Raw genomic sequence first — 52,567 nt, 5'->3', positions numbered from 1 at the left:
CGCGCTCGCCGCCCTCAATATCGCGCGTGTGCTGTAATGGAACGTGGTCTAATCCTGATCCTCAATGCAGGCTCTTCCTCGATCAAGTTCTCGGTCTTTGATCGCGGCCTGACAGAGCGCCTGCACGGTCTGGCAGAGGGCATTGGCGGCGCCTCACGACTCATCATCGGCGAGAAGACGGCCGAAATCCCCTTCATCGATCACAGGTCCGCACTCGCTGCCATCCTAGGCGCGCTCCAAAAAGCTCAGATCAGCGCGGACGCACTACTGGCCATCGGGCATCGTGTCGTCCATGGCGGACGCAAGCTGACCGCACCGATGCGCATCACCCCAGAAGTGCGCGCCGAGATCGCGGACTGCACGCCCCTAGCCCCGCTACACAACCCGCACAGCCTTGCCGCCATCGACACCATGGCAGAGCTGGCCCCCGGCGTGCCGCAATTCGCCAGTTTCGACACGTCCTTCCACGCCACCAATCCCGATGTGGCGACCCGCTATGCCATCCCCCGCATGATCGAGACCAAGGGCATCCGCCGCTACGGTTTTCACGGGCTATCCTATGCGGCACTGGTGCGGCGCCTGCCCGAGAGGTCAGGCGAGAAACTCCCCGCGCGCCTACTGGCGTTTCATCTTGGCAATGGCGCCTCGCTCTGCGCCATCCGGGGCGGGCAGTCCATCGCCACCACTATGGGCTACTCGCCGCTGGACGGGCTGACCATGGGCACGCGCTCGGGCGGGATCGACGCCAATGCAGTCTTGCGCCTGGTCGAGGACAATGGGCTGGAGCGCACCAAAGCGATCCTTAACCACGAAAGCGGGCTTCTGGGCCTGTCGGGCGGCAAATCCGACATGCGCAAGCTGATGCTGGACCCTAGCGCCGACAGCGCCTTTGCCATTGATCACTTCTGTTACTGGTCCCTGCGCCACGCGGGCAGCCTGATTGCCGCGCTTGAGGGACTGGACGCCGTGGCATTTACTGGCGGGATTGGCGAGAACGCTACCGCGATCCGTGCCCGGATCCTGCGCGGCCTGGAATGGATCGGTGTGCGGATGAACCCGGACGCGAACGAGGCGCACCAGATGGCGCTTCATTGCAAATCCTCGGCCGTGAAGATCTGGGTGATCCCCGCCGATGAAGAACGTCAGATCGCCATGGACACCCTGGCGCAACTGCCGGAGGCCCTATGAGAACCTTCCGAAGCGTTCCTCAGGCCTGCGCAGCGGTCAGCACCGTGGCGGCAACGATGTCACTGACGCTGGCCCCGCGGCTCAGATCGCACACCGGGCGCGCAAAGCCCTGCAGGAACGGCCCGAGCGCCTGGGCACCTGCCAGTTCCTGGCACAGCTTGTATCCGATGTTGCCTGCATCAAGGCTGGGGAAGATCAGCACGTTGGCATCCAGAGGCTCGATCCCTTTCTTGGCCGCAATCGCCCCGTTGAGCGCCGCATCCGCCTGCACCGGCCCGGCAAAGCCCGCAAGGTCTGCCGCCTCACGTACCAGAGCAACGCTTTCCCCGTCGCCCGAGGTTCCGGTGGAAAAGGACAGCATCGCCACCCGCGCCGAACCGAGCAGTGCCTTGGCTGACGCCGCAGAGGCAAGTGCGATATCGGCAAGCTGCACCGCATCGGGCGCCACATTCACGGCGCAATCGGCAAAGACCAGCTCGCGCCCGTCTGGGAAGACCATCAGGAAGAACGACGACGGCACCGAGACACCTTCCGCCAGCCCGATCCCGATGCTTGCCGCCTCGATCACCCTGCGTGTTGGCACGTCAGCGCCTGCGACCATGGCATCCGCCTCTCCCACCGCAACCATCGCGGCGGCGCGGTACAAGGGCTTGGAAATCATACGCTTTGCGATGGCCTCTTTAAGGCCACGCGCCTTTACCAGAGCCTGCACATGGGCCTCTGACGGCTCTGACAGCGGCAGGGGTCGGCACAGGCCTTCGGCATGCAGGCGCTCGGTTGCTTCTGCGACCCGCGCATCCTCCATTTCGGGAAAGACCACCCGCGCCTGCCGTGCCTTTGCGGCCTCAACTGCATTTTCCAGAACCGACATATCATTCTCCCTTGCCATAAGAAGGAGCCAGCTATGAGCGAAAACGTCAAGATCAACCGGGGTCTGAAAGGCGTCTATTTCGAACGGTCCGGCGTTTCGGACATTGATGGCGCCAAGGGAGAGCTTAGCTATCGCGGCTATTCGATCCACGATCTGGCCACCCATTCCACCTTTGAAGAGGTCTGCTACCTGCTGATCCATGGCCAGCTACCGAACACGCAGGAACTGGCCGAGTTCGACGCCCGGCTCAAAGCCGCGCGCGTTCTGCCAGACGAGGTCCACGCCATTATCCGCGCCTGCAAGGACGGGCATCCGATGGATGTGCTGCGCACCGCCGTTTCGGCCCTTGCCGCGCTGGAGCCTGCCAGCCAGGCGGTTGGCGAGGAGGCCTTTGTCGCAAATGGCATTCGCCTCACCAGCCAGGTGCCGATGATCATCGCCGCCCATGAAGCACTCCGAAACGGCCGCGATCCGGTGGCCCCGGATATGTCATTGGGACATGCCGCCAACTGGCTGTGGATGCTGAAGGGCGAAAAACCCAGCGCAGATGCGGCGCGCCTGGCGGATGTGGATTTCATCCTACACGCAGAACATGGCTCCAACGCCTCCAGTTTTGCCGCCCGTGTCACCATCGGTACCGAGGCGAACCTGCATGGCGCCATCGTCACGGCGCTCTCTACCCTGGCCGGTCCCGCCCATGGCGGCGCGGCCGAGGACGTGATGAAAATGGTGCATGAGATCGGAACGCCGGAAAATGCCGCCGCCTATGTGAAAGCCAAGCGCGCCGCCAAGGAAGCCGTCACCGGCTTTGGCCACCGCGTCTATCGCAAGGAAGATCCCCGCGCCCGCCACATGCGCGAAGGCGTTCGCAAGCTGGGCGAGGAAATGGGCGCGCCTGAGTGGTACGAGATCCTGCAGTCCGTAGTCGAAGCCATGTCGCCCTACGCGCGCCACGGTCTCAATGTGAACGTCGATTTCTATTCCGGCGTGATCTACCAGCTGCATGGCATCCCGATGGACCTTTATGTGCCGATCTTTGCCATCGGCCGGATGCCCGGCTGGGTCATCCAGTGCATCGAGCAGCAGCGCGGCAATATCCTGATCCGCCCCCTGACACTTTATAATGGGCCAGAGCCACGCAGCTACATCCCTATGGAAGAACGCTGATCTGAAAAAGCATGCAGTAATGGGAAATTTTCCCACCAAACCGAACAATAGAAGAAAACTCTCGCAAGGCCGGTTCATCCGACCTAGCCTGCCAGAACGCGACGAACGGGGATAGCCATGGGTTTCAACCAACCACAGATCGACACCTCTCCTCCGGTTTCCGAAGAGGTGCGTCAGACCACCTGCTATATGTGCGCCTGCCGTTGCGGGATCAACGTGCACATGAAAACCGGCAGCAATGGCAAGAAACAGGTGGCCTATATCGAGGGCAACCGCGATCACCCGGTCAACAAAGGCGTTCTTTGTGCCAAGGGCAGCGCCGGGATCATGCAGCATAACGCCCCCTCGCGCCTACGCGCGCCGCTGCGGCGGGTTGGGCCGCGCGGATCGGGGGAGTTCGAGGAAATCACCTGGGACGAGGCGCTGGATATGGCGGCTTCCTGGCTGGCGCCCCTGCGCAAAAGCGCGCCTGAAAAGCTCGCGTTTTTCACCGGACGCGATCAGTCGCAAAGCTTTACCAGCTTCTGGGCGCAGAATTTCGGGACCCCCAACTATGCCGCGCATGGGGGTTTTTGTTCGGTCAACATGGCGACCGCCGGCATCTACACCATGGGCGGCGCCTTCTGGGAGTTTGGCCAACCGGACTGGGATCATACCAAGCTGTTCATGTTGTTCGGCGTCGCGGAAGACCATGACAGCAACCCCATAAAAATGGGCATTGGCCGCATCAAGGCGCGCGGTGCGCGGGTGATCGGCGTCAACCCGATCCGCACCGGATATAACGCGGTGGCGGACGATTGGGTCGGCATCACTCCCGGCACCGATGGGCTGTTCATCCTGTCGCTGGTGCATGTGCTGCTGAAAGCCGGGAAGATCGATCTTGATTACCTCAGTCGCTTTACCAATGCGCCGGTATTGGTGAACGCCAGCGAAGGGCCAGAGAAAGGCCTTTTGATGCGCGATGAGAATGGCAAGGAGCTGGTGATCGACCGCAATACCGGCAAGCTCGCGCCCTTTGATCAGCCCGGCGTGCGCCCCGATCTTCATGCCACCTATCGCCATGCGGGCGTCACCCACCGGCCAGTGTTCCACCTGATGGCCGAACGCTACCTGTCAGACGACTACGCGCCCGAGACTGTGGCCGGTCAATGCGGCATCCCCGCCGTCCGGATTCGCTCCATCGCAGCAGAAATCGCCCGTGTAGCCTTTGAGGAGGCTTTCGAGATCCCGCAGGAGTGGACCGATTTTCGCGGCGAGACGCACAAAACCATGGTGGGGCGCCCGGTGTCGTTCCATTCGATGCGGGGGGTCTCGGCCCATGCCAACGGCTTTCAGACCTGCCGCGCGCTGCATGTTCTGCAGATCCTTCTAGGCACGGTCGAGGTCCCCGGCGGTTTCCGCTTCAAACCGCCCTACCCCAAACCCGCCACTGCGCACCCCAAGCCCCACTGCGGCGTCCAACCCGACTGCGCGCTGGACGGCCCGCACCTGGGATTTGTGCACGGGCCAGATGATCTGGCGCTGAAAGACGACGGCAGCCCGGCGCGCATCGACAAGGCCTTCACCTGGGAAAACCCGATGAGCGCCCATGGCCTCATGCATATGGTGATCTCGAACGCCCATGCGGGCGACCCTTACAAGATCGACACGCTGTTCATGTATATGGCGAACATGTCGTGGAATTCATCGATGAACACCCGCGGCGTCATCGACATGCTGACCGACACCGATGAGACCGGCGAATACGTTATCCCGCGTATCATTTACTCCGACGCCTATAGTTCGGAAATGGTCGCCTATGCCGACCTGATCCTGCCCGACACCACCTATCTGGAGCGGCACGACTGTATCTCGCTGCTGGATCGCCCCATCTGCGAGGCGGACGCCGCCGCCGATGCCATCCGCTGGCCGGTGGTGGAGCCGGACCGGGACGTGCGCGGCTTTCAAACTGTCCTGGTGCAACTGGCCAACCGATTGAAACTGCCCGGCTTCACCGCCGAGGACGGCAGCGCGAAATATCAGGACTATGCCGACTATATCGTCAACCACGAGCGCAAACCGGGCATTGGCCCGCTGGCGGGATGGCGCGGCGATGGCAGCCAGTCGGGGCGCGGCGATGGCAGCCAGTCGGGGCGCGGCGATGTGAACCCTGAGCAATTGGACCGCTATATCGAAAACGGCGGCTTTCATGTCAGCCATATCCCAGATGCAGCGCTCTACTACAAACCGTGGAACACCGCCTATCAGGACTGGGCGGTGGGCATGGGTCTTTACGACAAGCCCGAACCCTATCTGTTCCAGCTCTATGTAGAACCGTTGAGAAAATTCCAGCTGGCCGCTGAAGGATACGGGGAACGTCAACCGCCCGAGCATCTGCGCGAACGCATCAAGGCGACCATGGACCCGCTGCCAATCTGGTATGAAACGGACCAGCAGGGCAACGCAGGCTTCACCGTCAACGCGCTGACCCAGCGCCCAATGGCGATGTACCATTCCTGGGGCAGCCAAAACGCATGGCTGCGGCAATTACACGGACGTAATCCCCTGTATGTGCCCACGAAACTGATGCGCGAAAATGGCCTGTCAGACGGTGACTGGGCGCGGGTCTCATCTCCGCATGGCGAGATCACGGTCCCGGTGATGGAGATGGCCGCGCTCAATGAAAACACGGTGTGGACCTGGAACGCCATCGGCAAGCGCAAGGGCGCCTGGGCGCTGGACGAAAACGCGCCCGAGGCGACCAAGGGATTTCTGCTCAATCATCTGATCCACGAGCTGTTGCCGCCCAAAGGGGACGGGCTTCGCTGGGCCAACTCGGACCCGATCACCGGCCAGGCCGCCTGGTTCGACCTCAAGGTGAAGATCGAAAAGGCCGCGCCGCCTGACGGGATCGCCGAAAGCCAGCCCGCGTTCGCGCCGATCACCTCACCGGTGGACACCGGTCCCAAGGATCTGAAATGGAAGGTGGGCAAATGACCGAACTGCCTGCACAGACGAGCCGGAAGATGGGTCTGGTGATCGATCTGGATACCTGCGTCGGCTGCCATGCCTGCGTGATTTCCTGCAAGGGCTGGAACACCGAAAACTACGGCGCGCCGCTGTCGGATCAAGATCCCTATGGCGCGGATCCTTCGGGGACCTTCCTCAATCGCGTGCATTCCTACGAGGTGCAACCGGAGCAGGGACATGCCCAGCTGGTGCATTTCCCCAAATCCTGCCTGCACTGCGAAGACGCGCCCTGCGTCACCGTCTGCCCCACCGGTGCCAGCTACAAGCGGGTCGAGGACGGCATCGTTCTGGTCAATGAAAGCGACTGCATTGGCTGTGGCCTCTGCGCTTGGGCCTGCCCCTATGGCGCACGCGAGTTGGACCTAGCCGAAGGTGTGATGAAGAAATGCACGCTCTGCGTGGACCGCATCTATAACGAAAACCTCCCCGAAGAAGACCGCGTGCCGTCATGTGTGCGCACCTGCCCGGCGGGCGCGCGGCATTTTGGCGATCTGGGCGATCCGGCTAGCGAAGTCTCACAACTAGTCGCCGACCGTGGCGGCATGGACCTGATGCCCGAGATGGGCACAAAACCTGTCAACAAATACCTGCCGCCCCGCCCCAAGGACCGGATAGAGGATCAGATCGACATTCTGGCGCCGCTTCTGGCGCCCGTCGCGGAGGAACCCGCTGGCTTCCTTGGCTGGCTGGACAAGGCACTTGATAAACTGCCCGGAGGAAATTCCTGATGCATCCGGCTCCTTCCGTCATCATCTTTACCACCCTGTCGGGGCTTGGTTTTGGGTTGCTGGCCTTTCTTGGGCTGGGCATGCCTTCGGTTACAGGCTGGGTCGCCTTCGTGTTTTATGCCATCGCCTATGCGCTGGCCGTGGGCGGCCTGCTGGCCTCGACCTTTCACCTTGGCCACCCGGAACGTGCCTGGAAGGCCTTCAGCCAGTGGCGGACCAGCTGGCTCAGCCGCGAAGGCTGCGCTGCCGTTTCCACGCTGCTGGTTATGGCGCTCTATGCCGCCGGAGCTGTTTTCCTTGAGGCTGACTGGCGTCTCCTCGGCCTGCTCGGCGCCGCGCTCAGCATCGGCACCGTGTTCACCACCGCGATGATCTACACCCAGCTAAAGACGATCCCGCGCTGGCACAGCCCGATCACGCCCATGGTGTTTCTGAGCTTCTCCATCGCAGGTGGCGCGCTATTGGCGGGCCGCGAAAGCCTCGCCCCCTGGCTACTGGCGCTGGCTGGGGCGATACAGCTCATCTATTGGGCAAAGACGGACAAGGCGCTGACGCAGTCGGGCACTGACATCGGCACGGCCACGGGGCTGGGGGATCGCGGCACCGTGCGCGCGTTTGAACCGCCGCACACGGGCAGCAACTACCTGCTGCGCGAGTTCGTCTATGTGGTGGGGCGCAAGCACGCGCTGAAGCTGCGCGTCATTGGCTTTGCCCTCGCCTTCGCCCTGCCGATTGCCTTGATGGTCATGCCCTTTTCAGGCCTGATGCTGAAACATCTTATGGCGGGCCTTGCGGTGCTGTTGCATATCGCAGGCGTGGCCTGTCTGCGCTGGCTGTTCTTTGCTGAGGCCGAACATGTGGTCGGTCTCTACTACGGTAAGCGCTGAACACGATCTGGTGGCCTTCGTCGAATGGCCCCCAGGTTTTTTTGCCGCCTCCTGTCACACATCAAACGGCTGTGTCGTCCTGTTCCTGTAACCGCAGAAAAAGGACCCTGACAATGACACAACGACTGGACCAGTTCGCCGTAGCCGCCGACCTTTTCAAGCCGATGATGGCGATGGAAGCTACGCTCAAGGACAGCGGACTTGACCACAGCCTGATCGAGCTGATCAAACTGCGGGTCTCGCAGATCAACGGCTGTGCCTTCTGCATTCACATGCACACTCACGATGCCCGCAAGAACGGTGAAACAGAGGACCGGATGCACCTTTTGCCTGCTTGGCGCGAGTCCACGCTCTACAGCGCGCGCGAGCGCGCCGCATTGGCCTGGGCCGAGGCACTGACACGGATTGAAACGGCCGGTGCTCCGGATGCGGACTATCAGGCACTGGCGCAGCACTTCACACCTCACGCGCAGGTCGCCGTCACCCTGGCGATCACGACAATCAATGCCTGGAACCGGATTGCAATCGCCTTTGGCACACCGCATCCTGCCACGCAGGAGGCCAACGCCGCGTGAGAGCAGCAACTCTGACACCGAATGGAGCAGATATGTTCCTTGCAACGCGGTCGCGCCTGTTCGCGATCGCGTATCGCATGCTGGGCAGCGTCAGCGATGCCGAAGACATCCTGCAGGACTGCTTCCTGCGCTGGCAATCCGTGGAGCAGTCAGAGGTACGCGATCCGGTTGGCTATCTGGTCCGCATAACCTCGCGCCTGTGTCTGGACCACCTGAAATCGGCGCGGGTGCGCCGCGAGGAATACCCGGGAGAATGGCTGCCGGAGCCGATCCTCACCGATGAGCCATTGGACGGGCTTGATCACGATGTCTCCGTTGCGCTTTTGATGGCCTTGGAGCGGCTTTCCCCGGCCGAACGAGCGGCCTTCCTGTTGCATGACGTTTTTGACACGCCTTTCGCCGAGATCTCGGACCTGCTGGATCGCAGCGCCGCATCCTGCCGCCAACTGGCCACGCGGGCGCGCAAGAAGGTGCAGGATGGCAAGCCAAAGACGCCCGTTGCACCGGGCCAGAGCCAAGCCCTGACAGAAGCTTTCTTTCGGGCCGCCAAGGCGGGTGATCTGGACAGCCTCAAGCACATGTTGGCGGATGATGTTCAACTCATCTCTGACGGGGGCGGCAAGGCAATGGCCGCGCTCAATCCCATTTTCGGGGCGGCCAAAGTCCTGCGATTGCTCGATGGTTTGGCGCGAAAATATCCGGACCATTCCCCTACTGCGACGCGCCAGTGCCATCTCAATGGTCTTCCCGCAATGCTCAGCCTGGAGCCAGAGGGGATCCTGCAGGCGACCGCCCTTGAAATCGAAGTGGGGCGGATCTCGCGTATCTATGTGATCCGCAATCCGGACAAGACGCGACATCTGCTATCCGCCCTAACCAGCGACGACTTGCCCAAAAATGAAATCAGCCCCCAAATAGGGGGCTGATGTACATCTTCATAAAGGCTGTTCGAGGGATTTAGAGCAGGCCTGCGTGCTTCATCGCCGCGTCGATCGCTGCCTTGGTGCTGTCTTCCAGCGTGGTCAGCGGACAGCGGACCTCTTCGCTGCACAGGCCCAGTTTCGACAGGCCGTACTTTGCCCCCACAAGGCCCGGCTCGATAAAGATCGCCTCGTGCAGGGGCATCAGCCGGTCCTGATATTCGAGCGCGGTCTTGTAATCACCGGCCAGAGTCGCCGCCTGGAACTCGGCGCAAAGCTTCGGCGCCACGTTCGCGGTGACCGAGATGCAGCCGACACCGCCATGGGCGTTGAAGCCCAGCGCGGTGGCGTCTTCGCCCGACAGCTGGATGAAATCCGCTCCACAGGACGCACGCTGCTGGCTGACGCGCTCCAGCTTGCCGGTGGCATCCTTGACGCCGACGATGCGCGGCAGCTTGGCCAGCTCACCCATGGTGGCGGGCAGCATGTCCACGACCGAGCGCGGCGGGATGTTGTAGATGATGATCGGAATATCGGCGCAGTCGTGCAGGGCGGTGAAATGCGCCACCATGCCGCGCTGTGTCGGCTTGTTGTAATAGGGCGTCACCACAAGGGCCGCATCGGCGCCAATGCGCGCGGCGAATTCAACAAAGCGAATCGCCTCGACCGTATTGTTGGAGCCCGCGCCCGCGATGACCGGCACCCGGCCAGCTGCGGCCTTCACGACCTCCGCGATCACGGTTTCATGCTCTTCATGGCTTAGAGTCGGGCTTTCTCCGGTGGTGCCAACGGGCACCAGACCAGTCGAACCTTGCTCGATATGCCATTCTACCAAGTGTTTGAGCGTATCCAGATCCAGCTCGCCGTTGCGAAACGGGGTGACGAGGGCTGGCATAGAGCCTTTGAACATGGGCACGCTCCCTTAGTTGCGAGTGGTCGGCAGGCAAAGCCCCGCCGGAATGGTGGACGAACCGGGGTTTTCAGTTGATACCGGGTCGTCACGGATTATCGTCACAGCCTCTATCCCCGGTTCACGAGAAAATGCAAGAGATGACACGCATTCTGGCCCTCATTCTGCTGATCCTTCCGATCCTTGGCTCGGGCCCGGCGTGGTCTGACAGCTTGTCCGAAGCGATGGAGTTGGTGCGAGACAGGGACTGGGACGCGGCCGCTGAAAGAGCAGGTCCCGAGGCGACCGTCGCCCGCGATTTGGTTGAATGGCACCGGCTGCGCGCGGGTGAAGGAACGTCGCGTGAGGTTATGACCTTCCTGGCACGGCGTCCGGACTGGCCGGGTCTGCCTTACCTGCGCCGTCAACAAGAGGAAAACCTCGCCAAGGCGCCTCACCCTGTCACGATCTCTTTTTATTCGGACCACAGCCCCGAAACGGCCGAAGGCGCGTTGAGCCTTGCCCGCGCCCTCATCCGCGCGGGGCGCCGCAGCGAGGGAGAGACCGAAATCATTCGCGCCTGGCAAACCATGCCTATGACCGAAGAGCTTCAGAAGGCATTCCTTGCGGATTTTGGCGCCCTGATCACACCGCATCACACTGCGCGGCTGGACCGGCTCTTGTGGGATCATCATCTTGTCAGCTCACGCCGGATGCTCGAACTGGTGCCGGAAGGGCATCGCAAACTGGCCGAGGCGCGCATTGCGCTGCAGGAACGCGCCGCCGGGGTGGATGCAAAGATCGCCGCTGTCCCGGACAGTCTGAAAGACGATGCTGGCCTTGCCTATGACCGCTTTGACTGGCGTGATCAGAAGGGTCGACGCGAAAGCGCCATCCAAATGCTGATGGAGCGCAGCGTGAGCGCCGAAAAGCTTGGCCGCCCCGAAGACTGGCTGCGCCGCCGCCGGGATCTGGCCCGTCAGGACATGCGCGATGGCAACAATGAACGCGCTTACCAGCTTGCGGCCTATCACTTTTCCACGCCAGAGGCGGGCTATGGATATTCTGACTGTGAATGGCTGGCTGGTTACATCGCCCTGCGAAAGCTCAATGATGCCGCGCTGGCCGCGCAGCATTTCGAGCGTTTCCTTGCTTCGGTCGAAACGCCCATCTCGGTCGGTCGTGGCGGCTATTGGCTGGGCCGCGCATATGCCGCGCTTGGCCAGGTGGAAAAGGCCCATGCCGCGTATTCAAAGGGCGCGGCCTTTCAGACCTCTTTCTACGGCATTCTTGCCGCTGAAGCGCTGGGGCGCCCGTTTGATCCTGACCTGGCAAACCCACCCGCACTGCCGGACTGGCGCAGCGCCGCCTTCCTGAACTCTTCGGTCGCCGAGGCTGGGCTTCAATTGCTCCGCGCGGGAGAGCTTTCACTGGGTGAACGTTTTCTTACCCATCTGACCGAAAGCCTGCCAACGGAACAGGCCTTCCAGATGGGACAGATGGCCGTCGAAATGAACCAACCGCACCTTGCGGTGATGATTGGGAAGCGTGCAGCGCAGTATGGTATTGAACTGAAAGGGGCCTACTATCCCCTACATCCGGTAGCCGAGCAGAAGCTGCCGATGGCGCCGGAGATGACCCTCGCCATCGCCCGCCGCGAAAGCGAATTCGACCCCGGCGTAATCAGCCACGCCGGCGCGCGCGGGTTGATGCAGGTGATGCCGACGACGGCCAAACTGGTCGCGGGGGAACTGGGTATTCTGGACAAGCACAAAACCGCCCGCCTGACTGCTGAGTGGGACTATAACGCCACCCTCGGCGCGCAGTATCTTGCACGCCTTGCCGAAGAATTTGGTGGCAACGTGGTGATGATGGCCGCGGGCTACAACGCAGGCCCTAGACGCCCTATCGCCTGGATGGAGCGCTATGGTGATCCCCGCGACGGTACACCCGATGTCATCGACTGGATCGAGCACATCCCCTTCAATGAGACCCGCAACTACGTGATGCGCGTCACCGAAAGCCTGCCGGTCTACCGCGCCCGGCTGGGCAAGGTGCCGCTGCCGATCCCGTTCTCACGGGAACTCAAGGGCTCAACCCTTGCGGCGTTCGCGCCATAGGGTGAACAGCCCGGCTGCCACGACGATGCCCGCCCCAAGCGCCACGTTGAAGCGGATCGTCTCGGAGAACACCACAAGCCCCAGCATCGCCGCCCAGGGCAGTTGCAGATAGGCAAAAGGCTGTACTGCGCTGGCTTCTGCGGCCTCATAACAGCGGATCAGCAGGTAGTGACCCAGCGCGCCGGTGAGGCACAAGAGCCCCATCCAGCCCCAATCCGGCGCGCTCATCGCCTCCCAATTCCAGAGGCCAATCGGGGTCATGAAGACTACGCCGACAACACCCACATAAAAGAAACTGGTCGCCGAATTGTCCTTTCGCGCCGCATAGCGCGTCAGCAGCCCGTAAAGGGCGAACATCAAGGCGGCCAAAAGCGGCACCAGGGCTGCGGGCTGAAACACACCGACGCCAGGTTCGAGGATGATCAGAACGCCAAGGAACCCGACCAGAATCGCACTCCAGCGCCAGATCCCGACCTTCTCTCCCAGAATTGGCCCAGACAGGGCCGCGATCATCAACGGATATGAGACAAAGACCGCGTGGCTTTCCACCAACCCCAAAAGGGTAAAGGCCAGCACCATGACGCAGATTTCGGCCGCACAGATGAAGCCCCGGAAGATCTGCAGCCAGATCTGCCGGGTGCGGGCGACCTTTTTCAGCCCCCCCGGTTGGCGCAAAGCAATGGAGATCACGAAAAGCGACAGGAACCAGTAGCGGATCATCACCACCATATAGACGTTGTATTCCCCGGCCAGATGGCGCGAAATCCCGTCCTGCAGGGCAAAGACGATCGTGGCGCCAATCATCAGCAGCACGCCAAGGCGCGTGTTGTTGCCTGCCTCGTGTGTCTCTGCGGTGCTCATGCCAGTTCTGCCTTCGTCATATGTCTCTTGCGCCCGTAGCCGGGGATGCGCGTTACGGTGAACCCCGCCGCCTCCAGTCCCCTACGCACGAAGCCCGCCGCCGTATAGGTCGCTGCCGTGCCGCCGGGCGCCGTATGCCGGGCAACCTCGGCCATCAATTCTTCACCCCACAACTCGGGGTTTTTGGCCGGGGAAAACCCGTCCAGAAACCAGGCATCGGCCTGCCCTGTCCACTCTGGCAGCGACAGGCGCGCGTCGTCCCTGATCATCTGGAACTGCAGAGTGTCAAAGGCGCAGCTGCCCTCCCCGCTCCATTTTGCCAGAAATCGCTCGGCCCAGGAGGCAACGGCCGGAAAGGCCTCAAGCGCCTTTGCCATATCGACAGGCGCCATCGGGAAGGCCTCGAAACTGGTGAAATGCAGCGCGCCCTCCTGACCGCTTTCCTCCCACAGCTTCCACGCCGCCATCAGGTTCAGCCCGGTGCCAAAGCCCAACTCTGCGATGTGAAACCCCGGTCTAAACCGTACCGGCAGATCGTTGCCGCCCAGAAACACATGCTCAGTCTCCGCGAGACCGTCCTGCAGAGAGAAATAGGGATCGTCGAACTGGTCTGACACCGGAACGCTGCCATCGCGCCAGCTGAGGCTGGCCTGCTGGTCTGCCATGCTGTTTTCCCCTAAGTGATGTGGCGGAATGGCGCGACACTGGCGAAAGGGCGGGCGAATGGCAATGGCAGATATCACGGTGCGCGGAGCGGGCATCTTCGGCCTCTCCATAGCGTGGATCTGTGCCCGGCGCGGCGCACGTGTACAGGTGATCGACCCCTTCGGCCCCAGTGCAGGCTCCAGCGGCGGACTCGTGGGCGCGCTGGCGCCACATGTACCGGAAAACTGGAACCCCAAGAAACAGTTCCAATTCGAAAGCCTGTTGATGGCGCACCGCTTCTGGGACGACGTTGAAAAGGCAGGCGGTGTATCAGCTGGCTACGGGCGCACGGGACGGCTGCAACCGATCAACGACGCCCGCACGCTGGAACTGGCCCGCCAGCGCGAAGGCACCGCCGCTGATCTCTGGCGGACCAGCGAGGGGCAACAGGCCAAATGGACCGTCTGCGCGGCCGAGGCTTTCGGCGACTGGGCACCGCCCAGCGCCACCGGCCTGGTGATCCACGACACGCTCAGCGCCCGCATGCACCCCCGCCGCGCTTGCGACGCCCTCGTTGCGGCCCTGAAGGCGAAAGGCGTTCCCATCCTTACTGACGGCAGCGATCAGGGACAGGTCTTGCACGCTACCGGATACGCGGGTTTACAGAAACTGAACCAGATCACCGGCAAGACCGTCGGCGGCGGCGTCAAGGGCCAGGCCGCACTATTGCGCTACGACGCCGGAGAGGCTCCACAGCTTTACGCAGACAGCCTCCATATCATCCCGCATGCGGATGGCACCGTTGGTATTGGCTCCACGAGTGAGCGGGAATTTGATAACGGTTCCGGCACAGACGAACAGCTGGACGACATCCTCTCCCGCGCCCGCGGCGCCGTTCCCCTGCTGCAGGAAGCCGAGGTGATCGAGCGGTGGGCCGGGGTGCGCCCACGTGCCAAATCCCGCGCCCCCATGCTGGGTCCCTGGCCGGACCGGCCCAGCCATTTCATCGCCAATGGCGGCTTCAAGATCGGCTTTGGCATGGCGCCCAAGGTGGCCGAGGTCATGGCCGATCTACTCCTGGAGCAAACGGACAGAATTCCCGAAGGCTTCCGCGTCGAAGACAACCTCTGACGGGCACGCCTTCCGTTTCGATCCGAGTCAAGGGAGGCGCAGCCTGCGCGCATCGCGCGCCTTGCCCTTGACGCGGAGCGCAACACACAGACTTGGACAGGCGCATTTGAGGGCGGACTTGCCCCTCAAAACGTTTCTCAGCTTCTTTCACGCCGCGCAGCGGCGCCAGGCCCAACTGCCCGCGTCATATTCGCAGAATATGGCCCGGCAGGCGGGAGCCTCCCTTTTCAGGCTGCCTCGGCCTTTGCACTCATGCATTGCCGCCCGTCCGGGCCGCGCACCCAAAGATCATTGCCAGCCCGGCAGAAGGTCGCCGTCTCGAAATGCATCAATGGTGACGACGCCCGAAAGGAAAACCGTTTGAGCGGACCAATCACCTCTTCTGCCAGTAGCATCAAGTGTTGCGCCAGCAGAGGGCCGTGCACCACCAGCCCGTTGTAGCCCTCTACATCCCGCGCATAGTCCAGATCATAGTGGATGCGGTGCCCGTTGAAGGTCAGTGCCGAATAGCGAAACAACAGGGTCGAGGAAAACGCCTCTTCCCGCGCATCTGTCTCGTCAACGCGCGCTTGCGGCGCAACCGGCTGCGGCGCCTTTGGATCCGGGTCTTCCCGGTAGACAAGATCCTGCCATTCCGTCAGGCAAAGCTGACCCTTCTGCCAGATCTCATGCCGCAGGGTGACAAAGGCGAGCGGGCCGGTCCGGCCTTCTTTGTGCTCCGCCTTTTCCAAGGTCGATCGCTTCTCGGCCGAAGTGCCTGCCTGCAACGCTGTATCGAACTGCAACCGCCCGCCAGCCCACATGCGCCGTGGCAACCCAAGATCGGGAATCAGACTGCCCTCAGCCCCAACACGCGGATGACCATCGCGCCCAAGGCCCCTGGGCGCCTGGGGGGACCAGAAATAGAGCTGATGGTAAAAGGGCGGCAAGGGACTTCCTGCCAAAATGGACGGCTCCCGCGCCAGTGCCACCTCAAATGCAGCGGCACGGGCGGGGTCCATCACGTCGGTCTGACATTCGGTCTGCGAGGTCGCGTGTGATGTGCTCATGGGCGCGACTTTATCCCGCCCAATCCAAAGCGCAAGCGCTACAGGACCTCGTGCAAAGTCAGCCGACGATTTCAGAGCGCAGCTTCTGCATCAGTGTCTCAAGTGTCTTGCAATAGAGTTCACTTTTGAGCTGCCCGTTTTCATCAAATTCATTCGATGAATCCGCAAGATGCATTTCGGGGCCCTGCAGAATACGCGGCTGAAACGGCACCATGAAACTGCGGAGGATCATCTGCGCTCGCTCCCCGCCAGCGCGTCCGGCCGCGGCGGACATCACTGCGACCGGCTTGTTTGACCAGGGCTTTCCATCGGCCCTGCTCACCCAATCAAGGGCATTTTTCAAGGCGCCAGAGGGACCTTTGTTGTATTCAGGCGTCGAAATCGCGACAGCATCGGCCGATGCAATCTGATCTGCCAATGCCTGCACTGCGGCTGGCACACCGTCACGATCCTCATCGTCACCATTGTAAAGCGGCAAGTTCAGGTCGCCTTCCACATGAGTGCAGGGTCCAAAGAGGCGCGCGGCCTCTTTCAACAGCATACGATTTGTCGCGCCCCTGCGCAGCGATCCGGAAAGGGTGAGTAAAACAGGCTCGGCCATCAAAAGGTCCTTTGGGTTTACAGTGGCTTTGGCAGCAAACCTAGGTCGCAGTTGCGCAGAGGCAAAGCCCTGCCGCCGCGCAGCTCATGTGCATCCATTCAGCCCCCAAAGTTCAAGACCGTCACCCCTGCGGAATGATCACGATCTCCACACGGCGGTTGCGCGCCTTGCCCTCTTCGGTGAGGTTGCTGGCCACCGGTTCTTCCTCGCCGCGGCCAATGGTGCGGATCCGATTGTAGGGCACACCGCCCGCCTGGATCTGATCTGCCACCACATTGGCGCGCCGTTCGGACAGACCCTGGTTGTAGGCCGCATCGCCATCGCTGTCGGTATGGCCGATCACCTGAACCATGCTGTTGGGATAGCGCACAAGGCTGTCCGCCACTTTCAGCAGGTCCGAACGCACCGAGGGGGTGATCGCGGAGCTGTCGGTGGCAAAGGTCAAATCGTTAGGCAACAGGACGATTAGCCGGTCGCCGGTATTGACGATCGAAATGCCGTCGTTCGAGATCGATTGGCGCAGCTCTGCTTCCTGCTTGTCAAGCTGGCTGCCGATCAAACCGCCCGCGATGGCGCCCACTGCGGCGCCGCCAAGGACCGCGCCGGTCTTGTTGCTCGAATTGGACAGGGCTCCGATACCGGCCCCAAGGATGCCGCCTGCAATCAGACCCTGCTGCTCTTTGCTGGGGCCGCCGCTGTTGCTCAGCATGGCGGGATCAGTGCAAGCGCCCAGCCCGAGCACCGCTGTGACCGCCACCACGGTCGAGAATTTCATGAATGTCATTTTGCCAACCTTCTGACTGCTCTGGACAGCTTGCGCCCCAGCTGAGGCTCGGCTGCACTAGTTTTGCGGTCAGTATCGCGATTGAACGAGGGCCGCTCAAGTGAGAACTGACAAGTTTAGGCGGTTTGCCGCCCACCCTTTTCATCCCCATCAAGGCCATCTCCGCGCGCTGCTTCAAACGCCAGCATTGCCCGTTTCACTTCGGTGCCCCAATGATACCCCCCCAAGGCGCCGGATTTGCGCAGAGCCCGATGACAGGGAATGAGCCAGCTGACCGGGTTCTTGCCCACGGCCGTGCCCACGGCCCGCACAGCCCGGGGGGAACCGATGGCTTTGGCAAGTTCGGAGTAGGTTGTGACATGACCTGACGGGATGCGCATCAGAGCCTCCCAGACCTTTATCTGAAGCGGCGCCCCGATCATGTGCAACACTGCTTCCCCCTTTTGCGCAAAGACCGCTTCAGCCAAGGGACGCAGGGCCATCGGATCCTCGACAAAGTGTGCCTGAGGCCAGCGCGCGCGCATGTCGGCCATGGTCGGCTCGGCACCAATCTCTGCTGCAAAGGCCAGCCCGCAAATGCCTTTTTCGGTGCCCATGACCAACGCCAATCCAAAAGGACTGTCAAACCATCCCCAGCGGATCGTAAGGCCCGCCCCTTTGCGAGCGTATTCTCCAGGGCTCATCGCCTCCCAGCGCAAAAACAGATCGTGCAGGCGCCCTGACCCCGACAGCCCCACCGCATGGGCGGTCTCAAGTGTCGAGAACCGCTCTTGTAGCAGGGTTTTGGCATGACCCAGCCGCAGGTATTGCTGGTATCGCTTGGGCGAGACCCCCACCCAGGCCGAGAAGACCCGCTGGAAATGAGCCGGACTCATGCTCATCTGGGCCGCCAATGCTTCAAGGCCGATGTCCTCACGGCCATCGTCGATCAGCTCAATCGCGCGCCGGATGACGCCATAGTGGTAGCCCTCTTCGGTCGGCTGAAGGGTCATTGCCTGCTCTCCTGCATCTTGACTGGAACGAGAATAGCCAAGCGCCGCGCAGCAAACGACCCGGAATTTGCTCTTTGCGCCCGCAGCAGGACGTCTCATCGGCAACAGTCCCTAAGCAGCGCTAAACCAACGGCGCGTTTTTCATTTGCGCGCCCCAAGTCTGATCGGCAAAAGGGGCAACATGGCAAAGCAACTCGATTACCACACCCTGCGCGAGATCTTTTCGCGCTTTCAGGCAGCCGAGCCGGAACCGAAGGGCGAGCTGGAGCATGTAAACGTCTACACGCTGGTTGTGGCTGTCGCCCTATCGGCGCAGGCGACAGATGCAGGCGTCAACAAAGCCACGCGTGAGCTGTTCAAGATCGCGGACACGCCGCAAAAGATGCTGGACCTTGGTGAAGAGGGCCTCATCGAGCATATCAAGACCATCGGCCTTTACCGTAACAAGGCCAAGAATGTCATCAAGATGGCCCGCATCCTGGTCGAGGAGTACGGCGGCGAGGTGCCCAATTCCCGCGCCGCCCTGCAGTCGCTTCCTGGTGTCGGCCGCAAGACCGCCAATGTAGTTCTGAACATGTGGTGGCATTATCCGGCGCAGGCGGTGGATACGCACATCTTCCGCGTCGGCAACCGCTCCGGCATTTGCCCCGGCAAGGATGTGGACGCGGTCGAGCGCGCCATCGAAGACAATATCCCGGTCGATTTCCAGCAGCACGCCCATCACTGGCTGATCCTGCACGGCCGCTATCACTGCAAGGCACGCAAGCCAATGTGCGGCACCTGCCTCATCCGCGACCTGTGCCAATACGAGGACAAAACCCTATGAAAACCTATCAGATTGTTGGCATCGGCAACGCCGTTGTCGACGTGATCAGCCAATGCGACGACAGCTTTCTTGACCATATGGGGATCGAGAAAGGCATCATGCAGCTGATCGAGCGTGAGCGCGGCGAGGTCCTGTACGGCGCGATGGAAAGCCGTGTGCAGACGCCTGGTGGCTCTGTCGCCAACACAATCGCAGGCGCAGGTGCACTGGGGCTGGATGCGGCCTTTATCGGGCGTGTGCATGACGATTCTCTGGGACGTTTCTATGCGGACGCCATGAACGAGGACGGGGTCGATTTCGTGAACCCGCCGGTGCCGGGCGGTGAGCTGCCCACATCCCGTTCAATGATTTTTGTTTCTCCGGACGGGGAGCGGTCGATGAACACTTATCTTGGTATTTCCTCTGAGCTAAGCTCAAAAGATGTCCCGAATGAGGTCGCCGGGCAGACCGAGATCATGTTCCTTGAAGGCTATCTGTTCGACAAGGATAAGGGCAAGACTGCCTTTATGGAAGCGGCCCGGGACTGTCGCCGGGGCGGCGGCAAACCCGGCATCGCCATTTCCGACCCCTTCTGCGTTGAGCGCCACCGCGCCGACTTCCTGTCGCTGATCGAGAACGAGCTGGACTTCGTGATCGGCAACGAAGCCGAGATCCGGTCGCTGTTTGAAACCGACGATCTGGAAGAGGCTCTGGCCAAGACCGCCTCGATCTGTCCGCTCGTGGTTTGCACCCGCTCGGGCGACGGGGTGTCGGTGATCGCGGGCGATACCCGTATCGACGTTCCCGTCACCAAGGTCGTACCCGTGGATGCCACCGGCGCGGGCGATCAGTTTGCGGCCGGGTTCCTATTTGGTCTTGCCACTGGCCGAGATCTGGAGACCTGCGCCAAGATCGGCAACATCTGTGCAGCCGAAGTGATCAGCCACATTGGTCCGCGCCCCGAAAAAGACATGCGCGAAGTCCTGAAGTCCGAAGGGCTTCTCTGAAACAAGAGACGGGGAAACTCCCGCCCGTCGAAACTGCCCCAAGGGGCACCATCTCCCGTTGGGCGTGGCGCGGAGCGGCTTTGCCGCTCCGCGCCACGCCCGCCCCCGCCGTCCGCAGGACGTCAGCGACTGCCTGCAGCAACCAAGGCCTTGGACAGAAGCGCCTTGAAAATCGCAACATCCTCGGGCGCCATTTCCGCAAGCAGACCTGCTTGGGTCACCACATGCGCTTCCACCGCTTCATTGATCAGCACCAGGCCTTCATCCGTGAGAGCGATCAGGAAGCTCCGGCTGTCCGCCGGGTTTACCTTTCGCCGCACCAGCCCATCCGCCTCCAACCGGTCGATCCGATTGGTCATGGTCCCAGAGGCCACCATTGTGGCTTTCAGCAAATCCCCTGGTGACAACTCATAAGGCGCGCCGGCACGGCGCAAGGTCGCAAGAACGTCGAACTTGGCCGCGTTTAACCCGAAGCGCTGAAAGGTCTTTTCCATCTCGGACTGATACGCCAGATAAAGACGCTTAACCCGGCCGATTATACCCATGGCCGTGACATCAAGATCCGGCCGCTCCTGTTCCCATTGCTGGGTGATAAAATCCACATGATCCATACGTTCTGTTTCGCGGCAAACTATCTTGACGTCAAGATTAAACACTATTATCTCGACTTCGAGATATATATGGAGGTGACGCAGATGCAGTCCCGAGACCTGATCCTGACCGCCCTGGCCCCAGCAATCTGGGGCAGCAGCTATATCGTGACGACCAACTTCCTACCCGGGCATTCGCCCTTTACCGTGGCCCTGCTGCGCGCTTTGCCAGCGGGACTGCTGCTGTTGTTGCTGGTTCGCCAGTTGCCGCCGCCGGGCTGGGTGCCCAAGCTGCTGGTTCTCGGCGCACTGAACTTCTCCCTGTTCTGGACCTTCCTGTTCCTGTCGGCCTACCGTCTGCCCGGAGGCGTCGCCGCGACACTGGGTGCGGTTCAGCCGCTGGTGGTGGTTTTCCTGTCCGGGCTGGTCCTGAAATCCCCGATCAGACTGGCCTCAATCCTGGCTGCGGCGCTCAGCATGACAGGCGTTGCGCTCTTGGTCCTCACACCCGCCGCAAAGCTCGACACAATCGGCGTTCTTGCAGGCCTAGGCGGGGCAATATCGATGGCCGCGGGCGTGGTACTCACCCGCAAGTGGCAGCCGCCGGTGCCGCCTCTGACCTTTACCGCCTGGCAGTTGACCGCAGGAGGCGTGCTGCTGATCCCCCTCACCGTCTGGGCTGTTCCCGAGATGCCCAGCTTCACGGCAGAGAATATCCTGGGTCTGGCCTACATGAGCCTCATTGGCGGCGCGCTGACCTATATCCTCTGGTTCCGGGGTCTTGCACGGATTGAGCCCTCTGCCGTCTCACTGCTTGGTGTCCTCAGCCCGTTGACGGCGGTGATCCTCGGCTGGCTGTTCATGCAGGAAATCTTGAGCCTTTATCAGATGATCGGAGCGGGACTTGCCCTGTTCAGCCTGTGGCTTGGGCAGCAGGGGGCCAAACCGGGCGCTGCTGGCAAGGCCCCTAAGCCCCTGCGCACGGCAGCTGAGTAGCGGTATTTGAGAGCTGTCACTGCGGCGCCAAGGGCACGCAGGCCATGCCACGGTGACAGTCGAGCACCTGTTTGCGCAGCGCGTGGATATTCCCGGCAAAGGCAAACTGAGCGCAGGGATCGAAACGGACAATCAGATCACGGCCCCGTTGTTCAGCAAAGATCAGGTACTCCACCCCCGATTTTGCCTTGCCACACCAGGGCCCCATGCATTGCACCTCGATCACCATATCCGCACGCACCTTGCGGTCGAAATCCCGCGCGCCCAGAAGGACGCCGTTGAAAGAGGCACGGAACTGGGTGACCGGTGGAGCCGCATTGGGGTTGCTCGCAGGGGCTCGCGGCAGGCGGCGTTCGTCGAATGAGAGCCGCCCCTGGAGAATGGCATAGGAGCGGTTGGAACTGGCGGCCTTTAGATAGGCATCCGCAACACCCCAAGGCCCGCAGCTGAGCGCATTGGCAGATGACCCTGCACCAAGGATGGCACAGGACGCCACGAGGACGGCTATGCTGTAGCACAGGTTCTTCAATTCCAACCTCCTATAGATACCCCTCGAATTCTTCGACCACACGCGCATAAACCTCACGCTTGAAGGGCACGATCTTTTCCACCAACTGCTCAACCGGTTGCCAGCACCAGGCCGAAAACTCCGGGTGATCGGTGTCGATCCGAACCTGATCGTCAGAGCCCAGAAAGCGCATCAGGTACCATTTCTGCTCTTGCCCGCGATAACGCCCGCCCCAGAAGTTCGGCACCACGTCATGGGGCAGATCATAGGGCAGCCAGCCCTCAGACTCGGCGATGATCTCGACCAGCGACGGCAGCACGCCGGTTTCTTCCTCCAGCTCGCGAAGGGCTGCGGTGCGCGGATCCTCGCCTTCGTCTATCCCGCCCTGCGGCATCTGCCAGGCATCCTTGTAGCGGTCGGACCGCTGGCCCACAAAAACCGCTCCTTCGGCGTTGATCATCATCACGCCCACGTTGCGACGGTAAGGCAGCTTGGCGATGTCTTCGGGTGTCATTGGTGTTCCTTGCATTCTTGCACGACCGATTAGACCTGCTGCCGCCGGGGCACGCAAGGGGGTGACGCCGCGTTGACAGGTGACAAACCGCGCGGCAGGCGCGATCCTGCGGTGCAAAGGATAGGGAGAGTGTCGATGACTGCGTACCCAAAAATGCTGGCACCGCTGGATCTGGGTTTCACCACGCTAAAGAACCGCGTGCTGATGGGCTCCATGCATACCGGTCTGGAGGAGACCCGCGACTGGAACCGGGTGGCCGAATTCTATGCCGAGCGCGCGCGGGGCGGTGTGGCCCTGATGGTGACGGGCGGTATTGGTCCCAACCTCGAAGGCTCGGTACTGCCCGGCGCGGCCATGATGACCACCGAAGAGGATGTGAAGAATCACAGCGTGGTAACGGACCGTGTTCATGAGGCAGGCGGAAAGATCGCCATGCAGATCCTGCACGCGGGCCGCTATGCCTATGGCCCCAAATGCGTGGCGCCCAGCGCCATCAAATCGCCGATTTCCCCCTTCCCGCCGAACGAGCTGGACGAAGCAGGCATCGAAAAGCAGATTTCCGACATCGTGAATGCGGCTCGGCTGGCGCAAGAGGCCGGCTACGACGGGGTCGAGATCATGGGCTCCGAAGGATACTTCCTCAACCAGTTCCTGGTCACCCATACCAACAAGCGCACGGATGGCTGGGGCGGCTCCTATGAGAACCGCATGCGCCTGCCGATCGAGGTGGTGCGCCGCACCCGCGAGGCGGTCGGGACCGATTTCATCATCATCTACCGCCTGTCGATGATCGACCTTGTGCCCAATGGCTCGACCCATGACGAGGTGGTGCAACTGGCGCAAGAGATCGAAAAGGCAGGCGCTACGATCATCAACACCGGGATCGGCTGGCACGAGGCACGCATTCCGACCATCGCAACCTCGGTGCCGCGGGCGGCCTTTGCCTGGGTGACCAAGAAACTGATGGGCAAGGTCTCGATCCCCGTGATCACTTCGAACCGCATCAACACGCCCGAGGTGGCCGAAGAGGTGCTGGAAACCGGCTGCGCCGATATGGTGTCGATGGCGCGCCCGCTGCTGGCCGATGCGCATTTCGTGGCCAAGGCCGAGGCGGGCAATTCCAGCAGCATCGCGCCCTGTATCGCCTGCAACCAGGCCTGCCTTGACCACACATTCGGGGGCAAGCTGACCTCCTGCCTGGTGAACCCTCTTGCCTGTCACGAGACCGAACTGGTGATCGAACCGGCTGAATTGGAGAAGAGCATCGCCATTGTCGGTGCTGGTCCTGCGGGCCTGTCGACGGCCCTCACGGCTGCCCAGCGCGGACATAAAGTCACCCTGTTTGACAAAGCTGATGAGATCGGCGGCCAGCTCAACATGGCGAAACAGGTGCCCGGCAAGGAAGAGTTCTGGGGCTTGGTGGACTGGTACCGTGCGATGGTGTCCGATGCAGGCATCACGCTGGAACTGGGCCGCGAAGTCGGCGCTGATGATCTCACAGGCTTTGACGAGGTGGTCATCGCCACCGGGGTCACCCCGCGCGATCCGGGCATTCCCGGCCAGGACCGCGACAATGTGCTGAGCTATATCGATGTCTTGCGCGGCAAGGCTGAGGTCGGCAAGCGCGTTGCCGTGATCGGCGCGGGCGGCATTGGCTTTGATGTGTCCGAATATCTGCTGCATGAGGGCACCAGCCCCACCGAGGATCTGCCGCTCTGGATGAAGGAATGGGGTGTTGCCGACCCGGCTGAGCACCGCTCGGGCCTGGCGCCGGAAGGACCACAGCCCGAAGCACCCGCACGCCAGGTCACCCTGCTGCAACGCAAGGCGCAGGCACACGGCAAGGGGCTTGGGAAGACCACGGGCTGGATCCACCGCGCCGCGCTCAAAATGAAGAACGTCAATTTCGTCGGCGGCGTGAATTATGAAAAGATCGACGATGAGGGCCTGCACGTCACGTTCGGGGAGGCGCGCGAGAACCCGACCGTCGTTCCCGCCGATACCATCGTATTGTGCGCAGGTCAGCTCTCCGAGCGCTCGCTTGCAGATGCGCTTGAGGCAAAGGGAACCACGGTACACGTGATCGGTGGCGCGGATTTGGCTGCCGAACTGGACGCCAAACGCGCAATCAACCAGGGCACGCGACTGGCAGCTACCTTCTGAGCGGCTGACGGGAGCATTCCATGAACGAAGTGCTCCCGCGCCCGCAGGCGCCCCGGCTGCGCCGAAACCCCTCGGCGGCCTTGGGCATAGCACCGCGCATCGCGCGGTGCTATGCCCAACGGGAGCGGTTCTTTTGCCCGCGAAAGAACCAGCGACGGGCGGGAGGGCGCCGCCTGTTCAGGGCGCGTCGCTAAAGTGCAAACGAGAGGGCATGCAAAGAACTAGCCGTGAAACGCCACGCTGTCGTCCGGTGCCTGTTCGCGATCTTCCATGCCATAGTCCCGCAACACTCCAGCCACACGCAGCCGGTAGTCCGCAAAGAAATCCTCTCGCCCCTGTTTCTGCGCAGCACGGTGCGCCGAAAGCCTGCGCCAGCGCAGAACGGCCTCTTCGTCCTCCCAGAATGACAGCGAGAGCAATTTCTCGGGGTTTGTCAGGCTCTGGAACCGCTCGACCGAGATGAATCCTTCCATGTCCTGCAAGAGATCCCGCATCCGCCCTGCGACCTCCAGGTAGGCCTCCTTTTTGCCTGGCTTCGGCGTGACTTCGAAAATGATGGCAATCATGCGCTGTCTCCATGCGATGTCGTGACCCGTTTGAGCCACGTCCGGTCCTCGCGTACAAGGAATTTTTCCCTCTGGGCGAACTCATAATTCGCGCGTCCGATCGGGTCTTCCGCAAGGCGAGCGCGGTAGGCCTCGTAGTGGGCAAGGCTGCCGATGTTATAGACGCCATAGGCCAGCGTCGATGAGCCTTCATGAGGGGCAAAGTAGCCGATCAGATCCGCCCCGCAACGCGGGATCGCCTGCCCCCAGCCTCTAGCATATTCAACAAACAGATCCCGTTTCGCGGGGTCGATCTGATAGCGGATCACACATGTCAGCATGACAACGTCCTTTGCATTGATGTTCAACACCGCTTCTCTAGCGGAGGCACAGGACCGAAGGCTTCGCCGCACAACGAAGTATCCGGTTCCGGCTTTCGGCGCGGATCAATCTGGTCGTGACCGGCGTTGTCCCTTGCGTTTCGCAAGCGTGAACGATGCAGCAAAAACCCCGCAATTATCCCAAGCTTGCCCCGATCTTGCCCGAATTGGGCGGCATTCCTTTCAGTCATAGGAACGAGCGAGGACGGGCAAGATGGATCGACTGACCGAAATGGAGGCCTTTGCCAATGTGGTGGATCAAGGCGGTTTCACCGATGCGGCACGCAAGATGGGGATCTCCAAATCGGCTGTCTCCAAACATGTCTCCAGCCTCGAGGCACGCCTTGGTGCACGGCTTCTGAACCGGACAACGCGGCGTGTTTCGCCGACCGAAATCGGCCTTGCATATTACGACCGCGCCCGGCGCGTGCTCAATGACGCAGGTGAAGCGGATGCCCTTGTGACCTCGATGCAATCGGCACCCTCCGGGCTGCTCAGGATCTCGGTTGCCACTGATTTTGGCGTCAATCACCTGTCCCCGGTGCTGTCGGATTTCCTGCGTGACTTCCCCGATATCACTGTCAACATGGTTCTGAACAACCGCTACGTGGAGCTGATCTCGGAAGGCTTTGATATGGCCCTTCGCATCGGGGAACTGGAAGATAGCTCACTGCGCGCCCGCAAGCTGACAGAAACCACCAAGCGCATGATCGCCTCCCCCGCCTATCTGGAACAATACGGGCGACCGCAAAAGATCGACGATCTGAACGAACACAAGCTCTTGCACTACTCCAGCCAGTCCAGCGGCAATGTCTGGCGGATCACTGCGCCCTCGGGCGAGAAACGCCAGGTCCGCACCTCTGGCTGGCTGTCGGTGAATGATGGGCAATCCCTTCTGAACGCAGCAATCTCCGGCCTCGGCATCGCCTACCTGCCCAGTTACCTTTACTCCGAAGCCATGTCAGAAGGTCTGGTCGAAGATGTGATGCCCAACCTTCCGGTGGAGACCCAAGGCATCTATGCGGTCTATCCGCCCGGCAAATTCACCCAGCCAAAGGTGCGCGCCTTTATCGATTTCCTGGTTCACGCCTTTGCGGATCGCGACCCGCTCAAGTGGTGATTGCAGACCAAGACCGACGAACCTCCCGTGAAGACTGGCCCCCGCATCGCTGCGGGGGCGTTTTTCTTTTGTGGCTCAGATATCGATCTGAAGATGCGGCACCCCGTCCGAAGTCTTTTCGGGGGATTGGCCAAGCGGGCCAACCGTGCCCCGTATCCTTTTGCGCCAGTTCGAAAAGCTGTCGAAGGTAACAACATCAACCGCCTCATCCAAATCCAGCTCAAGCCGGAACCAGCCCGGTCGCAGCATCTCGACCGAACGCACCGTGGCCGAAAAGGACTGCGACAGGTAGCGGCCCGTGATGCGCCCGCCGGGCGCAAACCCATCAGGGGGTCGATTGCCCATTGCCGCATGAAAGGTGTTCCAGTCGCGGTATCCATGCTGACGGGCCACAAGCTCAAGGCTCTGCCCATGGCTGACCTCGCGCCCATCGGACTTGAGATCAACCCTGAGTTGACGTGCCTGCGCCTTGGCCTGCGCCGGGGTGGGAAGCGAGGTGCTCATGGCTCCGCCCTCCCTTTTGCCGGTACAAGCGCCTGTATCAGGCCTCCGTAACTTTCGTGGCGCCACAAAAGCACAACAGCCACACACAGCAGCAGCGCCTCGGCGCTAGGGCCAGCGAGCCAAACCCCGAATTCGCCCCACCACAACGGCAGCGCAAAGGTCAGCGGTATGGCAAAGACGAAGGGCCTCGACAGGCTGAGGACAGCGGCACGCAGAGCATCACCAATGGCCTGGAAATAGGCAGCCAACATCATCAGCGGCCCCGAAACAAAGAACAAGGCCACGATCACGGGCATGATGGCGGCAACCTTTGCCACAACCGCCGCATCGGCAACAAAGGAAGAGGCAATCTGAGGGGCAAAGGCGCTGAAAGCGACCTGAACGAACCCGCAGAACCCAAAGGCAATCATAGCCGCCAGACGCAGGCTGGCCGCACTTCGCCCAAAAAGCCCGGCCCCATAGTTGTTGCCAGTGATGGTCTGCATGGCTTGGGACAATCCAAGGAGCGGCAGAAAGGCAAAGGTCATCACCCGCGTCACAATCCCATAGGCGGTCACGCTGACCGCATAGTCCTCGTTTCCGACCATCTGCAGCGCCGCCAGAATCGAGGCCGCCCCAAGCGATAGCCCCACAAAGCCAAGGCTTTGCGGCGCGCCAAGTGCCAGAATGCGAAGGCTGGGGCCAAGACCCAAGTGAGAGAACACCACCCTTGGAAGAAGATGCGTAAGTCGGGCCTGCCGGTAAACCACGATAGCGCCCAGTGCGAGGCCTTGCGCCAGAACAGTGCCATAAGCGGATCCCGCAACTCCGAGATCAAGAACGGCAACAAGCAGGTAGTTGAAGCCGAGATTGCTGAGCGACACCAACAGGCTCATGGCGGCCATCATACCGACATGACCTTAATTTCGCAGGGCATCCGAGTTGATCGACAACACGAACAGCAGCGGCGAAGAAAAAACAAGAATGCCGATGTACTGGCTGGCCAGGGACGCAAGACCACTATCCCCGTCTGCGGCGCGCAAGATCACCGTCTCTCCAAGAAGCGCATAGGCAAGGATAAGGCAGATCGCGATGATCAGCGCAAGCCAATGCGCCGCGGCATAGGTCTGCCGGGCTTCCTGCAAACGGTGTCCGCCAAGGTGCCGGGCCAGAAGGCTCGACATGCCGTTGGACACCAGGGTCGAACATGCAACGATAAGCATGAAGAACGGGAACATCAGCGTTACGGCCGCCAGTGCCTCGGCGCCGACGTAGGCACCAAGAAATATGGCATCGGCCACGGTCAGGAAGCCGTTCATGCTCATCACGAATATGATAGGTATCGCCGTTTTGGCGAAGAGCGCCGACAATCGGCCGGTCAAATACGGATTGGAACTCGGATCGTGCATCGCTTTTCAGCCCTCATGCGTCGATCTCGCCAGTTGGATGGGACCCGCGTTACCACCCGCGCGAGACGCAGGGAGGTGAAAAGAGAAATTCCTATGCGCAGAACTTCACCACGGCGATTACGCCTGCGGGAGGCCGGTGTCTGCAACCTGAACCTTGCCTATGGCATGTTCCTGCAACCGTCAAGAGGGGCTACAGCCCGACTTTCGTTATCGGGCGGGGTTGCTCCCTACATCATCGCACCTACTTTGGCTGTTCAAACCGCACAACGGACAAGCCAGGACATGACCGGAGCAGAAGAGACAGAGATCCTTGTCATTGGTGCAGGGCTTGCCGGGCTTACAGCGGCCTACATCCTTCAGCAGGCGGGGCATCACGTGCGAGTGCTGGAGGGCGCCGCGCGCATTGGTGGACGCATCCACTCGGCCTGCCCCTTGGGCGATGCCCACGAGCGCGTCGACCTTGGCCCCACATGGGTCTGGCCGAAATGGCAGCCGGTGGTGGCAAAATGGCTAGAAGACCTTTCAGTCCCGCAGTTCGATCAATACGATCAAGGCGACGGAATCCTCGACGGATATGGCCCGACACCCTATCGGCAGTTTCTGCCCGGTCAGGATGGAATCAGCCGCATCAGGGGCGGCCCCTCGTCCATTATAGACGCCCTGTTTCTAAGGCTCGCCCCCGATACCGTCGTTCTGAAAACCAAGGTCGCTGCAATAGAACCAACCGCGACCGGCCTACAAGCAACCACGGCAGAGGGCAGAACCTACACGGCAGGCAGGATCATCCTAGCCGCGCCCCTGCGCGTGATCACCGAACAGATCGACATTCCCGGCTTGCCGAAGGATCTGTTGCACTGCATGCAGACAACACCGACATGGATGGCCCAGCAAGCCAAGGTCGTAGCCTCATTCAAAGCCCCCTTCTGGCGCGGTACGGGACTGTCAGGTCGCGTGGCAAGCAGGCAGGGTCCGCTGGTCGAAATCCATGATCATACCCCGGCCGATGCCACCTTCGCGGCGCTCTTTGGCTTCGTAGGCTGGCCCCCGGTAGCCCGCGCGAGTGACCCCGACGGGCTGAAAACCGCTATCCGGGACCAGATTTCCCGCTGCTTTGGGGAGGAGGCAGAGCGTCCAGAGAACCTGCTGGTTCAGGATTGGAGCACAGAACGTCTGATCTGCAGTACAGCAGACCTGATGGGGCCGCCCGCGCATCCCGATGTCGGCCCGGACCTGTTGCGGCACGGCCACCTCGGAGGGCGGCTGTGGCTCGCGGTTTCGGAAACGGCAGACGTAAGCCCGGGCTTGATTGAAGGCGCATTGAACGCTGGGGAAACGGCAGCAGAGCGGCTGCGCAGCAGCCTCAGCGCATGACCCGGAACACTCAGGGGCGTTCGCGCGGCACCAGGACAGCTTCAACCCGCCGGTTGGCTTCACGACCCTCTACGGTCAGGTTCGTCCCGATCGGTGCAAGATAGCCCACGCCTTCGACGGCAATTCGGTCCTCGGAGACTCCACGGCTTTCAACAAGATGTGCCTTTACGGCCTCTGCACGCCGCCGGGACAGATCGATATTGTCTTGGAGCTGTCCCACGGTATCCGTGTGCCCGACAACAACCACCGCGTACTGCGGGTTTTCAGTCAGAAAGTCTGCGAGCGCCTCCAGACTTTCATAGGTTTCGTTTTGCAAGTCGGCAGCACCGGTCGCAAAATCCAGCCCACCGAGGATCACATGCCCGTCACTGAGCAACCGCGCCCCAAGGTCTGCTTCGGCGGGTGGTGCCATCGGAGTATCCGCCGGGTCCTGAGCAGAAGCGGGCGCAAGTACGGTCAGACTTGGCTCCTGTGGCGGCAGGACCTCAATAACCTGAAGATATGCGTCATTTCCGCTGCGAGAGACCAGCAGGGATAGCGCGCGCGCGCCTTTCATGGCCGACAGGAAATGATAGTTCCCGATGCTGACCGCCATATCGGGCGCCGGAACAACCTCGATCCCGAAGCGAAAGTCAAACCCTCCACATTGGCGCGCCTCACATTGAAACAGGATGTCATACCCATCCTGCTGCAGCTGTTCGCGCAGGGGCGCAAGGATTTGCAGGACGGTCGAATCGCCCTGAATACGCCATGTCTTACGCAGGACGCGGCCCTCAAGCAGGCGCTGTGGCACCCCTTCCGCTTCCGCAACACCGACAGGCAGACCATATGTGCCAAGCGGCGTCTCGCGCGTAGCAAGCACCTGCGCGCCGACAGGCAGCATCAACTCTGCTCTGGCACTGCTCGCCGCCGACAAGATCGCGGCCCCCAAAAGGGCCGCGACACAGGATATCAAGCCACGTCCGCTCACCGGAACTGAGCGTGGTAATCGTCGTTCGGAACCATTGCCGTGGCGCTGGCCACCCGGTTGGTCATGTTGAAAAAGGCAGCAACATTGGCGATGTCCCAGATGTCACGGTCAGTGAAGCCCACATCCCGCAGCGCCTGCCGGTCTGCCTCTTCGACCTCGGCGCTGGCGCGGGTGAGCTGCAAGGCAAAATCGAGCATCGCGCGCTGGCGCGCATCCAGCGGTGCAACGCGGTAGTTCATCACCAGCATCTCGCCCAGTTTTGGATCCCCCGACAACTGCCGCACCGCCGCGCCATGGGCCACAAGGCAGTAAAAGCAGCGGTTGTAGGAGGAGACCACCACCGCGATCATTTCCCGCTCCAGCTTGCTGAGGTTGCTTTCGCCCAGCATCAGATCGTTATAGAGCGCAGTAAAGGTGTTCAGCTTGTCGATATCAAACGCGTGGGCGCGCAAGACGTTGGGCACCATACCCAGCTTTTCCTGACAGATGTCGAAATACTTCTGCGTCGCAGGCGGCAGCGGATCCACCTGCGGCAGATCAAGCGCGGTGGGATTTTGCTGGTCGGTCATGGTCGGGTCTCTCCTCCCTCAGGGTTTGTGCCTGTAGTGGTACTGCCCCACGTGACGCATTCCAAGTGAGGCATAAAGACCGTTCGCACCCGCATTGGCCTTTGTGCAGACCAGCGCCAGCTCGCGCGCACCCTGCTCGACCGCCCAGAAGGCCGCTTGCCGCACCATCCAGGCCCCCATGCCCTTGCGGCGCTGATGCGGCAGGATCTCTAGCGCGTGGATCATGGCGACACCATCGTGGATGGCTACAAAACCCGTTCCAGCCGGTTTGTCATTATAGCGCCCCAAAAGGGCGGTCTTTGGCCCCTTGGCCCGCTCCATGACGGCCATCCGCGCGGGGCCAATGCCGCCTGCGATCCAGATCTCGCGCTGGATTTCCAAAGGCTCCCAGACGCAAAAGGTGGTTACGCGCGGGATCGCAACATCGGTCAGAACCTCGGGTGCGCAACTCCAGACGTTCACCGGATCCTTGATCACATAGCCACGCGCCTCAAGCTGGGCATCCAGGGTATCGTCACCATCGCGGATCATGAACAGCAAATCCTGCCCCATGTCCTGCATTGCCGCTTCGGCAGCGGTAATATCATCGGTGCTGACAGGTCCGTTTGCTGTGGCTGCCGAGACCCGGCTGCCGCCCCCCTGCCCCTGTCGCAGGGTGATTGGACCAAGGTCGCGCTTGTACGCAGGTGGCCAGGTGCCGTCCACAACCGCATAATAGCGGGGGTCGGTTTTCACAGGGGATGCGTTCAAATGCCCAGCTCCCGCGCCAGCCGGGTTACCGCCGCATCCACCTGCGCCCCGTCAGCACCGCGCACGACGACATTGGCACCAAAGGCTCCGTCTTTCTGGAACGGGTAGCAGCCGATCGACAGATCAGTGAAATCTGCCGCGAGGGCAGACAGGTGGCCTGCAATCTCTCCCTCTCCGCGCATGACGCGCAGGGTCTGCGACAACAAAGGGCTACCCCCGGTCAGGGTCGGCAGAACGCTGGCCACCATCGCCTCGAACACCGACGGAACACCCGCCATGACATGCACGTTCTTGATGGAAAACCCAGGAGCGGCAGAAACCGGGTTTTCAATGAGGCCGGCGCCATCAGGAATGCGCGCCATGCGCAGGCGCGCCGCGTTCAACTCGGTGCCCGATTTGTCATAGTGCTCCTGCAGGATCGCGCGGGCATCTTCACGCACATCCAGATGCGCACCAAATGCCTTGGCGATGCAGTCGGCGGTGATGTCGTCATGGGTGGGGCCGATGCCGCCGCTGGTAAAGACATGGTCATGCGCCTCGGACAGGGCTGTGACGCCTGAGATGATCGCCTCTTCATCATCGCTCACCACGCGCACTTCCTTCAGGTCGATGCCGTGCTTGGTGAGTTCCCCAGCCAGAAAGTACATGTTCGAATCGCGCGTGCGCCCCGACAGGATTTCATCCCCGATAACCAGCATTGCAGCGGTTGGATTGCCCATGGCGCCTCTCCTCTTGATCCGGTGTTACGGCAGGTATAGGCCCAAGGACATGCGCTTTGGAACCCCTCTGATCCCCGCCCGCCTGATCCGCCGCTACAAACGCTTTCTGGCTGACTGCCAGTTGGAAGACGGGCGCGAAGTAACGGCCCACTGCGCCAACCCCGGATCGATGATGGGGCTGGCTGAGCCGGGCATGAAAATCTGGCTCGAGCCCAACGATGATCCAAAGAAAAAACTGAAATACGGCTGGCGTCTCGTCGATCATGAGAACGGTCATTTCACCGGCGTCGACACCTCGGTGCCGAACCGCGCCCTGCGCGCCGCACTGGAGGCTCGCCAGATCACTGAGCTGGCAGACTACGAAACCGTGCGTGCCGAGGTAAAATATGGCGAAAAAAGCCGCATCGATTTCCTGTTGAGCCAGCCCAGCCTGCCCGACACCTATGTAGAGGTCAAAAGCGTGACCCTGTCGCGCAAACCTGCCCTGGCGGAATTTCCAGACAGCGTGACCGCGCGCGGCACCAAACACTTGGGAGAGCTGGCCAATATGGTGGCAGAAGGTCACCGTGCGGTGATGCTCTATCTGGTGCAGCGCAGTGATTGCACGGACTTCGCCATCGCTTCGGATATCGACCCTGCCTATGCCGCCGCCTTTGCCGCTGCTCAAAAGGCAGGCGTTGAGTGTCTGATCTATGGCACGCAGCTCTCGCCCGAGGGAGTAGAAATCGCCGGAGCGCTTGAAAACAGGGTTGCAGGGTGAAAACCTCGATTTGGTCAGCCCCTCTGGCCCTTTTTGCAGTTTGCACCTAAATAGAGCGGTGAAACCCCAGCGATGGAGCCCCCGCCCATGAGATCGAAAGACGGTCGCACCACCAAAGACGGCATCCGCATTCACGATGAGGCCGATTTTGCAGGCATGCACGTGGCGGGTGCGCTTGCGGCAAAGATACTCGATGATATTGCGCAACATGTCTTTCCGGGGCAGACCACCGGTGAAATCGACCGTTTGATCACCCAGATGGTCGAGGACGCAGGCGCCAAGTCAGCCACCATCGGCTACAAGGGCTACCAGCACGCCAGCTGTATTTCGGTGAACCACGTGGTCTGCCACGGGATCCCCGGCGACAAGAAGCTCAAGGACGGCGATATCCTCAACATCGACGTGACGGTGATCGTCGATGGCTGGTTCGGCGACACCAGCCGAATGTACGTGGCGGGCAAGCTGTCGCGCAAGGCCGAGCGGCTGATACAAGTCACCCATGATGCCCTTATGAAGGGGATCGAAGCGGTGAAACCCGGCAATACCTTTGGCGACATCGGCCACACCATTCAGGCGTACGTAGAAAGCCAGCGGATGAGCGTGGTGCGCGATTTCTGCGGTCACGGACTGGGACAGGTGTTCCACGCGCCGCCCAATGTGCTGCACTATGGCCGTCCCGGCACCGGTCCGGTTCTTGAGGAAGGCATGTTTTTCACCATCGAACCCATGGTGAACCTTGGCCGTCCCGAGACCAAGATCCTGGCCGATGAGTGGACCGCGGTCACTCGCGACAAATCCCTGTCTGCGCAGTTCGAACACTCGATCGGTGTGACGGCGGACGGCTATGACATTTTCACCCTGTCACCCGGCGGCAAATTCCACCCGACCTACGGCTGACTGAATTCAGCGCGCTGACGACACGGCTTCTGGCAGTCCGATCAGCGCCGGAACCTGTTCCATCCTCGTGAAAACTTCTGCGCCTTCCTGCGCCAATCCCTCTTTTGTGCCATGCGGTACAAAACCAAGGCAGCGCATGCCTGCACGGGCCGCTGCGAGCGCGTCTGTGGGGCTGTCCTCGATCACCAGTTGCGGCGTAGGATAGGTCTTGGGCATCTGATGCACCTTCAATACTGCCTAAACGAATACCACCAACAGCTATTGCCTGAACCGACAGCAAGCAAATGCAACGCAGGGCCGTTTCCCGCCGCGCCCATTTCACCCTGAAACATTGCGCCACATCAGGGAGATATGGGTATCCCCATACTTGCGGCTGCCCTGCACCTCATACCCTAAGGGCGGCTGCATGGGAGCGCTTTCCTCCCAGACGATGAGTGCGCCAGGGGCGATCCAACCGCCTGCCTCTGCAACGGCCAACGCCTTTTCCCCAAGCCCCTTGCCATAGGGCGGATCGAGGAAGATCACGTCATAGGGCGCGTCCGGGTTCGGACCCAGTTTCAACGCGCTGCGACGGATCAGGGCGGTGCGATCCTCGGCCCGGCAAAGCGCTATGTTCTTGCGAATGAGCCCCTGCGCAACGCGCCCGTCATCCACAAAGGTGACCGAAGCCGCCCCGCGCGACAAAGCCTCGAGCCCCAGCGCACCGGTGCCCGCAAACAGGTCGAGCACCCGCATGCCGTCGAAATCGATCTGATGCGCCAAAACGTTGAACAGGCTCTCGCGCACCCGGTCCGTGGTGGGCCGCAGATGCGCGCCTGCATCGCCCTTGCCCACGGCCGCAAGGGCGCGGCCGCGAAACTCGCCCGCGATGATCCTCATGCTTTCAGAAGGGGTTTCAGATCGGCCTCGGGGTCGGCCACCACCGCCTTTTCAGCCGTCTTGCCGCCATCGATCAGCCGCTTGCCCACCATGTAGGCACGCGGATCGTTCATCGCATCGACCGCCACCAGCTGATCGCCCTTGTAGTACCAAAAGGACACGGTCTGCCCCTCTCCCTTGCGGGTGACCACGTTGTCATAGCCGCTGTTGAGGCCCGCGATCTGCAATTTTACATCGTATTGATCCGACCAGAACCAAGGCTGCGCCACATAGTCCTTGCCCGCGCCCAGCATGTTCTGAGCGACGACTTCGGCCTGATCGATTGCATTGGGCACGCTTTCCAGACGGATCCGTCCGCCTTGATAGGGGAAAGACGCACAATCCCCCGCCGCCCAGATCGAGGGATCCGAGGTACGCCCCTGCGCGTCCACCCGGATGCCGTTCTCAAGCGTTAGTCCCGCCTGTTCGGCCAAGGCCGTTGCCGGGGCAATGCCGACACCAACCACCACGAAATCCACGTCCAGCGTGCTGCCATCGCCCAGCACCGCCCGCGCGACCTTGCCGTCCTCGCCTTCCAGCCGCTCCAGCCCGGTGCCTTCGCGGATGTCGACGCCGTGCCCCTGATGCAGCGCGCGGAAGTAGTCAGAGGTTTCAGGTGCTGCCACCCGTTGCAGGATCCGGTCGGCCATCTCCACCAAAGTGACGTTGAGGTCCCGTTTGGCGCAGACCGCGGCGGCTTCCAGCCCGATATAGCCTCCGCCCACGATCAGCACGCTCTTGCCTGCCGTCACATGAGGCGCCATGGCATCCACATCCGGCAGGCCACGGACAACGAACACCCCGTCCAAATCGCCGCCAATGGCAGCAGGCAGGCGCCGTGGCTCCGATCCCGTGGTCAGCGCAAGCTGATCATAGGCAATGGTCTCATCCGCAAGGCTGACCGTCTTGGCCACCGGATCAATCCCGGTGACGGCAGCGCCCAGTTTCAGGGTGATGCTATTGTCGGCATAGAAACTTTCGGGGCGCAGGAACAGCCGTTCTTTCTCCATTTCACCCAGCAGGTAGGCCTTGGACAGGGGCGGACGCTGATAGGGTGGTGCGGTTTCGGCACCAATCAGGGTGATCTCCCCCTCGAAACCCTCCTTGCGCAGCTTTGCCACAAGTGAGGACCCCGCCTGCCCCGCTCCGATTACCACGATATGGCTCATGTCTCCCCTTGCCTCCTGCCCCAGTTCTGGTCACGTTCACTGCGGACCCTATATGGGTGACCAAGGGAAACGCAATCACGTCAGAAGAGGAACGCGCGATGATTTCAGTCGGAGACAAACTGCCGGACGCAACGATGGTGCAGATGGGCGCCGAAGGACCGGAGCCGGTGCAGATCGCGGACAAGGTCAAGGGCCGCAAGGTAGCGATCTTTGCTGTGCCGGGTGCCTTTACACCCACGTGCCACTCGGCTCATGTCCCGAGCTTTATTCGCACCAAGGATCAGTTCGACGCCAAGGGCGTGGATGAGATCATCTGCATTTCCGCCAACGACCCCTTCGTGATGAAGGCCTGGGGCGAGGCAACTGGCGCAACCGAAGCCGGGATCACCATGCTGGCCGACGCCGAAAGCGCCTTTACCGATGCGATCGGCATGCGCTTTGATGCACCGCCCGCCGGTCTGATCGGCCGCTCGCTACGCTATGCGATGCTGGTCGAGGACGGCGAAGTCAAAGTTCTCAACCGCGAAGAAAACCCCGGCCAGTGCGAGCTGTCCGCCGGCGAAGGCCTGCTGGAAAGCATGGGCTGATCACATGGAAAAGCCACGCGCCGGTTCCGTCGGAGCGTGGCGCTCCCAAGCCTTCAGCAGCTGGATGCCCTGAGCTGCGCCGGTCGTATCGAAACGCAGGCCGGGAGATCTTATGATCCGCCGGGCAGATAGATACCTCAGCGGCCAGAGGCGTTGCAGCGCGCAACACTTGCAATGTCGCAGCGACGCAGACCGATGTCTGCCAACTCCCGATCAGTGAGACTTTGCAGCGCACGGTAGGTCCGGCGATACTCGGACCGCTGCTTCAACATGTTGCGGATACCCTCAACGATCTGGCGCAAGCGGGCGGGGGCAGAAGCCGCATGGTCGGTTGTCAAATTTGTAAATGCCATTGTGATCGTCCTTGTTCAGCGCTCCAGGCCCCTACCCGGAAAATGGGATTCTGCTTCGGAAACGCTGAAATATGGTGCAGGCAGTGAACCGACAAGTGACGCCATGGTCTTCCTGCTATGCAATTTCGGAATGATCGTGAACCACATCACACAATGAAAAACGCCCCCGCAAAGCGGAGGCGTTTTGAAGACTGTGCCAATATGGCTTAGTCTTTTTCTTCGATGATTTCGACCATGTGGGGGATCTTGTTGATCATGCCACGCACGGCAGGGGTATCTTCCAGCTCGCGGGTCTTGTGCATCTTGTTCAGGCCCAGGCCGATCAGCGTCTGGCGCTGCTTGGCGGGGCGGCGGATCGGAGAGCCGATCTGCTTAACAACGATGGTCTTGGCCATGTGTCCGTCTCCTTACGCTTCAGCGGCTTCGGCAGCCGGTGCTTCGTCCCGCTTGGGCAGGATGTCGGCGACCTTTTTGCCACGACGCTGGGCAACCGCACGCGGGCTCTGCTCTTTGGTCAGGCCGTTGATGGTTGCGCGGATCATGTTGTAGGGGTTCTGCGAGCCGATCGACTTAGAGACGACGTCCTTGATGCCCAGCATCTCGAAGACGGCACGCATCGGACCACCGGCGATGATACCGGTACCTTCAGGCGCGGTGCGCATGACGACCTTGCCGGCACCGTGACGACCGTTCATGTCGTGATGCAGGGTACGGCCCTCTTTCAGCGGCACGCGGATCATCTGACGTTTGGCCTGCTCGGTTGCCTTGCGGATGGCCTCGGGCACTTCTTTCGCCTTACCCTTGCCAAAGCCGACGCGGCCTTTCTGATCGCCGACAACGACGAGCGCGGCAAAGCCGAAGCGCTTACCACCTTTTACGGTTTTCGAAACGCGGTTGATCGCGACCAGGCGATCTGCGAATTCCGGTGTTTCCTCTTCGCGGCGGCCACGGCCACGGCGGTTTTCACGTTCTGCCATAAGGCATTCCTTTCACTTGGCGCGTCACAAAAGCAGGCGCCCATTTTGCCAATCCTGGTGAGCAAGGCAGAGGTCTGCCCTGCCCCCGGATCATCGGGGCGGCACATAGCGCCGCCCACATTACTTTAGATCTTCAGACCACCTTCACGCGCAGCGTCGGCCAGAGCCTTCACCTTGCCGTGGAACAGGAAGCCACCACGATCGAAATAGGCCTCGGAGACGCCAGCCGCCTTGGCGCGCTCGGCGATGACCGAACCCACTTTGGTGGCTGCTTCGATGTTGTTCTTGCCAACAAAGCCGAGATCTTTTTCCAGGGTCGAGGCTGCTGCCAGGGTCTTGCCCGCGACATCGTCGATCAGCTGAACAGAAATGTTCTTGTTCGAACGGTGCACGGAAAGACGCAGACGGCCTGCGTTGACCTTGCGAAGCTTGTTCCGGACGCGCAGGCGACGCTTCAGAAACAGGGTACGTTTGCTGTTTGCCATTTTGCTTGTCCTTACTTCTTCTTGCCTTCCTTGCGGAAGATAAACTCGCCCTTGTAGCGGATACCCTTGCCTTTGTAGGGCTCGGGACGGCGCCATTCGCGGATTTTCGCCGCGACTTCGCCAACCTGCTGCTGGTCGTTACCTTCCACAACGATTTCGGTCTGCTTCGGCGCGGTGATGGTGACACCTTCCGGAGCAACGAAGTCGACATCGTGGCTGTAGCCGAGGTTCAGTTTCAGGGTGTTGCCCTGCATCTGAGCCCGGTAACCCACACCCTGGATCTCCAGCTCTTTCTTGAAGCCGGTGGTCACGCCGGTCACGAGGTTCGCAACCATGGTGCGGGACATACCCCATTGCTGACGGGCACGCTTGGACTTGCCGCGCGGCTCGATCTTCACAATGTTGTCCTCAACGGACAGGGTGACGTCGTCGGTGGCGGTGAAGCTGCGGGTCCCCTTGGGGCCTTTCACTTCGACGGTCTGGCCGGAAACGCTCGCGGTGACACCGCTGGGCAGTTCGACCGGTTTCTTACCAATACGGGACATCTGTAAGCCTCCTTAGAAGACGGTGCAGAGCACTTCGCCGCCGACGTTGGCTGCGCGTGCGTTTGCGTCCGACATCACACCTTTGGAGGTGGAGACAATCGACACGCCCAGGCCCTGACGGACCGACGGGATGTCATCGACGCCCATGTAAACGCGACGACCGGGTTTGGAGACCCGCTTCAGCTCACGAATAACAGGTTCGCCATCGAAGTATTTCAGGCTGATTTCCAGCGCCGGGTGGCCGCGTTCGTCAGTCGCCTTCTCATAGCCGCGGATGTAACCTTCGTCTGCCAGCACATCCAGAACCCATGCCCGCAGCTTGGAAGCCGGGGTCATGACAGTGGATTTGCCGCGCATCTGAGAGTTACGGATACGGGTGAGCATATCGCCGATAGGATCGTTCATATCTGTCTCTCCCTTACCAGCTCGATTTCACCATGCCGGGGATCTGGCCATTGGAGCCCAGTTCCCGCAGAGCGATACGGCTGATCTTCAGCTTACGATAGTAAGCGTGCGGACGGCCGGTCAGCTGGCAGCGATTGTGCAGACGGGTTGCCGACGAGTTGCGCGGCAGTTTCGCCAGTTTCAGACGCGCTTTGAAACGCTCTTCCATCGGGCGGCTTTCGTCATTCGCGATTTCTTTCAGCTCGGCGCGCTTTGCGGCATATTGTGCCACCAGACGCTCGCGCTTCTTTTCGCGTTCGATCATGCTTTTCTTAGCCATGTCTCTTCCTTCCCGCGCTTAGCTGTTGAAGGGCATGTTGAAAGCTTTCAACAGCGCCTTTGCTTCCGCGTCGGTGTTCGCGGTGGTGCCAATCACAATGTCCATGCCCCAAGGCTCGTCGATCTTGTCGAAGTCGATCTCGGGGAACACCATGTGTTCTTTCAGGCCCATGGCGTAGTTGCCACGACCGTCGAACGAGTTACCCGATACGCCGCGGAAGTCGCGGATACGGGGCATTGCGATGGTGATCAGACGATCCAGGAATTCGTACATCCGGTCGCCGCGCAGGGTCACCTTGGCGCCCATCGGCATGCCTTCGCGAACCCGGAAGCCGGCGATGGAGTTCTTGGCAACGGTGGTCAGAGCCTTCTGGCCCGCGATTGCGGTCAGGTCGGCCTGAGCGGACTTGGCTTTCTTGCTGTCTTTGACGGCAGCACGGCCACAGCCGATGTTCAGAACGATCTTGTCCAGCTTGGGGATCATCATCTCGTTCTTGTAGCCGAATTCCTCTTTCAGGGCGCCACGGATGGTGTCCTTGTAGAGATCCTTCAGACGCGGGGTGTAGTTTGCGGAATCAAGCATCGATCACGTCCCCCGTGGTCTTGGCAAAACGCACTTTCTTGTCACCTTCCATGCGGAAGCCAACGCGGGTTGCTTTGCCGTTTGCGTCCAGTAGAGCCAGGTTCGACAGGTCGATCGGCAGGGCCTTGGGCAGGCGGCCGCCTTGGCTTGTCTGGCTCTGACGGGTGTGGCGGATCGCCATGTTCACGCCGTCGACAACAGCTTTACCGGCTTTGGGGTCAACGGAAGAAATGGTGCCTTCCTTGCCCTTGTCCTTGCCGGCCAGCACGACGACCTTGTCGCCTTTGCGGAGTTTCGCAGCCATGATTACAGCACCTCCGGAGCAAGCGAGATGATTTTCATGAAGTTCTTCGCGCGCAGCTCACGAACAACCGGGCCAAAGATACGGGTACCTACCGGCTCGTTGTTGTTGTTCAGGATGACGGCGGCGTTGCGATCGAAACGGATCGCGGTACCGTCTTCGCGGCGGACTTCTTTGGCGGTGCGCACGACGACGGCCTTACGGACGTCACCTTTCTTTACGCGACCGCGCGGGATGGCTTCCTTGACCGAGACGACGATGATGTCGCCAACGGATGCGTACTTACGCTTGGAACCACCCAGAACCTTGATGCACTGAACTCGGCGCGCGCCGGAGTTGTCAGCAACATCCAGATTGGTTTGCATCTGGATCATGTGGTTTCTCCCGACCTTTGGGGCAGCGATGCGTGCTGTGATCCCCCAGGGTTTCGACTGTGCTAAAAAGCCTAGTCGCCAGGAGCCTTGTTACAGGCTCTTAGGCTTCCAGAACTTCCCAGCGTTTCGTTTTCGATTTCGGCGCGCATTCGATGATGCGTACGGTGTCGCCGACCTTGAAAGCGTTCTTTTCATCGTGAGCCCGGTATTTCTTGGACTTACGGATGGTTTTCTTCAGAACCGGATGCGTAAAGCGGCGCTCTACGGAGACAGTCACGGTCTGTGCGTTTGCGTCGGAGGTCACGACGCCTTGCAGGATACGTTTGGGCATCTGAGTAGCTCCTTATTCAGCCGCTGCGGCGGCTTTTTCGTTCAGGATGGTTTTCACGCGGGCTGCGTTGCGGCGGGCCGCACGTACAGCAGCGGTGTTTTCCAGCTGACCGGTTGCCTGCTGAAAGCGCAGGTTGAAGCTCTCTTTTTTCATGGATGCAAGCAGATCGCGGAGCTCGTCCACGGTCTTTTCGCGCAGATCATTGGCGTTCATCGCCTTTGTTCCTTTTCCTTGGCACCAGAGGGCCCCTTTTGTTGGGTCACCCTTGGGTCTGGTGGGTTATGTCGCCCGTGTCCGAAATGGTCCGGGCACGAAAAGTGGATCACCGCGACTCATCACTGAGCGCGGTGATGGGTCCGTATAGGAGAGATGGCGGATGGGGGCAAGGGAAAGATTGAGGGAATGTCGCAAGCGGTTCACCTCCCGTTCAACACCCCTTCTTTAAGCGCAGCCGAAACCATTCGGACGTTTGGTCGAATGGGCAACTGCCGTCAGCAACGGCAACCACGAGGTCATCAATCGGTTCATCGTCAGGGATATCCAAGTAATATCCGCTTCTCTCAATCAGGATCTCAGTAACCAGCCACGCGGTTCGTTTGTTGCCATCCACGAACCCATGATTTGCAACCATGCTTTCCAGCAAAGCGGCAGCCTTTCGGTGGATCCGCAGATGATATCCAGAATAAGGGCGCCCAAGGGCGGACTCGATCAAGTCCAGACTGCTTACGCCGGAACGCCCTCCGTAGCTAAGCGCCTCGTCATGCGCCGTAATCGCATCGGCAAGCGTAACCCGGTAGTGCCGCCTACCGATTGACCAAACGCTTCATCGCCTCTTTTCGTTTTGACGAAGCCCCCTTCACCACACTTTCGGTAACCGGGCTGGCTTTGTCGTTACCTCGGACAGTAGACACCATCACGAAGCGCCCGGTCTTGGCGCTGCGACCGATCTTTCCACCCTTGACCGTTTCGTGCTTCAATTTCTCTGCCACGGTATTGCCCTTTTAACCCAATGTTCTGAACTCAGACATCACGTAATACCCTGAACGATACAATGAAAGGGTGAGGAAATCACTCCCACTTGTAATTAAAGCTCACCGAAATCCGTTCGTCCTCGGCCATGTTCAGCGGCACCTCGTGGCGGATGAAGCTTTCCCACAAGAGCACATCGCCCACATTGGGGGACTGGTAGACGAATGTCCTCAGCTCCTGGCGGCAGTCCTTGCGGCGCGGGGGGTGGGCCATCATCATCGCATGGCGGGGATCTTCCAGCTTCAGCGCGCTGGCACCTTCGGGCATCGACACATAGGTGGTGCCCGAAATCACCGAATGGGGGTGAATGTGGCTGGCGTGGGTGCCGCCTTCGGGCAGGATGTTGATCCAGAGATCCTCCAGCACCAGTTTGCGGTCATCGAGATCCAGCTCCAGGTCCTCGGCAAAGGCGGCCACATGGGCATCCAGCGATTTCACCAGATCGGCGAAGATCGGGAACCGCCAAGGCAGATCCGTCAGCGAGGCATAGGAGGTATAGCCGGGATAGCCGTTCTCCTCGCACCAGTCCTGGCCGGCCTCGTCATCCTCCGCGATGACAAGGCAGGAGTTTTCGAGTTCGCCCGTGTCGACCTTGGGTCCAAGTTCGGACAATTGAGCGCGATAAAGACGGGTTACGAAGAGAGAGTCGATCTGTGCCATGCCGCCTCTTAACGCGGACAGGGCGCCATGGCGAGTCCTGCCCGCAAAGAGCCGCCCGCTGCGCCGCCGAAAAAACCGATGTGTCAGGCATGCATGACAGATTCCACACCAGTGCATGGCCCAAACAACAGTATCTTAATTTCCGCCACGTAAAATCGAAAGAAGCCGAGTCGCATGCATCCCTAAGAGACGAGTATCCGCAAAATGAACTTCAAGGTTTCAATAAACCTCGCCATCCTGTCCATCATTGCCTTGGGCGGGGCGATCATGATCGCCCTGGCAGGAACCTCCCTTTTCACCCACCAAGTGCGCGATGACATCCAGAAAGAAGTAGCGACCATCGAAGAGCTGTTTCTCACGCTCGATGAAATCCGTATCGACTTCCTGATGGCGCGCCGCGCAGAAAAGGACTTCCTGCTGCGGCGCGATGAACGCTACGTTGAAAAACACGCGGCCACCATCGCCAACATGCAGGCTCATATCGAACGCGCCGAGACCTTGATGGCTTCACATCCTGAACTCAGCGGGAAAAACGCAGAGCTTGAGCAGATCACCACCTCCATTGACGGCTACACCGCTGCCTTTGCACGTCTCGTCGACAGCAACCTGAGCCTCGGCCTTGATGAAAACTCGGGGCTGGAAGGTCAGCTGCGCGCGGCCGTCCGCAATGTTGAGGGCGAGTTGAACGAGCTAAACCAACCCGAAATGCAGGTCAAAATGCTGATGATGCGTCGTCACGAGAAAGACTTCATCATGCGCAAGGCTTCGAAATATCTCGACCGCCTGAATGCACGCGTCGACGAATTCCTGACCTTCCCATCATCCTATTATGCAAACGCCGAGCAGGAAGCCGCGATCAAGGGGCTTATTGCTACTTATCAGCAATCCTTCGCCGCCTTTGTCGATGAAACGCTGCGCGAGGACGCGCTGCGCAGCGACGTATCCGCTTTCTATGCCGAGGCCGAGCCGGTTCTGGAACAGGTGCATGCGGATGTGCGCGTGGTTCTGGAAGAAACCCTGGCAGAGTCCACTGTTCTCAGCCAGAAGGCACAGCGCACCTCACTTCAGGCTGGGATTGCCGGGGGCGTGGTTTTTGTTCTCGTCGCCCTTCTGCTGGCCCGCGGCATCTCGCGTCCGCTCAAGCAGATCGACCTTGTTCTCAAACGGATGATCAAGGCGGATTTCAGCCCGAACATCCCCACATCGCGCATCCATGAACTCTCCGCCATCAGCAATGCGGTTGCGAGCTTCCGCGCCAATGAAGAAACCAAACACCAACTGACGCAAGAGATCTCGACCGTTATTTCGGCCTGCGCCGAAGGCGATTTTTCCAAGCGGGTCACGGTCTCAAAGGATGGCGGCACCTTTGCCGAGCTCGGCCAGGGCGTAAATACCATCGGCGAAGTTGCCCAGAAAGGTCTTGGAGACGTACAGAAAGTTCTTGCAGCTTTGTCCAAAGGCGACCTCAACCAGGCTATGCCCAAGGGTCACAAGGGGATCTTCCACGACATCGCAAACGACATCGATCACCTTACCGACTCGCTGAGCGGGATGATGGCGCAGCTGACCTCCAGCAGCAGCATGCTGCACAACACGGCGGCCGAAATCTCTGCTGCTGTGGATGATGCATCGCGCCGCGGGGAGACCACGGCCGCATCACTCGAAGAAACCGCTGCTGCCCTGCAAACCGTGAGCGACACGGTGCGCGGCACCGCAAAAAGCGCGCAGGAAACACGGGAGATTGTAAATTCTGCCCAGTCCAAAGCAGAACAAACCCGCGATGTTGCGAAGGACACGGTCGCAGCCATGCACCGGATCAAGGAATCCTCGGACGCGATCTCCAAGATTACCGGCATGATTGACGATGTGGCTTTCCAGACCAACCTTCTGGCGCTGAACGCCGGGGTGGAAGCCGCACGCGCCGGCGAAGCAGGCCGCGGATTTGCTGTGGTCGCCTCCGAAGTGCGCGCCCTTGCGCAAAGGTCCTCTGATGCCGCCCGTGAAATCAACAGCCTTATCGCCACCAGTACCGCCGAAGTCACCTCTGGCGTGGATCTGGTCGATGAAACAGGCACCGCGCTGGAAGCCATCGTCCAAGCGATCCAACTGGTCGTCGAAAAGGCGAATGTCATCGCCGAGAACACCGTAGACCAGTCCAACGGCCTCTCCGAAGTGAACGTTGCCGTTGAGGCACTGGACAGTGACACCCAGAAGGGCGCGGCCATGCTGGAAGAAACGGCCGCTGCGGGTCAATTGCTGCGTCAGGAAGCGGACAATCTGTTGACAGCGATCTCCGGCTTCCGGCTGAAGGATTCCAAGGGCGGCACAGCAGGTTCAACCGTCAGCGAGGATAGCTGGGCCGCTTGAGACCCAAGCTGCAAGACAGTGAAATGGCGGCCCGCAGGTTTTGCTGCGGGCCGTTTTCGTGGTCCCTGCAATCCCCCGACCGAGCTTGCCCACTCCCACCCCATCGTGCATGACAGCAGAGCCCTGCCGTCACAATGTAATGGCAGTCCTCCCCACCCACATGCCCAACCGTATCGAATGCAGCCTGCTCTCTTCAGGGCGTCAGACCTAACCTGCAGGGCAACGAAAACCCCCGCCGATCGCTCGGCGGGGGTTTATATTGTTGCGCTTAAACCGGGCTTACCAGTCTTCGCGGACCACAACGCGGGTCTTGATCGGCAGCTTCATCGCAGCAAGGCGCAGGGCCTCGCGGGCGATGTCGTCATTGACGCCATCGATTTCGAACATCACGCGACCGGGCTTTACCTTGCAGGCCCAGAAGTCCACGGAGCCCTTACCTTTACCCATACGAACTTCGACGGGCTTGGAGGTCACGGGGGTGTCCGGGAAGATGCGGATCCATACGCGGCCCTGACGCTTCATGTGACGCGTCATGGCACGACGTGCAGCTTCGATCTGACGGGCAGTTACGCGCTCGGGCTCAAGAGCCTTGAGGCCGTAGGTGCCGAAGTTCAGATCAGAACCGCCCTTGGCCAGCCCCTTGATCCGGCCCTTCTGCATCTTGCGGAATTTCGTACGCTTGGGTTGAAGCATCTCATACCCTCCTTAGCGACGACCGCCACCAGCACCACGGGGTGCAGGGCCGTCCTGGATTTCCTGAGACTTACGATCACGCGCCTGCGGGTCATGCTCCATGATCTCGCCTTTGAAGATCCAGACCTTGATCCCGATGATCCCATAGGGGGTCATGGCTTCGGAGTGAGCGTAATCGATGTCGGCGCGCAGGGTGTGCAGCGGCACACGACCTTCACGGTACCATTCGGTACGGGCGATCTCGGCACCACCAAGGCGGCCCGCGACGTTCACCCGGATACCCAGGGCGCCCATGCGCATTGCGTTCTGAACGGCACGCTTCATCGCGCGGCGGAAGGAAACACGACGCTCCAACTGCTGAGCGATGCTCTCGCCAACCAGCTGTGCGTCCAACTCGGGCTTGCGCACTTCAACGATGTTGAGGTGCAGTTCCGAGTCGGTCATCGCAGCGAGCTTCTTGCGCAGCACCTCGATGTCGGCGCCTTTCTTGCCGATGATCACGCCCGGACGCGCGGTGTGAATGGTCACACGGCACTTCTTGTGGGGGCGCTCGATGATCACGCGGGCAACACCGGCCTGCTTGCACTCATCCTTGATGAACTCACGGATCTTGATGTCTTCCAGCAGAAGATCACCGTAATCCTTGGTGTCGGCGTACCAACGGCTGTCCCAGGTGCGGTTGACCTGAAGGCGCATGCCGACCGGATTGACTTTATGTCCCATTAGGCTTGCTCCTCAACTTGACGCACCTTGATGGTGATCTCAGCGAACGGCTTCAGGATCTTGCCGAAACGACCACGGGCCCGCGGACGACCGCGCTTCATGGTCATGTTCTTGCCAACCCATGCCTCGGCGACGATCAGTTCATCGACGTCCAGGTTGTGGTTGTTCTCGGCGTTCGCAATGGCGGACTGAAGGCATTTCTTCACGTCCTGAGCGATCCGCTTGTTGGAGAAAGTCAGGTCCGTCAGGGCCTTGTCCACTTTCTTGCCACGGATCATCTGAGCCACCAGGTTCAGTTTCTGCGGGCTGGTGCGAAGCATGCGGGTTTTCGCCATTGCTTCGTTGTCGGCCACGCGGCGGGGATTTTTTACCTTGCCCATGACTTACTTCCGCTTCGCTTTCTTGTCCGCAGCATGACCGTAATAGGTCCGGGTCGGCGAATATTCACCGAACTTCTGACCGATCATGTCTTCCGAGACGTTGACAGGGATGTGCTTCTGGCCGTTGTAGACACCAAAGGTCAGACCCACGAACTGGGGCAGAATGGTGGAACGACGCGACCAGATCTTGATCACTTCATTGCGGCCCGATTCACGTGCAGCTTCGGCTTTCTTAAGCACATAGCTGTCGACGAAAGGACCTTTCCATACAGAGCGAGACATAGATTAACGTCCCTTCTTCTTGGCGTGACGCGAGCGGATGATAAGCTTCTGCGACGCTTTGTTTTTGTTGCGGGTACGCTTACCCTTGGTCGGCTTGCCCCATGGGGTCACCGGGTGACGACCACCAGAGGTACGACCTTCACCACCACCGTGCGGGTGATCGATCGGGTTCATGACCACACCACGAACACTCGGGCGTTTACCCTTGTGACGCATCCGGCCAGCTTTACCGTAGTTCTGGTTGCTGTTGTCAGGGTTGGAGACCGCACCAACGGTGGCCATGCATTCCTGACGGACCATGCGAAGTTCACCCGAGGACAGGCGGATCTGCGCGTAGCCACCGTCACGACCAACGAACTGAGCGTAAGTACCGGCTGCACGGGCGATCTGGCCGCCTTTGCCGGGCTTCATTTCGATGTTGTGAACGATCGTACCGATCGGCATGCCCGAGAACGGCATCGCGTTGCCCGGCTTGATGTCTGCCTTTGCGGAGGCAACGACCTTGTCACCAACTGCCAGACGCTGAGGGGCCAGGATATAGGCCTGCTCGCCGTCCTCGTACTTCACCAGGGCGATGAAGGCAGTCCGGTTGGGGTCATATTCAATGCGCTCGACGGTTGCGGCGACATCAAATTTGTTCCGTTTGAAGTCAACGATCCGGTAAAGACGCTTTGCGCCACCACCACGGCGGCGAGAAGTGATCCGTCCGGTGTTGTTCCGGCCGCCCGATTTGGTCAGACCCTCAGTGAGAGACTTGACCGGACGCCCTTTCCAAAGCTCCGAACGGTCGATCAGAACCAGCCCACGCTGGCCCGGCGTCGTCGGTTTATACGACTTAAGTGCCATGCTTTCTGTCTTCCGTTTAGCGTGCAGGCCCTTAGGTTCTTGTCTTTGGACCCGCTATGTTAAAGCCCCCTGCCATTCCAGCATTCCCCTTTGGAGGGGAAACTGTTCATTGGTCAGGTGACCGATCTGAAGGGCCCCGAAGGTCCCAGTTTATTCATGATCCCGACAAAAGAGACAGCCCCGGACGAATCCGAGGCCTTCAGGATTGGTGCCGTTTAGCAGAGGTTCGTGGGGGTGGCAATGGGGTCGATCCCGCGAAGCAGCCAGGACGTTACCAAAATTGTAAGAGCGAGCGCTCTCAGGGCCGAATTATGCCCTTTTTGATGAACTCGTCCCTCAGTCCAACCATTACCTTATCGCACAAAACTTTGTAGAACATGCAAAGTTCCGCCACCACATCCTTTGGGATTGAGATCTTCTGCTGCGCGTCGAAGGAAAGTTGCCGTGGAGAGTAATGAATTACAAACTCGGCCTCACCCTCGCCGGGCAGCGCCCTTAGATCAATGGGCATAGTCTCAGCCTTGATTGTCGCGCCCCCACGGGTGACGCTTACGTCAAACCCAAGCCACTTGACTGTAAGAACGGTACGATTCTCATCATTGCAATCATTGGGTGCCCGAACAAGCCCAGCGTTGTGAGTTAAACAATTTCGCGCCAGACTAAGAGAATTTAGCTCTTCCACAAAACTCTCAATTGAAAGCTTCTGCGCAATCATTTCTTGCTTCGCCGCTACATTGGTCTTCTTGGCAAAGGACCCATCTAGCGCATGATTCACTTTTACGGTCTCCTCATGAAGTTGGCTCAACTCCAAAGCGCGCCACACCTTATCCTGAAACAGTTTATAGAATTGATCCAGTTCTCGCAGACAATTTCCGACCAACCAAGCCTTGTATTCTCTCTTCGCTTCCTCTCGGTGCTCGTCAGTGATCTGTTGTGGCCAAAAACTGTAGACCATTTTGGAGGCGATCTGAAAGTCTCCCCCATCACGTAGGTCTAATTCATCGAGCCCAAACCGATAGAAGGCACTCACACGTCGTATTGCTAAGTCGACCACACCTGACATCTCAGAAAAATTGATAGTCACGTTGGCTGGCACTGGATCGGGCAATCTGCGCTCCCCCAAAGCATGATTAAGAAATCGGTAGAGTTAGAGTAATTTTGTTAAGATCTAGTATTATCACATACTCCAAAGGCTGCCACTATTTCACAGTGTCAAAACAAAGAAAGGCCCCCGCTTTCGCGAGGGCCTTCGATCTTCTTGAAAGAAACAGATCTCAGAGTCCGGTGGACACGTCGATGGTGTTGCCTTCTTCCAGGGTCACATAGGCTTTCTTGACGTCCTTGCGACGGCCGATCTGGCCGCGGAAACGCTTGACCTTGCCCTTGGTGATGGTGGTGTTGACCGCTTTGACCTTCACACCAAAGAGCGCCTCGACGGCCTCTTTGATCTGGGGCTTGTTGCTGTCGATCGCCACTTCGAAAACCACTGCACCGGCTTCCGATGCCATGGTGGATTTCTCGGTGATGATCGGCTTGCGGATCACGTCGTAGTGTTCTGCCTTCGCGCTCATTTCAGTCGAGCCTCCAGTGCTTCGACACCCGCCTTGGTGATCACCAGGGTGTCACGCTTGAGGATGTCATAGACGTTTGCACCCATCGTCGGCAGGATATCCAGACCTTCGATGTTGCGCGATGCTTTGAGGAAACCCTCGTTCACCGAGGCACCGTCGATGACCAGCGCACGCTTCCAGCCCAGGTTCTTCACCTGTTTGGCCAGAGCAGCGGTCTTGCCTTCTGCGGTTGCGTCCTCGATCACGACCAGTTCACCCGCTTTCGCCTTGGCGGACAGCGCGTGGCGCAGGCCCAGCTTGCGGAACTTCTTGGTCAGCTCGTGGCCGTGGCTGCGCGGGGTCGGGCCCTTGTAGATACCACCCTTGCGGAAGATCGGCGCGTTGCGGTCACCATGGCGTGCGCCACCGGTGCCCTTCTGGCGGTAGATCTTCTTCGTCGAGTAGGAGGTCTCCGAGCGGGTCTTGACCTTGTGGGTACCGGCCTGCGCGTTGTTGCGCTGCCAGCGGACCACACGGTGCAGGATGTCCGCACGCGGCTCCAGACCGAACAGGTCTTCGGACAGTTCGATATCGCCTGCCTTGCCGCCGTCGAGTTTGATCACATCAAGTTTCATGCTTCACCACCTTCCGCGGGCGCTTCTTCCGCCGGTGCTTCGGTTGCTGCTGCCTTCAGAGCCGCCGGGAAGGGCAGACCTTGGGGCGCTTTCTTCTTGACGGCATCCTTGACGGTTACCCAACCGGATTTCGGACCGGGCACGGCGCCTTTGATGAACACCAGGCCACGCTCGGCGTCGGTTTTCACGACTTCGAGGTTCTGGGTGGTCACGCGGGCAGCACCCATGTGGCCGGCCATCTTCTTGCCTTTGAAGACCTTGCCGGGATCCTGACACTGGCCGGTGGAACCGTGCGAACGGTGGGAGATCGACACACCGTGCGAGGCGCGCAGACCACCAAAGTTCCAGCGCTTCATGGCGCCTGCGAAACCTTTACCGATCGAGGTGCCGGTCACGTCCACTTTCTGACCTTCCAGAAAGTGCTCGGCCGAGATTTCGGCGCCGACTTCGATCAGGGCATCCGCGGGGACGCGGAATTCGACCAGCTTCCGCTTGGGCTCAACCTTTGCAGCGGCAAAGTGGCCACGCATCGCCTTGGAGACGCGCTTGACCTTGGCCGAGCCTGCGCCCAGCTGAACGGCGGTGTAGCCGTCTTTGTCTTCGGTGCGTTGCGAGACGACCTGCAGACCGTCCAGGTGAAGAACGGTAACAGGGATCTGCTTGCCGTCTTCCATGAACAGCCGGGTCATGCCGACTTTCTTTGCGATAATACCAGAGCGCATATTCATTACCCTCCGATCTTACGACTGCAGCTTGATCTCGACGTCCACACCAGCAGCGAGGTCGAGCTTCATCAGCGCATCCACGGTCTGGGGGGTCGGATCAACGATATCCAGCATACGCTTGTGCGTACGGATCTCGAACTGGTCACGGGATTTCTTGTCCACGTGGGGACCACGCAGAACGGTGAATTTCTCGATCTTGTTCGGAAGCGGGATCGGGCCACGAACCTGCGCGCCGGTGCGCTTTGCAGTGTTCACGATTTCCTGGGTGCTGGCATCCAGCACGCGGTAATCGAAAGCCTTCAGCCGAATGCGAATGTTTTGACTTTGCATTTCGTCAGCCTTTTGTAGGCGTTGGAGT

The 52,567-nt window shown here is 60.4% G+C and carries 68 protein-coding genes (1 of these 68 running past the window's edge); 20 read left to right on the top strand and 48 right to left on the bottom strand.

The annotated features are described in order from the left end of the window. A protein-coding gene (locus INS80_RS09620) for a TSUP family transporter (protein WP_192965423.1) crosses the window boundary here: on the top strand, positions 1-37 show its end. It extends 719 nt beyond the left edge of the window; the window shows 37 of its 756 coding nt (coding positions 720-756); the start codon falls outside the window, past its left edge; its stop codon occupies positions 35-37. After that, a complete protein-coding gene (locus tag INS80_RS09615) occupies positions 37-1,188 on the top strand; it encodes an acetate/propionate family kinase (RefSeq protein WP_192965422.1) in 1,152 nt (383 codons plus the stop codon). Before INS80_RS09620 ends, INS80_RS09615 begins: the two co-directional genes overlap by 1 nt. A gap of 19 nt (positions 1,189-1,207) precedes the next feature. On the opposite strand, the gene INS80_RS09610 is transcribed toward INS80_RS09615, so the two are convergent. Beyond that, positions 1,208-2,059, bottom strand: a complete 852-nt coding sequence (locus INS80_RS09610) for a phosphate acyltransferase (RefSeq protein ID WP_192965421.1) — start codon at positions 2,057-2,059, stop codon at positions 1,208-1,210. Positions 2,060-2,092: 33 nt separating this feature from the next. Between INS80_RS09610 and INS80_RS09605 the strand changes: the two genes are divergently transcribed. The 6 genes from INS80_RS09605 to INS80_RS09580 all read left to right on the top strand — a co-directional run bounded on the left by INS80_RS09605 (position 2,093) and on the right by INS80_RS09580 (position 9,351). Continuing rightward, positions 2,093-3,226 (top strand): citrate synthase, encoded by a 1,134-nt coding sequence (locus INS80_RS09605; RefSeq protein ID WP_192965420.1) that lies wholly within the window; start codon positions 2,093-2,095, stop codon positions 3,224-3,226. Positions 3,227-3,343: 117 nt separating this feature from the next. Beyond that, a complete protein-coding gene (locus INS80_RS09600; RefSeq protein ID WP_192965419.1) occupies positions 3,344-6,202 on the top strand; it encodes a molybdopterin oxidoreductase family protein in 2,859 nt (952 codons plus the stop codon). Beyond that, entirely contained in the window at positions 6,199-6,963 is a 765-nt protein-coding gene (locus INS80_RS09595; protein WP_192965418.1) for a 4Fe-4S dicluster domain-containing protein, read from the top strand. The genes INS80_RS09600 and INS80_RS09595 overlap by 4 nt, the downstream gene beginning before the upstream one ends. After that, a complete protein-coding gene (locus INS80_RS09590) occupies positions 6,963-7,850 on the top strand; it encodes a dimethyl sulfoxide reductase anchor subunit family protein (protein WP_192965417.1) in 888 nt (295 codons plus the stop codon). The genes INS80_RS09595 and INS80_RS09590 overlap by 1 nt, the downstream gene beginning before the upstream one ends. 113 nt (positions 7,851-7,963) lie before the next feature. Next, positions 7,964-8,425 carry a carboxymuconolactone decarboxylase family protein gene (locus INS80_RS09585; protein ID WP_192965416.1) on the top strand — a complete coding sequence of 154 codons (462 nt, stop codon included), beginning with the start codon at positions 7,964-7,966 and terminating at the stop codon, positions 8,423-8,425. A gap of 32 nt (positions 8,426-8,457) precedes the next feature. Then, positions 8,458-9,351 carry a sigma-70 family RNA polymerase sigma factor gene (locus tag INS80_RS09580; RefSeq protein WP_192965415.1) on the top strand — a complete coding sequence of 298 codons (894 nt, stop codon included), beginning with the start codon at positions 8,458-8,460 and terminating at the stop codon, positions 9,349-9,351. 31 nt (positions 9,352-9,382) lie between these two features. Here the strand turns inward: INS80_RS09580 and dapA are convergent, their stop codons facing one another. Then, complete coding sequence (gene dapA, locus INS80_RS09575; RefSeq protein ID WP_192965414.1) at positions 9,383-10,255, bottom strand: 4-hydroxy-tetrahydrodipicolinate synthase; 873 nt, start codon at positions 10,253-10,255, stop codon at positions 9,383-9,385. 140 nt (positions 10,256-10,395) lie between these two features. Here dapA and INS80_RS09570 point away from each other — a divergent pair, with 140 nt between their 5' ends. Further along, positions 10,396-12,354: a lytic transglycosylase domain-containing protein gene (locus INS80_RS09570; RefSeq protein WP_192965413.1), complete on the top strand. Its 1,959-nt coding sequence runs from the start codon at positions 10,396-10,398 to the stop codon at positions 12,352-12,354. Here INS80_RS09570 and INS80_RS09565 read toward each other — a convergent pair. Both INS80_RS09565 and mnmC2 read right to left on the bottom strand, forming a co-directional pair. Then, positions 12,328-13,215 (bottom strand): DMT family transporter, encoded by an 888-nt coding sequence (locus tag INS80_RS09565; protein WP_192965412.1) that lies wholly within the window; start codon positions 13,213-13,215, stop codon positions 12,328-12,330. The two genes, INS80_RS09570 and INS80_RS09565, sit on opposite strands and share 27 nt — an antisense overlap. Then, positions 13,212-13,880, bottom strand: a complete 669-nt coding sequence (gene mnmC2, locus INS80_RS09560) for a tRNA (5-methylaminomethyl-2-thiouridine)(34)-methyltransferase MnmC2 (RefSeq protein WP_192965411.1) — start codon at positions 13,878-13,880, stop codon at positions 13,212-13,214. The genes INS80_RS09565 and mnmC2 overlap by 4 nt, the downstream gene beginning before the upstream one ends. A 58-nt stretch (positions 13,881-13,938) precedes the next feature. On the opposite strand from mnmC2, the gene INS80_RS09555 reads away from it, so the two are divergent. After that, a complete protein-coding gene (locus INS80_RS09555) occupies positions 13,939-14,991 on the top strand; it encodes an NAD(P)/FAD-dependent oxidoreductase (RefSeq protein WP_192965410.1) in 1,053 nt (350 codons plus the stop codon). Between the two features lie 227 nt (positions 14,992-15,218). On the opposite strand, the gene INS80_RS09550 is transcribed toward INS80_RS09555, so the two are convergent. The 4 genes from INS80_RS09550 to INS80_RS09535 all read right to left on the bottom strand — a co-directional run bounded on the left by INS80_RS09550 (position 15,219) and on the right by INS80_RS09535 (position 18,417). Next, on the bottom strand, positions 15,219-16,040 hold the full coding sequence (locus INS80_RS09550) for an HTD2 family dehydratase (protein WP_192965409.1): 822 nt from the start codon (positions 16,038-16,040) through the stop codon (positions 15,219-15,221). 58 nt (positions 16,041-16,098) lie between these two features. Then, entirely contained in the window at positions 16,099-16,641 is a 543-nt protein-coding gene (locus tag INS80_RS09545; protein ID WP_192965408.1) for an NADPH-dependent FMN reductase, read from the bottom strand. Positions 16,642-16,762: 121 nt separating this feature from the next. Further along, entirely contained in the window at positions 16,763-17,425 is a 663-nt protein-coding gene (locus INS80_RS09540) for a YiaD family glycine zipper/OmpA-like lipoprotein (protein ID WP_192965407.1), read from the bottom strand. Between the two features lie 116 nt (positions 17,426-17,541). After that, positions 17,542-18,417, bottom strand: coding sequence for a methylated-DNA--[protein]-cysteine S-methyltransferase (locus INS80_RS09535; protein ID WP_192965406.1), 876 nt, complete (start codon positions 18,415-18,417; stop codon positions 17,542-17,544). 181 nt (positions 18,418-18,598) lie between these two features. Between INS80_RS09535 and nth the strand changes: the two genes are divergently transcribed. Together nth and INS80_RS09525 are read left to right on the top strand one after the other, a co-directional pair. Then, positions 18,599-19,243 (top strand): endonuclease III, encoded by a 645-nt coding sequence (gene nth, locus INS80_RS09530; RefSeq protein ID WP_192965405.1) that lies wholly within the window; start codon positions 18,599-18,601, stop codon positions 19,241-19,243. Next, positions 19,240-20,229 (top strand): adenosine kinase, encoded by a 990-nt coding sequence (locus tag INS80_RS09525; RefSeq protein WP_192965404.1) that lies wholly within the window; start codon positions 19,240-19,242, stop codon positions 20,227-20,229. The genes nth and INS80_RS09525 overlap by 4 nt, the downstream gene beginning before the upstream one ends. 122 nt (positions 20,230-20,351) lie before the next feature. On the opposite strand, the gene INS80_RS09520 is transcribed toward INS80_RS09525, so the two are convergent. Continuing rightward, positions 20,352-20,840 carry a MarR family winged helix-turn-helix transcriptional regulator gene (locus tag INS80_RS09520; protein ID WP_192965403.1) on the bottom strand — a complete coding sequence of 163 codons (489 nt, stop codon included), beginning with the start codon at positions 20,838-20,840 and terminating at the stop codon, positions 20,352-20,354. 84 nt (positions 20,841-20,924) lie between these two features. On the opposite strand from INS80_RS09520, the gene INS80_RS09515 reads away from it, so the two are divergent. Then, positions 20,925-21,815 carry an EamA family transporter gene (locus tag INS80_RS09515; protein WP_192967244.1) on the top strand — a complete coding sequence of 297 codons (891 nt, stop codon included), beginning with the start codon at positions 20,925-20,927 and terminating at the stop codon, positions 21,813-21,815. Positions 21,816-21,831: 16 nt separating this feature from the next. On the opposite strand, the gene INS80_RS09510 is transcribed toward INS80_RS09515, so the two are convergent. Both INS80_RS09510 and INS80_RS09505 read right to left on the bottom strand, forming a co-directional pair. Beyond that, positions 21,832-22,311, bottom strand: coding sequence for a hypothetical protein (locus tag INS80_RS09510; protein ID WP_226892593.1), 480 nt, complete (start codon positions 22,309-22,311; stop codon positions 21,832-21,834). 43 nt (positions 22,312-22,354) lie between these two features. Continuing rightward, the gene (locus INS80_RS09505) at positions 22,355-22,837 is read right to left on the bottom strand and encodes an RNA pyrophosphohydrolase (RefSeq protein ID WP_192965401.1); all 483 of its coding nucleotides are present in this window, start codon (positions 22,835-22,837) and stop codon (positions 22,355-22,357) included. Positions 22,838-22,972: 135 nt separating this feature from the next. Between INS80_RS09505 and INS80_RS09500 the strand changes: the two genes are divergently transcribed. Beyond that, complete coding sequence (locus tag INS80_RS09500; RefSeq protein ID WP_192965400.1) at positions 22,973-25,000, top strand: NADPH-dependent 2,4-dienoyl-CoA reductase; 2,028 nt, start codon at positions 22,973-22,975, stop codon at positions 24,998-25,000. Between the two features lie 221 nt (positions 25,001-25,221). Here the strand turns inward: INS80_RS09500 and INS80_RS09495 are convergent, their stop codons facing one another. Together INS80_RS09495 and INS80_RS09490 are read right to left on the bottom strand one after the other, a co-directional pair. After that, positions 25,222-25,566 (bottom strand): antibiotic biosynthesis monooxygenase family protein, encoded by a 345-nt coding sequence (locus tag INS80_RS09495; RefSeq protein WP_192965399.1) that lies wholly within the window; start codon positions 25,564-25,566, stop codon positions 25,222-25,224. Further along, positions 25,563-25,886, bottom strand: a complete 324-nt coding sequence (locus INS80_RS09490) for an NIPSNAP family protein (RefSeq protein WP_192965398.1) — start codon at positions 25,884-25,886, stop codon at positions 25,563-25,565. The genes INS80_RS09495 and INS80_RS09490 overlap by 4 nt, the downstream gene beginning before the upstream one ends. 253 nt (positions 25,887-26,139) lie before the next feature. Here INS80_RS09490 and INS80_RS09485 point away from each other — a divergent pair, with 253 nt between their 5' ends. Beyond that, positions 26,140-27,045, top strand: coding sequence for a LysR family transcriptional regulator (locus INS80_RS09485; protein ID WP_192965397.1), 906 nt, complete (start codon positions 26,140-26,142; stop codon positions 27,043-27,045). A 75-nt stretch (positions 27,046-27,120) separates the two neighbouring features. Here the strand turns inward: INS80_RS09485 and INS80_RS09480 are convergent, their stop codons facing one another. The 3 genes from INS80_RS09480 to INS80_RS19285 are packed head-to-tail and all read right to left on the bottom strand — an operon-like array spanning position 27,121 to position 28,937. After that, positions 27,121-27,549 (bottom strand): glyoxalase superfamily protein, encoded by a 429-nt coding sequence (locus INS80_RS09480; RefSeq protein WP_192965396.1) that lies wholly within the window; start codon positions 27,547-27,549, stop codon positions 27,121-27,123. Further along, positions 27,546-28,424 (bottom strand): MATE family efflux transporter, encoded by an 879-nt coding sequence (locus tag INS80_RS19290; protein WP_226892592.1) that lies wholly within the window; start codon positions 28,422-28,424, stop codon positions 27,546-27,548. Before INS80_RS19290 ends, INS80_RS09480 begins: the two co-directional genes overlap by 4 nt. Before the next feature lie 24 nt (positions 28,425-28,448). Beyond that, on the bottom strand, positions 28,449-28,937 hold the full coding sequence (locus INS80_RS19285) for an MATE family efflux transporter (RefSeq protein ID WP_255430523.1): 489 nt from the start codon (positions 28,935-28,937) through the stop codon (positions 28,449-28,451). 282 nt (positions 28,938-29,219) lie between these two features. Here INS80_RS19285 and INS80_RS09470 point away from each other — a divergent pair, with 282 nt between their 5' ends. Continuing rightward, positions 29,220-30,308, top strand: coding sequence for a flavin monoamine oxidase family protein (locus INS80_RS09470; protein WP_192965395.1), 1,089 nt, complete (start codon positions 29,220-29,222; stop codon positions 30,306-30,308). 10 nt (positions 30,309-30,318) lie between these two features. Here the strand turns inward: INS80_RS09470 and INS80_RS09465 are convergent, their stop codons facing one another. From INS80_RS09465 to INS80_RS09450, 4 genes are read right to left on the bottom strand one after another with little or no spacing between them, the layout of a single operon-like run. Continuing rightward, the gene (locus tag INS80_RS09465) at positions 30,319-31,278 is read right to left on the bottom strand and encodes an OmpA family protein (RefSeq protein WP_369411385.1); all 960 of its coding nucleotides are present in this window, start codon (positions 31,276-31,278) and stop codon (positions 30,319-30,321) included. Beyond that, complete coding sequence (locus INS80_RS09460) at positions 31,275-31,847, bottom strand: peroxidase-related enzyme (protein WP_192965394.1); 573 nt, start codon at positions 31,845-31,847, stop codon at positions 31,275-31,277. The genes INS80_RS09465 and INS80_RS09460 overlap by 4 nt, the downstream gene beginning before the upstream one ends. 18 nt (positions 31,848-31,865) lie before the next feature. After that, positions 31,866-32,582 (bottom strand): GNAT family N-acetyltransferase, encoded by a 717-nt coding sequence (locus tag INS80_RS09455; protein ID WP_192965393.1) that lies wholly within the window; start codon positions 32,580-32,582, stop codon positions 31,866-31,868. 11 nt (positions 32,583-32,593) lie between these two features. Then, positions 32,594-33,316, bottom strand: a complete 723-nt coding sequence (locus INS80_RS09450) for a competence/damage-inducible protein A (RefSeq protein ID WP_192965392.1) — start codon at positions 33,314-33,316, stop codon at positions 32,594-32,596. A gap of 49 nt (positions 33,317-33,365) precedes the next feature. Here INS80_RS09450 and sfsA point away from each other — a divergent pair, with 49 nt between their 5' ends. Together sfsA and map are read left to right on the top strand one after the other, a co-directional pair. Then, on the top strand, positions 33,366-34,076 hold the full coding sequence (gene sfsA, locus INS80_RS09445; protein ID WP_192965391.1) for a DNA/RNA nuclease SfsA: 711 nt from the start codon (positions 33,366-33,368) through the stop codon (positions 34,074-34,076). 87 nt (positions 34,077-34,163) lie between these two features. Then, positions 34,164-34,973, top strand: a complete 810-nt coding sequence (gene map, locus INS80_RS09440) for a type I methionyl aminopeptidase (RefSeq protein WP_192965390.1) — start codon at positions 34,164-34,166, stop codon at positions 34,971-34,973. A 6-nt stretch (positions 34,974-34,979) separates the two neighbouring features. On the opposite strand, the gene INS80_RS09435 is transcribed toward map, so the two are convergent. The 3 genes from INS80_RS09435 to INS80_RS09425 all read right to left on the bottom strand — a co-directional run bounded on the left by INS80_RS09435 (position 34,980) and on the right by INS80_RS09425 (position 37,060). After that, the gene (locus tag INS80_RS09435; protein ID WP_192965389.1) at positions 34,980-35,189 is read right to left on the bottom strand and encodes an HAD family hydrolase; all 210 of its coding nucleotides are present in this window, start codon (positions 35,187-35,189) and stop codon (positions 34,980-34,982) included. 102 nt (positions 35,190-35,291) lie between these two features. Further along, on the bottom strand, positions 35,292-35,852 hold the full coding sequence (gene rsmD / locus INS80_RS09430) for a 16S rRNA (guanine(966)-N(2))-methyltransferase RsmD (RefSeq protein ID WP_192965388.1): 561 nt from the start codon (positions 35,850-35,852) through the stop codon (positions 35,292-35,294). Beyond that, entirely contained in the window at positions 35,849-37,060 is a 1,212-nt protein-coding gene (locus INS80_RS09425; protein ID WP_192965387.1) for an NAD(P)/FAD-dependent oxidoreductase, read from the bottom strand. The genes rsmD and INS80_RS09425 overlap by 4 nt, the downstream gene beginning before the upstream one ends. Positions 37,061-37,158: 98 nt before the next feature. Here INS80_RS09425 and INS80_RS09420 point away from each other — a divergent pair, with 98 nt between their 5' ends. Then, on the top strand, positions 37,159-37,647 hold the full coding sequence (locus tag INS80_RS09420; protein ID WP_192965386.1) for a peroxiredoxin: 489 nt from the start codon (positions 37,159-37,161) through the stop codon (positions 37,645-37,647). A gap of 137 nt (positions 37,648-37,784) precedes the next feature. On the opposite strand, the gene INS80_RS09415 is transcribed toward INS80_RS09420, so the two are convergent. The 15 genes from INS80_RS09415 to INS80_RS09345 form a co-directional block, all read right to left on the bottom strand. Then, positions 37,785-38,000, bottom strand: a complete 216-nt coding sequence (locus tag INS80_RS09415; RefSeq protein WP_192965385.1) for a DUF1127 domain-containing protein — start codon at positions 37,998-38,000, stop codon at positions 37,785-37,787. Positions 38,001-38,206: 206 nt separating this feature from the next. Next, positions 38,207-38,395: a 50S ribosomal protein L30 gene (gene rpmD / locus INS80_RS09410; RefSeq protein ID WP_192965384.1), complete on the bottom strand. Its 189-nt coding sequence runs from the start codon at positions 38,393-38,395 to the stop codon at positions 38,207-38,209. Positions 38,396-38,407: 12 nt separating this feature from the next. After that, positions 38,408-38,977 carry a 30S ribosomal protein S5 gene (gene rpsE / locus INS80_RS09405; protein ID WP_192965383.1) on the bottom strand — a complete coding sequence of 190 codons (570 nt, stop codon included), beginning with the start codon at positions 38,975-38,977 and terminating at the stop codon, positions 38,408-38,410. A 125-nt stretch (positions 38,978-39,102) separates the two neighbouring features. Further along, the gene (rplR, locus tag INS80_RS09400; RefSeq protein ID WP_192965382.1) at positions 39,103-39,462 is read right to left on the bottom strand and encodes a 50S ribosomal protein L18; all 360 of its coding nucleotides are present in this window, start codon (positions 39,460-39,462) and stop codon (positions 39,103-39,105) included. A gap of 11 nt (positions 39,463-39,473) precedes the next feature. Next, entirely contained in the window at positions 39,474-40,007 is a 534-nt protein-coding gene (gene rplF, locus INS80_RS09395) for a 50S ribosomal protein L6 (RefSeq protein WP_192965381.1), read from the bottom strand. A gap of 12 nt (positions 40,008-40,019) precedes the next feature. Beyond that, positions 40,020-40,412 carry a 30S ribosomal protein S8 gene (gene rpsH, locus INS80_RS09390; protein WP_192965380.1) on the bottom strand — a complete coding sequence of 131 codons (393 nt, stop codon included), beginning with the start codon at positions 40,410-40,412 and terminating at the stop codon, positions 40,020-40,022. Positions 40,413-40,425: 13 nt separating this feature from the next. Further along, positions 40,426-40,731, bottom strand: coding sequence for a 30S ribosomal protein S14 (rpsN, locus tag INS80_RS09385; protein ID WP_192965379.1), 306 nt, complete (start codon positions 40,729-40,731; stop codon positions 40,426-40,428). A gap of 18 nt (positions 40,732-40,749) precedes the next feature. Then, positions 40,750-41,313 carry a 50S ribosomal protein L5 gene (rplE, locus tag INS80_RS09380; protein WP_192965378.1) on the bottom strand — a complete coding sequence of 188 codons (564 nt, stop codon included), beginning with the start codon at positions 41,311-41,313 and terminating at the stop codon, positions 40,750-40,752. Continuing rightward, complete coding sequence (gene rplX, locus INS80_RS09375) at positions 41,306-41,617, bottom strand: 50S ribosomal protein L24 (protein WP_192965377.1); 312 nt, start codon at positions 41,615-41,617, stop codon at positions 41,306-41,308. The genes rplE and rplX overlap by 8 nt, the downstream gene beginning before the upstream one ends. 2 nt (positions 41,618-41,619) lie before the next feature. After that, on the bottom strand, positions 41,620-41,988 hold the full coding sequence (gene rplN, locus INS80_RS09370; RefSeq protein WP_005621870.1) for a 50S ribosomal protein L14: 369 nt from the start codon (positions 41,986-41,988) through the stop codon (positions 41,620-41,622). A gap of 100 nt (positions 41,989-42,088) precedes the next feature. Then, positions 42,089-42,319 carry a 30S ribosomal protein S17 gene (gene rpsQ / locus INS80_RS09365; protein ID WP_008555996.1) on the bottom strand — a complete coding sequence of 77 codons (231 nt, stop codon included), beginning with the start codon at positions 42,317-42,319 and terminating at the stop codon, positions 42,089-42,091. 12 nt (positions 42,320-42,331) lie between these two features. Then, entirely contained in the window at positions 42,332-42,532 is a 201-nt protein-coding gene (gene rpmC / locus INS80_RS09360; RefSeq protein WP_192965376.1) for a 50S ribosomal protein L29, read from the bottom strand. 214 nt (positions 42,533-42,746) lie between these two features. Further along, the gene (locus tag INS80_RS09355) at positions 42,747-43,031 is read right to left on the bottom strand and encodes a type II toxin-antitoxin system death-on-curing family toxin (RefSeq protein ID WP_192965375.1); all 285 of its coding nucleotides are present in this window, start codon (positions 43,029-43,031) and stop codon (positions 42,747-42,749) included. 91 nt (positions 43,032-43,122) lie between these two features. Next, on the bottom strand, positions 43,123-43,308 hold the full coding sequence (locus tag INS80_RS09350) for a hypothetical protein (protein ID WP_192965374.1): 186 nt from the start codon (positions 43,306-43,308) through the stop codon (positions 43,123-43,125). A gap of 79 nt (positions 43,309-43,387) precedes the next feature. Then, complete coding sequence (locus tag INS80_RS09345; RefSeq protein ID WP_192965373.1) at positions 43,388-44,008, bottom strand: TIGR02466 family protein; 621 nt, start codon at positions 44,006-44,008, stop codon at positions 43,388-43,390. Positions 44,009-44,212: 204 nt separating this feature from the next. Between INS80_RS09345 and INS80_RS09340 the strand changes: the two genes are divergently transcribed. Continuing rightward, positions 44,213-46,375, top strand: coding sequence for a methyl-accepting chemotaxis protein (locus INS80_RS09340; protein WP_192965372.1), 2,163 nt, complete (start codon positions 44,213-44,215; stop codon positions 46,373-46,375). Positions 46,376-46,654: 279 nt separating this feature from the next. On the opposite strand, the gene rplP is transcribed toward INS80_RS09340, so the two are convergent. From rplP to rpsJ, 10 genes are all read right to left on the bottom strand, one after another. Next, entirely contained in the window at positions 46,655-47,068 is a 414-nt protein-coding gene (gene rplP / locus INS80_RS09335; RefSeq protein WP_192965371.1) for a 50S ribosomal protein L16, read from the bottom strand. 12 nt (positions 47,069-47,080) lie between these two features. After that, positions 47,081-47,791 (bottom strand): 30S ribosomal protein S3, encoded by a 711-nt coding sequence (gene rpsC, locus INS80_RS09330; protein ID WP_192965370.1) that lies wholly within the window; start codon positions 47,789-47,791, stop codon positions 47,081-47,083. Continuing rightward, positions 47,791-48,171 (bottom strand): 50S ribosomal protein L22, encoded by a 381-nt coding sequence (gene rplV / locus INS80_RS09325; RefSeq protein WP_192965369.1) that lies wholly within the window; start codon positions 48,169-48,171, stop codon positions 47,791-47,793. Before rplV ends, rpsC begins: the two co-directional genes overlap by 1 nt. Before the next feature lie 3 nt (positions 48,172-48,174). Then, positions 48,175-48,453: a 30S ribosomal protein S19 gene (gene rpsS, locus INS80_RS09320; RefSeq protein WP_058335693.1), complete on the bottom strand. Its 279-nt coding sequence runs from the start codon at positions 48,451-48,453 to the stop codon at positions 48,175-48,177. 3 nt (positions 48,454-48,456) lie between these two features. Beyond that, complete coding sequence (rplB, locus tag INS80_RS09315; RefSeq protein WP_192965368.1) at positions 48,457-49,299, bottom strand: 50S ribosomal protein L2; 843 nt, start codon at positions 49,297-49,299, stop codon at positions 48,457-48,459. A gap of 298 nt (positions 49,300-49,597) precedes the next feature. Then, on the bottom strand, positions 49,598-50,407 hold the full coding sequence (locus INS80_RS09310) for a hypothetical protein (protein WP_192965367.1): 810 nt from the start codon (positions 50,405-50,407) through the stop codon (positions 49,598-49,600). Between the two features lie 166 nt (positions 50,408-50,573). Further along, entirely contained in the window at positions 50,574-50,870 is a 297-nt protein-coding gene (locus tag INS80_RS09305) for a 50S ribosomal protein L23 (protein WP_192965366.1), read from the bottom strand. Next, positions 50,867-51,484 carry a 50S ribosomal protein L4 gene (gene rplD, locus INS80_RS09300; protein ID WP_192965365.1) on the bottom strand — a complete coding sequence of 206 codons (618 nt, stop codon included), beginning with the start codon at positions 51,482-51,484 and terminating at the stop codon, positions 50,867-50,869. Before rplD ends, INS80_RS09305 begins: the two co-directional genes overlap by 4 nt. Next, positions 51,481-52,206 (bottom strand): 50S ribosomal protein L3, encoded by a 726-nt coding sequence (gene rplC / locus INS80_RS09295; protein WP_192965364.1) that lies wholly within the window; start codon positions 52,204-52,206, stop codon positions 51,481-51,483. Before rplC ends, rplD begins: the two co-directional genes overlap by 4 nt. Before the next feature lie 18 nt (positions 52,207-52,224). Continuing rightward, positions 52,225-52,539, bottom strand: coding sequence for a 30S ribosomal protein S10 (rpsJ, locus tag INS80_RS09290; RefSeq protein WP_058289455.1), 315 nt, complete (start codon positions 52,537-52,539; stop codon positions 52,225-52,227). Positions 52,540-52,567 lie beyond the last annotated feature (28 nt).

Origin of the sequence: Phycobacter azelaicus, from assembly GCF_014884385.1 — a bacterium.
GTDB classification, from domain to species: domain Bacteria; phylum Pseudomonadota; class Alphaproteobacteria; order Rhodobacterales; family Rhodobacteraceae; genus Phycobacter; species Phycobacter azelaicus.
This window is presented reverse-complemented; position numbering and strand designations above follow the sequence as displayed.

What these genes read in the sequence shown, in the direction of transcription:
- INS80_RS09570 (WP_192965413.1), top strand. Translation starts at nt 10,396, where the DNA reads ATGACACGCATTCTGGCCCTCATTCTGCTGATCCTTCCGATCCTTGGC.
- INS80_RS09580 (WP_192965415.1), top strand. Translation starts at nt 8,458, where the DNA reads ATGTTCCTTGCAACGCGGTCGCGCCTGTTCGCGATCGCGTATCGCATG.
- INS80_RS09595 (WP_192965418.1), top strand. Translation starts at nt 6,199, where the DNA reads ATGACCGAACTGCCTGCACAGACGAGCCGGAAGATGGGTCTGGTGATC.
- INS80_RS09590 (WP_192965417.1), top strand. Translation starts at nt 6,963, where the DNA reads ATGCATCCGGCTCCTTCCGTCATCATCTTTACCACCCTGTCGGGGCTT.
- INS80_RS09485 (WP_192965397.1), top strand. Translation starts at nt 26,140, where the DNA reads ATGGATCGACTGACCGAAATGGAGGCCTTTGCCAATGTGGTGGATCAA.
- rpsH (WP_192965380.1), bottom strand. Translation starts at nt 40,412, where the DNA reads ATGAACGATCCTATCGGCGATATGCTCACCCGTATCCGTAACTCTCAG.
- INS80_RS09480 (WP_192965396.1), bottom strand. Translation starts at nt 27,549, where the DNA reads ATGAGCACCTCGCTTCCCACCCCGGCGCAGGCCAAGGCGCAGGCACGT.
- rpmD (WP_192965384.1), bottom strand. Translation starts at nt 38,395, where the DNA reads ATGGCCAAGACCATCGTTGTTAAGCAGATCGGCTCTCCGATCCGCCGC.
- INS80_RS09460 (WP_192965394.1), bottom strand. Translation starts at nt 31,847, where the DNA reads ATGACCGACCAGCAAAATCCCACCGCGCTTGATCTGCCGCAGGTGGAT.
- nth (WP_192965405.1), top strand. Translation starts at nt 18,599, where the DNA reads ATGGCAAAGCAACTCGATTACCACACCCTGCGCGAGATCTTTTCGCGC.
- INS80_RS09415 (WP_192965385.1), bottom strand. Translation starts at nt 38,000, where the DNA reads ATGGCATTTACAAATTTGACAACCGACCATGCGGCTTCTGCCCCCGCC.
- rplE (WP_192965378.1), bottom strand. Translation starts at nt 41,313, where the DNA reads ATGCTTGATTCCGCAAACTACACCCCGCGTCTGAAGGATCTCTACAAG.
- INS80_RS09555 (WP_192965410.1), top strand. Translation starts at nt 13,939, where the DNA reads ATGGCAATGGCAGATATCACGGTGCGCGGAGCGGGCATCTTCGGCCTC.
- INS80_RS19290 (WP_226892592.1), bottom strand. Translation starts at nt 28,424, where the DNA reads ATGAGCCTGTTGGTGTCGCTCAGCAATCTCGGCTTCAACTACCTGCTT.
- map (WP_192965390.1), top strand. Translation starts at nt 34,164, where the DNA reads ATGAGATCGAAAGACGGTCGCACCACCAAAGACGGCATCCGCATTCAC.
- rplV (WP_192965369.1), bottom strand. Translation starts at nt 48,171, where the DNA reads ATGGGCAAGGTAAAAAATCCCCGCCGCGTGGCCGACAACGAAGCAATG.
- rpsJ (WP_058289455.1), bottom strand. Translation starts at nt 52,539, where the DNA reads ATGCAAAGTCAAAACATTCGCATTCGGCTGAAGGCTTTCGATTACCGC.
- rplD (WP_192965365.1), bottom strand. Translation starts at nt 51,484, where the DNA reads ATGAAACTTGATGTGATCAAACTCGACGGCGGCAAGGCAGGCGATATC.
- rplF (WP_192965381.1), bottom strand. Translation starts at nt 40,007, where the DNA reads ATGTCCCGTATTGGTAAGAAACCGGTCGAACTGCCCAGCGGTGTCACC.
- INS80_RS09615 (WP_192965422.1), top strand. Translation starts at nt 37, where the DNA reads ATGGAACGTGGTCTAATCCTGATCCTCAATGCAGGCTCTTCCTCGATC.
- INS80_RS09450 (WP_192965392.1), bottom strand. Translation starts at nt 33,316, where the DNA reads ATGGGCAATCCAACCGCTGCAATGCTGGTTATCGGGGATGAAATCCTG.
- rplC (WP_192965364.1), bottom strand. Translation starts at nt 52,206, where the DNA reads ATGCGCTCTGGTATTATCGCAAAGAAAGTCGGCATGACCCGGCTGTTC.
- INS80_RS09585 (WP_192965416.1), top strand. Translation starts at nt 7,964, where the DNA reads ATGACACAACGACTGGACCAGTTCGCCGTAGCCGCCGACCTTTTCAAG.
- rplR (WP_192965382.1), bottom strand. Translation starts at nt 39,462, where the DNA reads ATGGCAAACAGCAAACGTACCCTGTTTCTGAAGCGTCGCCTGCGCGTC.
- INS80_RS09550 (WP_192965409.1), bottom strand. Translation starts at nt 16,040, where the DNA reads ATGAGCACATCACACGCGACCTCGCAGACCGAATGTCAGACCGACGTG.
- INS80_RS09515 (WP_192967244.1), top strand. Translation starts at nt 20,925, where the DNA reads ATGCAGTCCCGAGACCTGATCCTGACCGCCCTGGCCCCAGCAATCTGG.
- INS80_RS09500 (WP_192965400.1), top strand. Translation starts at nt 22,973, where the DNA reads ATGACTGCGTACCCAAAAATGCTGGCACCGCTGGATCTGGGTTTCACC.
- rpsS (WP_058335693.1), bottom strand. Translation starts at nt 48,453, where the DNA reads ATGTCTCGCTCTGTATGGAAAGGTCCTTTCGTCGACAGCTATGTGCTT.
- INS80_RS09435 (WP_192965389.1), bottom strand. Translation starts at nt 35,189, where the DNA reads ATGCCCAAGACCTATCCTACGCCGCAACTGGTGATCGAGGACAGCCCC.
- INS80_RS09605 (WP_192965420.1), top strand. Translation starts at nt 2,093, where the DNA reads ATGAGCGAAAACGTCAAGATCAACCGGGGTCTGAAAGGCGTCTATTTC.
- INS80_RS09565 (WP_192965412.1), bottom strand. Translation starts at nt 13,215, where the DNA reads ATGAGCACCGCAGAGACACACGAGGCAGGCAACAACACGCGCCTTGGC.
- INS80_RS09495 (WP_192965399.1), bottom strand. Translation starts at nt 25,566, where the DNA reads ATGATTGCCATCATTTTCGAAGTCACGCCGAAGCCAGGCAAAAAGGAG.
- mnmC2 (WP_192965411.1), bottom strand. Translation starts at nt 13,880, where the DNA reads ATGGCAGACCAGCAGGCCAGCCTCAGCTGGCGCGATGGCAGCGTTCCG.
- INS80_RS09425 (WP_192965387.1), bottom strand. Translation starts at nt 37,060, where the DNA reads ATGAGCCATATCGTGGTAATCGGAGCGGGGCAGGCGGGGTCCTCACTT.
- INS80_RS09490 (WP_192965398.1), bottom strand. Translation starts at nt 25,886, where the DNA reads ATGCTGACATGTGTGATCCGCTATCAGATCGACCCCGCGAAACGGGAT.
- rplB (WP_192965368.1), bottom strand. Translation starts at nt 49,299, where the DNA reads ATGGCACTTAAGTCGTATAAACCGACGACGCCGGGCCAGCGTGGGCTG.
- INS80_RS19285 (WP_255430523.1), bottom strand. Translation starts at nt 28,937, where the DNA reads ATGCACGATCCGAGTTCCAATCCGTATTTGACCGGCCGATTGTCGGCG.
- INS80_RS09540 (WP_192965407.1), bottom strand. Translation starts at nt 17,425, where the DNA reads ATGACATTCATGAAATTCTCGACCGTGGTGGCGGTCACAGCGGTGCTC.
- rplP (WP_192965371.1), bottom strand. Translation starts at nt 47,068, where the DNA reads ATGCTTCAACCCAAGCGTACGAAATTCCGCAAGATGCAGAAGGGCCGG.
- INS80_RS09420 (WP_192965386.1), top strand. Translation starts at nt 37,159, where the DNA reads ATGATTTCAGTCGGAGACAAACTGCCGGACGCAACGATGGTGCAGATG.
- rpsC (WP_192965370.1), bottom strand. Translation starts at nt 47,791, where the DNA reads ATGGGACATAAAGTCAATCCGGTCGGCATGCGCCTTCAGGTCAACCGC.
- rplX (WP_192965377.1), bottom strand. Translation starts at nt 41,617, where the DNA reads ATGGCTGCGAAACTCCGCAAAGGCGACAAGGTCGTCGTGCTGGCCGGC.
- rpsN (WP_192965379.1), bottom strand. Translation starts at nt 40,731, where the DNA reads ATGGCTAAGAAAAGCATGATCGAACGCGAAAAGAAGCGCGAGCGTCTG.
- dapA (WP_192965414.1), bottom strand. Translation starts at nt 10,255, where the DNA reads ATGTTCAAAGGCTCTATGCCAGCCCTCGTCACCCCGTTTCGCAACGGC.
- INS80_RS09535 (WP_192965406.1), bottom strand. Translation starts at nt 18,417, where the DNA reads ATGACCCTTCAGCCGACCGAAGAGGGCTACCACTATGGCGTCATCCGG.
- rpsE (WP_192965383.1), bottom strand. Translation starts at nt 38,977, where the DNA reads ATGGCAGAACGTGAAAACCGCCGTGGCCGTGGCCGCCGCGAAGAGGAA.
- rpsQ (WP_008555996.1), bottom strand. Translation starts at nt 42,319, where the DNA reads ATGCCCAAACGTATCCTGCAAGGCGTCGTGACCTCCGACGCAAACGCA.
- sfsA (WP_192965391.1), top strand. Translation starts at nt 33,366, where the DNA reads ATGCGCTTTGGAACCCCTCTGATCCCCGCCCGCCTGATCCGCCGCTAC.
- INS80_RS09470 (WP_192965395.1), top strand. Translation starts at nt 29,220, where the DNA reads ATGACCGGAGCAGAAGAGACAGAGATCCTTGTCATTGGTGCAGGGCTT.
- INS80_RS09545 (WP_192965408.1), bottom strand. Translation starts at nt 16,641, where the DNA reads ATGGCCGAGCCTGTTTTACTCACCCTTTCCGGATCGCTGCGCAGGGGC.
- INS80_RS09340 (WP_192965372.1), top strand. Translation starts at nt 44,213, where the DNA reads ATGAACTTCAAGGTTTCAATAAACCTCGCCATCCTGTCCATCATTGCC.
- rpmC (WP_192965376.1), bottom strand. Translation starts at nt 42,532, where the DNA reads ATGAACGCCAATGATCTGCGCGAAAAGACCGTGGACGAGCTCCGCGAT.
- INS80_RS09345 (WP_192965373.1), bottom strand. Translation starts at nt 44,008, where the DNA reads ATGGCACAGATCGACTCTCTCTTCGTAACCCGTCTTTATCGCGCTCAA.
- rsmD (WP_192965388.1), bottom strand. Translation starts at nt 35,852, where the DNA reads ATGAGGATCATCGCGGGCGAGTTTCGCGGCCGCGCCCTTGCGGCCGTG.
- INS80_RS09505 (WP_192965401.1), bottom strand. Translation starts at nt 22,837, where the DNA reads ATGACACCCGAAGACATCGCCAAGCTGCCTTACCGTCGCAACGTGGGC.
- INS80_RS09610 (WP_192965421.1), bottom strand. Translation starts at nt 2,059, where the DNA reads ATGTCGGTTCTGGAAAATGCAGTTGAGGCCGCAAAGGCACGGCAGGCG.
- INS80_RS09525 (WP_192965404.1), top strand. Translation starts at nt 19,240, where the DNA reads ATGAAAACCTATCAGATTGTTGGCATCGGCAACGCCGTTGTCGACGTG.
- INS80_RS09520 (WP_192965403.1), bottom strand. Translation starts at nt 20,840, where the DNA reads ATGGATCATGTGGATTTTATCACCCAGCAATGGGAACAGGAGCGGCCG.
- INS80_RS09305 (WP_192965366.1), bottom strand. Translation starts at nt 50,870, where the DNA reads ATGAGCGCGAAGGCAGAACACTACGACGTGATCCGCAAGCCGATCATC.
- rplN (WP_005621870.1), bottom strand. Translation starts at nt 41,988, where the DNA reads ATGATCCAGATGCAAACCAATCTGGATGTTGCTGACAACTCCGGCGCG.
- INS80_RS09600 (WP_192965419.1), top strand. Translation starts at nt 3,344, where the DNA reads ATGGGTTTCAACCAACCACAGATCGACACCTCTCCTCCGGTTTCCGAA.